General features: G+C 71.3%; 53 protein-coding genes (2 of these 53 running past the window's edge). 30 read left to right on the forward strand and 23 right to left on the reverse strand.

What is annotated here, in order from left to right:
* Window positions 1-1,166: the 5' portion of a homogentisate 1,2-dioxygenase gene (hmgA, locus tag LJ657_RS28770; protein WP_232651737.1), read on the reverse strand. Its footprint begins 151 nt before the window's first position; the window shows 1,166 of its 1,317 coding nt (coding positions 1-1,166); it begins with the start codon at window positions 1,164-1,166; the stop codon falls past the left edge of the window.
* 149 nt (window positions 1,167-1,315) lie between these two features.
* On the opposite strand from hmgA, the gene LJ657_RS28775 reads away from it, so the two are divergent.
* From LJ657_RS28775 to LJ657_RS28825, 11 genes are all read left to right on the forward strand, one after another.
* Window positions 1,316-1,921, forward strand: a complete 606-nt coding sequence (locus tag LJ657_RS28775) for a hypothetical protein (RefSeq protein WP_232651738.1) — start codon at window positions 1,316-1,318, stop codon at window positions 1,919-1,921.
* Window positions 1,918-2,535 carry a TetR/AcrR family transcriptional regulator gene (locus tag LJ657_RS28780; protein WP_232651739.1) on the forward strand — a complete coding sequence of 206 codons (618 nt, stop codon included), beginning with the start codon at window positions 1,918-1,920 and terminating at the stop codon, window positions 2,533-2,535. The genes LJ657_RS28775 and LJ657_RS28780 overlap by 4 nt, the downstream gene beginning before the upstream one ends.
* Window positions 2,536-2,662: 127 nt before the next feature.
* A complete protein-coding gene (locus LJ657_RS28785; protein WP_232651740.1) occupies window positions 2,663-4,915 on the forward strand; it encodes a molybdopterin oxidoreductase family protein in 2,253 nt (750 codons plus the stop codon).
* A gap of 133 nt (window positions 4,916-5,048) precedes the next feature.
* On the forward strand, window positions 5,049-6,464 hold the full coding sequence (locus LJ657_RS28790) for a CitMHS family transporter (protein WP_232651741.1): 1,416 nt from the start codon (window positions 5,049-5,051) through the stop codon (window positions 6,462-6,464).
* A 55-nt stretch (window positions 6,465-6,519) separates the two neighbouring features.
* The gene (locus LJ657_RS28795; RefSeq protein WP_232651742.1) at window positions 6,520-7,764 is read left to right on the forward strand and encodes an MFS transporter; all 1,245 of its coding nucleotides are present in this window, start codon (window positions 6,520-6,522) and stop codon (window positions 7,762-7,764) included.
* 102 nt (window positions 7,765-7,866) lie between these two features.
* Window positions 7,867-8,511, forward strand: coding sequence for a hypothetical protein (locus LJ657_RS28800; RefSeq protein ID WP_232651743.1), 645 nt, complete (start codon window positions 7,867-7,869; stop codon window positions 8,509-8,511).
* A gap of 55 nt (window positions 8,512-8,566) precedes the next feature.
* On the forward strand, window positions 8,567-9,292 hold the full coding sequence (locus LJ657_RS28805) for a class F sortase (protein ID WP_232651744.1): 726 nt from the start codon (window positions 8,567-8,569) through the stop codon (window positions 9,290-9,292).
* A gap of 215 nt (window positions 9,293-9,507) precedes the next feature.
* Window positions 9,508-10,830, forward strand: coding sequence for an ABC transporter ATP-binding protein (locus LJ657_RS28810; RefSeq protein WP_232651745.1), 1,323 nt, complete (start codon window positions 9,508-9,510; stop codon window positions 10,828-10,830).
* Window positions 10,831-11,026: 196 nt separating this feature from the next.
* Complete coding sequence (locus LJ657_RS28815) at window positions 11,027-12,415, forward strand: aldehyde dehydrogenase family protein (protein ID WP_232651746.1); 1,389 nt, start codon at window positions 11,027-11,029, stop codon at window positions 12,413-12,415.
* 11 nt (window positions 12,416-12,426) lie between these two features.
* Window positions 12,427-13,509: a zinc-binding dehydrogenase gene (locus LJ657_RS28820; RefSeq protein ID WP_232651747.1), complete on the forward strand. Its 1,083-nt coding sequence runs from the start codon at window positions 12,427-12,429 to the stop codon at window positions 13,507-13,509.
* A gap of 242 nt (window positions 13,510-13,751) precedes the next feature.
* The gene (locus LJ657_RS28825) at window positions 13,752-14,963 is read left to right on the forward strand and encodes an MFS transporter (RefSeq protein ID WP_232651748.1); all 1,212 of its coding nucleotides are present in this window, start codon (window positions 13,752-13,754) and stop codon (window positions 14,961-14,963) included.
* On the opposite strand, the gene LJ657_RS28830 is transcribed toward LJ657_RS28825, so the two are convergent.
* The 3 genes from LJ657_RS28830 to LJ657_RS28840 form a co-directional block, all read right to left on the reverse strand.
* The gene (locus LJ657_RS28830; protein WP_232651749.1) at window positions 14,955-15,902 is read right to left on the reverse strand and encodes a DMT family transporter; all 948 of its coding nucleotides are present in this window, start codon (window positions 15,900-15,902) and stop codon (window positions 14,955-14,957) included. The genes LJ657_RS28825 and LJ657_RS28830 overlap by 9 nt on opposite strands.
* Window positions 15,903-16,016: 114 nt before the next feature.
* A complete protein-coding gene (locus tag LJ657_RS28835) occupies window positions 16,017-16,739 on the reverse strand; it encodes an ArsR/SmtB family transcription factor (RefSeq protein WP_372487982.1) in 723 nt (240 codons plus the stop codon).
* A 35-nt stretch (window positions 16,740-16,774) separates the two neighbouring features.
* Window positions 16,775-17,416 (reverse strand): TetR/AcrR family transcriptional regulator, encoded by a 642-nt coding sequence (locus LJ657_RS28840; RefSeq protein WP_232651751.1) that lies wholly within the window; start codon window positions 17,414-17,416, stop codon window positions 16,775-16,777.
* Between the two features lie 79 nt (window positions 17,417-17,495).
* On the opposite strand from LJ657_RS28840, the gene LJ657_RS28845 reads away from it, so the two are divergent.
* The 3 genes from LJ657_RS28845 (at window position 17,496) to LJ657_RS28855 (ending at window position 19,660) form a co-directional block, all read left to right on the forward strand.
* Window positions 17,496-18,647 carry an acyl-CoA dehydrogenase family protein gene (locus LJ657_RS28845; RefSeq protein WP_232651752.1) on the forward strand — a complete coding sequence of 384 codons (1,152 nt, stop codon included), beginning with the start codon at window positions 17,496-17,498 and terminating at the stop codon, window positions 18,645-18,647.
* A gap of 61 nt (window positions 18,648-18,708) precedes the next feature.
* Window positions 18,709-18,954: a YiaA/YiaB family inner membrane protein gene (locus LJ657_RS28850; protein WP_232651753.1), complete on the forward strand. Its 246-nt coding sequence runs from the start codon at window positions 18,709-18,711 to the stop codon at window positions 18,952-18,954.
* A gap of 82 nt (window positions 18,955-19,036) precedes the next feature.
* Complete coding sequence (locus LJ657_RS28855) at window positions 19,037-19,660, forward strand: TetR/AcrR family transcriptional regulator (protein WP_232651754.1); 624 nt, start codon at window positions 19,037-19,039, stop codon at window positions 19,658-19,660.
* Between the two features lie 16 nt (window positions 19,661-19,676).
* On the opposite strand, the gene LJ657_RS28860 is transcribed toward LJ657_RS28855, so the two are convergent.
* On the reverse strand, window positions 19,677-20,138 hold the full coding sequence (locus tag LJ657_RS28860) for a MaoC family dehydratase (RefSeq protein WP_232651755.1): 462 nt from the start codon (window positions 20,136-20,138) through the stop codon (window positions 19,677-19,679).
* Window positions 20,139-20,260: 122 nt separating this feature from the next.
* Between LJ657_RS28860 and soxR the strand changes: the two genes are divergently transcribed.
* On the forward strand, window positions 20,261-20,731 hold the full coding sequence (gene soxR / locus LJ657_RS28865) for a redox-sensitive transcriptional activator SoxR (RefSeq protein ID WP_308117090.1): 471 nt from the start codon (window positions 20,261-20,263) through the stop codon (window positions 20,729-20,731).
* Between the two features lie 127 nt (window positions 20,732-20,858).
* Here the strand turns inward: soxR and LJ657_RS28870 are convergent, their stop codons facing one another.
* The 3 genes from LJ657_RS28870 to LJ657_RS28880 form a co-directional block, all read right to left on the reverse strand.
* Window positions 20,859-21,926, reverse strand: a complete 1,068-nt coding sequence (locus LJ657_RS28870) for an RNA ligase (ATP) (protein WP_232651757.1) — start codon at window positions 21,924-21,926, stop codon at window positions 20,859-20,861.
* A gap of 629 nt (window positions 21,927-22,555) precedes the next feature.
* On the reverse strand, window positions 22,556-23,293 hold the full coding sequence (locus LJ657_RS28875; RefSeq protein ID WP_232651758.1) for a 3-keto-5-aminohexanoate cleavage protein: 738 nt from the start codon (window positions 23,291-23,293) through the stop codon (window positions 22,556-22,558).
* Window positions 23,294-23,376: 83 nt separating this feature from the next.
* A complete protein-coding gene (locus LJ657_RS28880; RefSeq protein WP_232651759.1) occupies window positions 23,377-23,979 on the reverse strand; it encodes a hypothetical protein in 603 nt (200 codons plus the stop codon).
* Window positions 23,980-24,200: 221 nt separating this feature from the next.
* Between LJ657_RS28880 and LJ657_RS28885 the strand changes: the two genes are divergently transcribed.
* Window positions 24,201-26,981, forward strand: a complete 2,781-nt coding sequence (locus LJ657_RS28885) for a penicillin acylase family protein (protein WP_232651760.1) — start codon at window positions 24,201-24,203, stop codon at window positions 26,979-26,981.
* Between the two features lie 18 nt (window positions 26,982-26,999).
* Here LJ657_RS28885 and LJ657_RS28890 read toward each other — a convergent pair whose 3' ends face one another.
* Entirely contained in the window at window positions 27,000-28,322 is a 1,323-nt protein-coding gene (locus LJ657_RS28890; protein ID WP_232651761.1) for a serine-threonine protein kinase, read from the reverse strand.
* Between the two features lie 81 nt (window positions 28,323-28,403).
* Window positions 28,404-29,642 (reverse strand): exo-beta-N-acetylmuramidase NamZ family protein, encoded by a 1,239-nt coding sequence (locus tag LJ657_RS28895; protein ID WP_232651762.1) that lies wholly within the window; start codon window positions 29,640-29,642, stop codon window positions 28,404-28,406.
* Window positions 29,643-29,836: 194 nt separating this feature from the next.
* Between LJ657_RS28895 and LJ657_RS28900 the strand changes: the two genes are divergently transcribed.
* The 3 genes from LJ657_RS28900 to LJ657_RS28910 are packed head-to-tail and all read left to right on the forward strand — an operon-like array spanning window position 29,837 to window position 32,915.
* Entirely contained in the window at window positions 29,837-30,610 is a 774-nt protein-coding gene (locus LJ657_RS28900) for an SDR family oxidoreductase (RefSeq protein WP_232651763.1), read from the forward strand.
* The gene (locus LJ657_RS28905; RefSeq protein WP_232651764.1) at window positions 30,607-32,274 is read left to right on the forward strand and encodes a class I adenylate-forming enzyme family protein; all 1,668 of its coding nucleotides are present in this window, start codon (window positions 30,607-30,609) and stop codon (window positions 32,272-32,274) included. The genes LJ657_RS28900 and LJ657_RS28905 overlap by 4 nt, the downstream gene beginning before the upstream one ends.
* A 47-nt stretch (window positions 32,275-32,321) precedes the next feature.
* Entirely contained in the window at window positions 32,322-32,915 is a 594-nt protein-coding gene (locus LJ657_RS28910) for a TetR/AcrR family transcriptional regulator (protein ID WP_232651765.1), read from the forward strand.
* 67 nt (window positions 32,916-32,982) lie between these two features.
* Here the strand turns inward: LJ657_RS28910 and LJ657_RS28915 are convergent, their stop codons facing one another.
* The 7 genes from LJ657_RS28915 to LJ657_RS28945 form a co-directional block, all read right to left on the reverse strand.
* Window positions 32,983-34,206, reverse strand: a complete 1,224-nt coding sequence (locus tag LJ657_RS28915; RefSeq protein WP_232651766.1) for an acyl-CoA dehydrogenase family protein — start codon at window positions 34,204-34,206, stop codon at window positions 32,983-32,985.
* A 6-nt stretch (window positions 34,207-34,212) separates the two neighbouring features.
* Window positions 34,213-35,235: a phosphotransferase family protein gene (locus LJ657_RS28920; protein WP_232651767.1), complete on the reverse strand. Its 1,023-nt coding sequence runs from the start codon at window positions 35,233-35,235 to the stop codon at window positions 34,213-34,215.
* A 169-nt stretch (window positions 35,236-35,404) separates the two neighbouring features.
* Entirely contained in the window at window positions 35,405-35,701 is a 297-nt protein-coding gene (locus LJ657_RS28925; RefSeq protein ID WP_232651768.1) for a hypothetical protein, read from the reverse strand.
* A gap of 134 nt (window positions 35,702-35,835) precedes the next feature.
* Window positions 35,836-36,159 (reverse strand): DUF202 domain-containing protein, encoded by a 324-nt coding sequence (locus LJ657_RS28930; protein ID WP_232651769.1) that lies wholly within the window; start codon window positions 36,157-36,159, stop codon window positions 35,836-35,838.
* The gene (locus LJ657_RS28935; protein ID WP_232651770.1) at window positions 36,156-36,548 is read right to left on the reverse strand and encodes a YidH family protein; all 393 of its coding nucleotides are present in this window, start codon (window positions 36,546-36,548) and stop codon (window positions 36,156-36,158) included. Before LJ657_RS28935 ends, LJ657_RS28930 begins: the two co-directional genes overlap by 4 nt.
* 125 nt (window positions 36,549-36,673) lie before the next feature.
* Window positions 36,674-37,189 (reverse strand): NUDIX hydrolase, encoded by a 516-nt coding sequence (locus tag LJ657_RS28940; protein ID WP_232651771.1) that lies wholly within the window; start codon window positions 37,187-37,189, stop codon window positions 36,674-36,676.
* 23 nt (window positions 37,190-37,212) lie between these two features.
* Window positions 37,213-38,106 (reverse strand): DMT family transporter, encoded by an 894-nt coding sequence (locus LJ657_RS28945; RefSeq protein WP_232651772.1) that lies wholly within the window; start codon window positions 38,104-38,106, stop codon window positions 37,213-37,215.
* 422 nt (window positions 38,107-38,528) lie between these two features.
* Between LJ657_RS28945 and LJ657_RS28950 the strand changes: the two genes are divergently transcribed.
* The 4 genes from LJ657_RS28950 to LJ657_RS28965 all read left to right on the forward strand — a co-directional run bounded on the left by LJ657_RS28950 (window position 38,529) and on the right by LJ657_RS28965 (window position 42,527).
* Window positions 38,529-39,479, forward strand: coding sequence for a hypothetical protein (locus LJ657_RS28950; protein ID WP_232651773.1), 951 nt, complete (start codon window positions 38,529-38,531; stop codon window positions 39,477-39,479).
* A gap of 31 nt (window positions 39,480-39,510) precedes the next feature.
* Window positions 39,511-41,052, forward strand: a complete 1,542-nt coding sequence (locus LJ657_RS28955; RefSeq protein WP_232651774.1) for an APC family permease — start codon at window positions 39,511-39,513, stop codon at window positions 41,050-41,052.
* Between the two features lie 112 nt (window positions 41,053-41,164).
* Window positions 41,165-41,917 (forward strand): molybdopterin-dependent oxidoreductase, encoded by a 753-nt coding sequence (locus tag LJ657_RS28960; RefSeq protein ID WP_232651775.1) that lies wholly within the window; start codon window positions 41,165-41,167, stop codon window positions 41,915-41,917.
* The gene (locus LJ657_RS28965) at window positions 41,901-42,527 is read left to right on the forward strand and encodes a cytochrome b/b6 domain-containing protein (protein WP_232651776.1); all 627 of its coding nucleotides are present in this window, start codon (window positions 41,901-41,903) and stop codon (window positions 42,525-42,527) included. The genes LJ657_RS28960 and LJ657_RS28965 overlap by 17 nt, the downstream gene beginning before the upstream one ends.
* Here the strand turns inward: LJ657_RS28965 and LJ657_RS28970 are convergent.
* The 5 genes from LJ657_RS28970 to LJ657_RS28990 all read right to left on the reverse strand — a co-directional run bounded on the left by LJ657_RS28970 (window position 42,465) and on the right by LJ657_RS28990 (window position 47,474).
* The gene (locus tag LJ657_RS28970) at window positions 42,465-43,577 is read right to left on the reverse strand and encodes a hypothetical protein (RefSeq protein WP_232651777.1); all 1,113 of its coding nucleotides are present in this window, start codon (window positions 43,575-43,577) and stop codon (window positions 42,465-42,467) included. The two genes, LJ657_RS28965 and LJ657_RS28970, sit on opposite strands and share 63 nt — an antisense overlap.
* Window positions 43,578-43,685: 108 nt before the next feature.
* The gene (locus tag LJ657_RS28975; RefSeq protein ID WP_232651778.1) at window positions 43,686-44,714 is read right to left on the reverse strand and encodes an L-idonate 5-dehydrogenase; all 1,029 of its coding nucleotides are present in this window, start codon (window positions 44,712-44,714) and stop codon (window positions 43,686-43,688) included.
* A 14-nt stretch (window positions 44,715-44,728) separates the two neighbouring features.
* The gene (locus LJ657_RS28980) at window positions 44,729-45,487 is read right to left on the reverse strand and encodes an SDR family oxidoreductase (RefSeq protein ID WP_232651779.1); all 759 of its coding nucleotides are present in this window, start codon (window positions 45,485-45,487) and stop codon (window positions 44,729-44,731) included.
* Window positions 45,488-45,497: 10 nt separating this feature from the next.
* Window positions 45,498-46,895 (reverse strand): GntP family permease, encoded by a 1,398-nt coding sequence (locus LJ657_RS28985; protein ID WP_232651780.1) that lies wholly within the window; start codon window positions 46,893-46,895, stop codon window positions 45,498-45,500.
* 51 nt (window positions 46,896-46,946) lie between these two features.
* The gene (locus LJ657_RS28990) at window positions 46,947-47,474 is read right to left on the reverse strand and encodes a gluconokinase (RefSeq protein ID WP_232651781.1); all 528 of its coding nucleotides are present in this window, start codon (window positions 47,472-47,474) and stop codon (window positions 46,947-46,949) included.
* A 149-nt stretch (window positions 47,475-47,623) separates the two neighbouring features.
* Between LJ657_RS28990 and LJ657_RS28995 the strand changes: the two genes are divergently transcribed.
* Window positions 47,624-48,325 carry a FadR/GntR family transcriptional regulator gene (locus LJ657_RS28995; RefSeq protein WP_232651782.1) on the forward strand — a complete coding sequence of 234 codons (702 nt, stop codon included), beginning with the start codon at window positions 47,624-47,626 and terminating at the stop codon, window positions 48,323-48,325.
* A 10-nt stretch (window positions 48,326-48,335) separates the two neighbouring features.
* Here the strand turns inward: LJ657_RS28995 and LJ657_RS29000 are convergent, their stop codons facing one another.
* Window positions 48,336-48,800 carry a YchJ family protein gene (locus LJ657_RS29000; RefSeq protein ID WP_232651783.1) on the reverse strand — a complete coding sequence of 155 codons (465 nt, stop codon included), beginning with the start codon at window positions 48,798-48,800 and terminating at the stop codon, window positions 48,336-48,338.
* 373 nt (window positions 48,801-49,173) lie between these two features.
* On the opposite strand from LJ657_RS29000, the gene LJ657_RS29005 reads away from it, so the two are divergent.
* The 6 genes in view from LJ657_RS29005 to LJ657_RS29030 are tightly spaced (at most 49 nt apart) and all read left to right on the forward strand, a layout consistent with a single transcriptional unit that may run on beyond the window.
* Window positions 49,174-51,036, forward strand: a complete 1,863-nt coding sequence (locus LJ657_RS29005) for a phage tail sheath subtilisin-like domain-containing protein (protein ID WP_232651784.1) — start codon at window positions 49,174-49,176, stop codon at window positions 51,034-51,036.
* Window positions 51,037-51,070: 34 nt separating this feature from the next.
* A complete protein-coding gene (locus tag LJ657_RS29010; protein ID WP_232651785.1) occupies window positions 51,071-51,595 on the forward strand; it encodes a phage tail protein in 525 nt (174 codons plus the stop codon).
* A 32-nt stretch (window positions 51,596-51,627) separates the two neighbouring features.
* Complete coding sequence (locus LJ657_RS29015) at window positions 51,628-52,356, forward strand: T4 family baseplate hub assembly chaperone (RefSeq protein WP_232651786.1); 729 nt, start codon at window positions 51,628-51,630, stop codon at window positions 52,354-52,356.
* The gene (locus LJ657_RS29020; protein WP_232651787.1) at window positions 52,349-53,086 is read left to right on the forward strand and encodes a hypothetical protein; all 738 of its coding nucleotides are present in this window, start codon (window positions 52,349-52,351) and stop codon (window positions 53,084-53,086) included. The genes LJ657_RS29015 and LJ657_RS29020 overlap by 8 nt, the downstream gene beginning before the upstream one ends.
* A gap of 49 nt (window positions 53,087-53,135) precedes the next feature.
* Window positions 53,136-54,011 (forward strand): Pvc16 family protein, encoded by an 876-nt coding sequence (locus tag LJ657_RS29025; protein WP_232651788.1) that lies wholly within the window; start codon window positions 53,136-53,138, stop codon window positions 54,009-54,011.
* A gap of 5 nt (window positions 54,012-54,016) precedes the next feature.
* Window positions 54,017-55,685, forward strand: partial view of an ATP-binding protein gene (locus tag LJ657_RS29030; RefSeq protein WP_372487983.1) — the 5' portion only. It continues 395 nt past the right edge of the window; only the first 1,669 of its 2,064 coding nucleotides appear in the window; the start codon lies at window positions 54,017-54,019; the stop codon falls past the right edge of the window.

Below are 55,685 nucleotides of genomic sequence, written 5' to 3' on the forward strand. Positions count from 1 at the left end.
TTCAGCTCGGCCGCGCTGGCCCGGTCGAACGTCTCCCGGTCCGGACCGTGCGCCGACATCATGTTGTGCAGCGAGCCGCCGCCCGGCACGAAGCCCTCCGCCTTCGCGTCGTAGGCGCCCTCGATCAGGCCCATGTACTCGCTCATCACGTTCCGGTGGAAGTACGGCGGCCGGAACGTGTCCTCGCCCACCAGCCAGCGCGGCGCGAAGACGACGAAGTCGACACCGGCCAGGCCCGGGGTGTCGGACGGGGACGTCAGCACCGTGAAGATCGACGGGTCGGGGTGGTCGTAGGAGATGGTGCCGATGACGTTGAAGCGGCGCAGGTCGTAGACGTAGGGGACGTGGTTGCCGTGCCAGGCGACCACGTCGAGCGGTGAGTGGTCGTAGACGGCCGTCCAGAGGTTGCCGCAGAACTTGTTCACCACCTCCACCGGTCCCTCGACGTCCTCGTATGCGGCGACGGGGGCCCGGAAGTCGCGGGCGTTGGCGAGGCCGTTGGCGCCGATCGGGCCGAGGTCGGGGAGGTGGAAGGGCGCCCCGTAGTTCTCGCACACATAACCGCGGGCGGAGGGATCCAGCAGCTCCACACGGAAGCGCACCCCACGAGGAACCAGCGCCACATGTCCCGGCTCCACATGCAGCAGCCCGAACTCCGTGCGCAGCAGGAGGCCGCCGCGCTCCGGGACGATCAGCAGCTCGCCGTCCGCGTCGCTGAAGACGCGCTCCATCGAGGAGTTGGCGTGATAGAGGTGCACGGCCACGCCGGTGCGCTGGGTGGCGTCACCGTTGCCGCCCAGGGTCCACAGGCCGGCCAGGAAGTCCGTCCCGGCCGGGGGCTCGGGCAGCGGGTTCCAGCGCAGGCGGTTCGGGTCGGGGACCGACTCGGTGAACGGGGCCGTACGGATCGAGCCGTTGTCCGTGCGCGTGAACCCCGGGTGCGCGGCCGACGGGCGGATGCGGTAGAGCCAGGAGCGGCGGTTGTGGGCCCGGGGCTCGGTGAACGCCGTACCGCTGAGCTGTTCCGCGTAGAGCCCGAGCGGAGCGCGCTGTGGCGCGTTGCGGCCCTCGGGCAGGGCGCCGGGCACGGCCTCGGAGCTGTGCTCGTTGCCGAAACCGGAGAGGTAGGTCAGCCCCTCGGCCGTCTTGCGCGCGTCCCCGCTCATCGTCGCTCCCTCGCGTCTGATTCCTATGCATCACCGTAGGATTGCGGTTTCGTGCGCGCAAGGGGGACCGGGATCTCCTCATCGGGGAGGAACGAGAACCAGACTCCAGGGGGATCCGGGGGCCGGACCGGTGTTCTAGTCTCCCGGGCATGTCGTGGACGCGGGGTCTCCCAGCCGCGCTCGCGGTCTGTGTCCTGCTGCTGACCGGATCCGTGAGCTGCGGCTCCAGTGATACGCACGAGGGGAAGAGCGGCGATTCGATATCGCCGGTGGGCAAGCTCCTGGACGACACGGACAAGGCGGGGCGGCACTACCGTGAGGTGAGGAAGAAGGGCGCGCCCGAGGTCGGCATCGAGGTGCAGCCGGACTCCGGCGCCACCTGGGACGTGTCTCTGACCGTCCGCAACTTCCGCTTCTCGCCCATCGGTACGAAGCCGCGGGCGGTGGCGGGCCGCGGTCTCGCGTACGTCTTCGTCGACGACCGCCTCGTGGCCCGGCTCCGCGGCCTCACCTGCCGTCTCCCGGCCAGGTTCGTGCCGCACGGCACACATCACGTCACCGCCCGGCTGTACGCCGACGACGGCACCGTGTGGGCGGTGCAGGGCCGGCCCGTGGAGAGCACGGCCGACATCACGGCGTCGGAGGCGGCGGGCGCGCCGGGTGCCACTCCGGGCGCGACCGCACTGGGTGCATCCGGCACCTATGTGCGTGCCGGGGGGCGAGGTTCACCGGAGCGCTCCGGAACGGCATCATGAAGCCTGTGCCCCACGCGACATCGCTACGCCGAGCCCCCGTGCAGCGACGCAGTGCCGAACGGCTGACCCGGATCCTCGACGCCTGCGCCGACCTCCTCGACGAGGTCGGCTATGACGCCCTGAGCACCCGGGCCGTGGCCCTGCGCGCAGGAGTCCCCATCGGCTCGGTCTACCGCTTCTTCGGCAACAAGCGGCAGATGGCCGACGCCCTCGCCCAGCGCAACCTCGAGCGTTTCACCGAGCAGGTCACCGAGCGGCTGAAGTCGGCCGGCGAGGGAGGCTGGCGCTCGGCCATGGACGCCGTCCTCGACGAGTACCTGGCCATGAAGCGCACCGCGCCCGGCTTCTCGCTCGTCGACTTCGGCAACCAGATCCCGGTCGGCGCCCGCAGCGCCGAACCCAACACCCGTGTCGCCGACCGCCTCACCGACCTGCTCTCCGGCTACCTCGGCCGGGAGCCGGACGACGATCTGCGCCGCGCCTTCCTGATCGCCGTGGAGACCGCTGACACCCTGGTCCACCTGGCCTTCCGGGTGGCCCCGGAGGGCGACGAGAAGATCATCGGGGAGGCGCGGGAGCTGCTGCGGGCGTATCTGGCGCGGGTCCTGGACTGAGATCCCGCAGGGCCGCGGCTCGCGGATTTCCGACCTCATCCCGGGAGAGGCCTCCCCTCCGTGCATACCGGTCGGTATGCTCGGCCGCACAGTACGAGCGTCATCGTCGCCGCCCCCGGGAGGACCCGTGTCCCGCACCGCCCTGCGAATCTGCCCCCTGTGCGAGGCCACCTGCGGGCTGACCCTCACCATCGAGGGCACCCGTGTCACCGGCGCCCGCGGTGACCGCGACGACGTGTTCAGCAAGGGGTTCATCTGCCCCAAGGGCGCCTCCTTCGGCGCCGTCGACGGCGACCCCGACCGGCTGCGCACCCCGCTCGTGCGCAAGGACGGCGAGCTGCGCGAGGCCACCTGGGAGGAGGCATTCGACGCGGTCGCCGCCGGTGTCCGCGCGGTCGTCGAGCGCCACGGCCCGAACGCCGTCGGTGTCGTCCTCGGCAACCCCAACGTGCACACCATGGCCGGCGCCCTCTATCCGCCGGTTCTGCTGGCCGGCCTCGGCACCCGCAGCGTCTTCACCGCGTCCACGGTCGACCAGATGCCCAAGCACGTCTCCAGCGGACTGCTCTACGGCGACGCGAACGCCATCCCTGTGCCGGACCTGGACCACACCGACCATCTCCTCCTCATCGGTGCCAACCCCCTGGAGTCCAACGGAAGTCTGTGCACGGCCGCCGACTTCCCCGGCAAGCTCAAGGCCCTCAAGGCCCGCGGCGGCACCCTCACCGTCATCGACCCGCGCCGCACCCGCACCGCCAAGCTCGCCGACCGGCACATCGCGATCCGCCCCGGTACCGACGCCCTCCTCCTCGCAGCGATGGCTCACGTCCTGTTCGAGGAGGGCCTCGCCGACCTCGGGGACCTGGCCCCGCACCTCCAGGGCCTCGACGAACTGCGCGAAGCGGTACGGGACTTCACCCCCGAAGCGGTCGCCGCGGCCTGCGACGTGGACGCCGACGTGACGCGCACCCTGGCCCGCGAACTCGCCGCCGCCCCCACCGCGGCCGTATACGGCCGCATCGGCAGCTGCACCGTCCCGCACGGCACCCTGGCCAGCTGGCTCGTCGACGTCCTCGACATCCTCACCGGCAACCTCGACCGCCCCGGCGGCGCCCTCTTCCCGCAGGCGGCCACCGACCGCACACCCCGCCCGGCCGGGCCGAGCCACGGCTTCACGCTCGGCCGCTGGCACTCAAGGGTCAGCCAACACCCCGAGGCCAAAGGCGAGTTGCCGCTCTCCGCGCTCGCCGAGGAGATCGACACCGCGACCGACGAGGGCGAGCCGATCCGTGCCCTCATCACCTCCGCCGCCAACCCCGTGCTCTCGGCGCCCGACGGAGACCGTCTCGACAAGGCCCTGGACTCCCTGGACTTCATGGTCAGCATCGACCCGTACCTCAACGAGACCACGCGCCACGCGACCGTCGTCCTGCCCCCGCCCCCGCCCTCGCAGAGCCCGCACCACGACTTCGCCTTCAACACCCTCGCCGTGCGCAACCAGGTCCGCTACACCCGTCCCGCCGTGCCCCTGGAGCCCGGCCGCCTGCCCGAGACCGAGATCTTCGCCCGGCTGATCCTGGCCGCCACCGGCATGCACGGCGCCGACCCGTCCGCGGTCGACGACCTCGTCATCGGCCAGACCCTTGGCAAGGCGGTGAAGGAGGCCCACTCGCCGGTCCACGGCCGCGACCCGAAGGAACTCGCCGGACTGCTCGCAGGCGAGACCGGCCCCGAGCGGCGGCTCGACATGATGCTGCGCCTCGGCCCCTACGGCGACGGCTTCGGCGTACGGCCGGACGGGCTGAGCCTGGCGCGGCTGCTCGCGCACCCGCACGGCATCGACCTCGGTCCGCTGGGGTCGCGTCTGCCGCAGCCGCTCAAGACCAGGAGCGGCAAGGTCGAGCTGCTGCCGCAGCCGATCGCGGACGATCTGCCGCGGCTGCGGGCGGCCCTGGACCGGCTCCCGGACGAACTCGTCCTCGTCGGCCGCCGGCACCTGCGCTCCAACAACAGCTGGATGCACAACGTCCCCGCCCTCACCGGCGGCAGCAACCGCTGCACCCTGCACATCCACCCCGAGGACGCCGAGCGGCTCGGCGTGCGGGACGGGGCGGCGGTACGGGTGAAGGGCGCCGGGGGAGAGGTGACCGCCCCCGCCGAGGTCACGGACGCGGTGCGGCCGGGCGTGGTGAGTCTGCCGCACGGCTGGGGTCACGACCGGCCCGGCACCCGGATGAGCCACGCCGCCACCGACCCGGGCGTCAACGTCAACCAGCTTCTCGACGGCAGCCTGCTCGACCCGCTGTCGGGGAACGCGGTCCTCAACGGAGTGCCGGTGGAAATCACCGCCGTGACCGAAAAGCTCAGCCCTGTGACCTGAGCAAAGCCGTGACCTGGGATTTTGCGCTTATTGCTCGCACGTCAACGTCTTGTTAACGCCGTTTGAACGGACCTAACGTCGTCGCACCGCCTGCCCGGTGGGATGTTCAAGGGCGAACGTTAGGTATCCATTCATGCTGACCATCCTCGGCTTCGCCATGATCGCGACCTTCCTGGTCCTGATCATGCTGAAGAAGATGTCGCCGATCGCGGCGCTCGTGCTGATCCCGGCACTGTTCTGCGTCTTCGTCGGTAAGGGCGCGAAGCTCGGCGACTACGTCATCGACGGCGTCACCAGCCTCGCGCCCACCGCGGCGATGCTCATGTTCGCGATCGTCTACTTCGGTGTGATGATCGACGTCGGCCTCTTCGACCCGATCGTTCGGGGGATCCTGAAGTTCTGCAAGGCCGACCCGCTCAGGATCGTCGTCGGTACGGCCCTCCTCGCCGCGATCGTGTCGCTCGACGGCGACGGCTCGACCACCTTCATGATCACCGTCTCGGCGATGTACCCGCTGTACAAGCGCCTGAAGATGAGCCTGGTCGTGATGACCGGTGTCGCCGCCATGGCCAACGGCGTGATGAACACCCTGCCGTGGGGCGGCCCGACCGCCCGCGCCGCCACCGCGCTGAAGCTCGACGCGAGCGACATCTTCGTCCCGATGATCCCGGCGCTCGCCATGGGCCTGCTCTTCGTCTTCGCCCTCGCGTACGTCCTCGGCCGCCGCGAGCGCAAGCGGCTCGGTGTGCTGACACTGGACGAGGTGCTGGTCGAGGAGAAGGAGACCGAGACGGTCCTCGTGGGCTCCGGCACCGGCGCCGGTTCGGGCAAGGGCGCCCAGCGCACCGGCGGCTCCGGCTCCGGGACCGACGCGGACCTCCCCGAGGGCGAGGACGAGGACGAGGGCCTCCAGGGCCTCGACCCGAACCGGCCCACCCTGCGCCCCAAGCTGTACTGGTTCAACGCGCTGCTCACGGTGGCCCTGCTCACCGCCATGATCATGGAGTGGCTGCCGATCCCGGTGCTGTTCCTGCTCGGTGCGGCCCTGGCTCTCACCGTCAACTTCCCCCACATGCCCGACCAGAAGGCCCGGCTCGGCGCCCACGCGGAGAACGTCCTCAACGTCTCCGGCATGGTCTTCGCCGCCGCCGTCTTCACCGGCGTCCTCCAGGGCACCGGCATGGTGGGCAGCATGGCCAAGTGGCTGGTGGACAACATCCCGGACGGGATGGGCCCGCACATGGCCTTCGTCACCGGCATCCTGAGCATCCCGCTCACGTACTTCATGTCGAACGACGGCTTCTACTTCGGCATCCTCCCGGTGCTCGCCGAGGCCGGCCAGGCCCACGGCGTCTCCTCCCTGGAGATCGCTCGCGCCTCCCTCATCGGCCAGCCGCTGCACATGTCGAGCCCCCTCGTCCCGGCCGTCTACGTCCTGGTCGGCATGGCCAAGGTGGAGTTCGGCGACCACACCAGGTTCGTGGTCAAGTGGGCCGCGCTCACATCACTCGTGGTCCTCGGGGCAGGGATCCTCTTCGGCATCATCTGACCTTCCGGACAAGGGAATCCAGCTTCCGGTCAGAGCAATTCAGGAGGATCCGTACATGGGGCCCGGTAGGAACCGCGGCTGGCTGCTCCGCCTCGTCATCGCCTTCGGCTTCGCGCAGGGGGCGGTGTCGATGGCCCGGCCCGCCGTCTCCTACCGGGCCCTCGCACTGGGCGCCGACGAGCGGGCGGTCGGCGTCATCGCGGGCGTGTACGCGCTGTTGCCGCTCTTCGCCGCGGTGCCGCTGGGCCGCCGCACCGACCACGGCCGCTGCGCGCCCCTGCTGCCGGTCGGTGTCGTCCTGATAGCGGGCGGCTGCGCGCTGAGCGGGCTCGCCGGCTCCCTCTGGGCGATGGCGGTCTGGAGCGGGGTGATGGGCCTCGGCCACCTCTGCTTCGTGATCGGCGCCCAGTCGCTGGTCGCCCGCCAGTCCGCCCCGCACGAACAGGACCGCAACTTCGGCCACTTCACCATCGGCGCCTCGCTCGGCCAGCTGGTCGGCCCGATCGCGGCGGGCGCGCTGATCGGCGGCCCGGACATGGCGGGCACCAGCGCGCTGGCCCTGCTGGTGGCGGGTGCGGGAGCCGCGGTCGCGTTCACCTCGCTGTGGCGCATCGAGGACCGTACGGCGGTCAAGTCCCGCACCGAACAAGGCGGCCGCGTCGCGGTCGGCAGCATCCTGCGGGCCCGGGGCGTCCCGGCCGGCATGCTCATCAGCCTCTCGGTGCTGTCGGCCACCGACATCCTCACCGCCTATCTGCCGGTGGTCGGCGAACACCGGGGCATCGCGCCGTCCGTGGTCGGTGTGCTGCTCAGTCTGCGCGCGGGGGCCACCATCGGCTGCCGCCTCGTGCTCACCCCGCTGCTGCGGCTGCTCGGGCGGCCGGTGCTGCTCACCGTGACCTGTCTGCTGGCGGCCGTGCTGTGCGCCGGGATCGCGCTGCCGATGCCGGTGTGGGCGCTCGGCGCGGTGCTGGCCGCCCTCGGGTTCTGCCTCGGTGTCGGCCAGCCGCTGTCCATGACGACCGTCGTGCAGGCGGCCCCGGACGGCGCCCGTTCCACGGCCCTCGCCCTGCGCCTGACCGGCAACCGTCTCGGCCAGGTCGCCGCGCCGGCCGCCGCGGGTCTGGTCGCGGGGGTCGCGGGCGTGGCGGCGCCCTTCGTGATGCTCGGGGCTCTGCTGCTGTTCTCCGCGGGCAGCGCCGTGCGGGCGCCGGCCGCTCCGGGCGGCGGTCAGGTGGCCGGGGCCGCCGCGGGCGGGCGCCCGGCGGGCACTCCGTTGCGCCGGTCGAGGGATATCTGACGGCGAGTCGGGTGGTGCTGCCGCAACACGCCGGGCGGATGTGAAAGAGAGTCAGATGAAAGAGCGATTTGTATGAAAATCGTCTGACTCGGAGGAACGTCCATGCCCACCTTGCTGCCCCCGTCCGCAGGCGCCCGTCTGGGAGCCGCGGCCCTCACCGTACTCACCGCGGCCGGGGCCTCCTGGTCCGCGACGTCCGCCGCCTTGGCCGCCCCCGGTGACGGTGCCGACATCAGGATCCACAGCGAGCGAGTGCCCTACGGCGTCTCGAAGGACGACCCCCTGGTCTGCCGGTTCTACCTCGACGCCGCGAACTTCGGCGACCTGACGTCCGTCTCCTACACCATCACGGCTCAGCCCCCGCTGCCCACCGCGGCCACCGTGAGTGGCACGATCTCCCTCGCCGGCGGTGCCGGGCACACCGACATCCTGGGGCTGGCCGACGGCAGATACACCCTCCAGTGGATCATTCCGCCGACCGTGCCGCCCACGCCGCCCGTCGCGCCCAAGGAGAAGGTCTTCTCCGTCGACTGCCACGGCAGGCACGACCGCGGGCAGGCCGGCCCGAGCCACACGATCGAGGACCACGGGCCGAAGGGCGGCGTCCACGCCGGCGGCGGCGGCCTCGTCGACACCGTGCAGGCATACACCCCGCTGAGCGCCGCCGCGGGCGTCGGACTGGTCGCCATCGGCGGAGCGGTGTACGTCCGGACGCTGCTGCGCCGCCGCTCGCACGGTGCCGAGTAGGACCTGTACGGCGCCCCCCTCCGGGGGAGTGCGGCCCAGGCCCCGCGACGCCGGCGTGATCCGCCGGGCAGGTCCGCGGCGCAGACGCAGGCCCTGGTACCGGACCCGCGCCTACCGCCTCACCAGGACGGCCGTGATCGTGGCCGTCCTGGTGACGGTGTTCCGGTACGGGGGGCATCACCACCACCCGGCCGAGACCGTCCGGGCCGGGGGCCCGGCGCCCGTCGAGGCGCCTGCCGAACCGGTCCCCGGCCCCGCCGATGGGCGCCCCCGGGCCTCCGAGCCGGCCGCGCGCGCCGAACCCGCCCGACCGCCCCGGCCACTGCCCCGCTCGCCGGCGACCACCTTGCGCGTACCGTCCCTGGGCATCGACGCGCCGGTCATCGGGGTGCGGGTCGGCGCCGACCGGCAGCTGGAGACCCCGCCGCTCGACAAGCCCAGGCTCGTCGGCTGGTACCAGGACGGCCCCGCACCGGGCGAGACCGGCACCGCCATCGCCGTCGGCCACCGCGACACGAGGACCGGCGCCGCGGTCTTCGCCGCCCTCGCGCAGGTGCGCCCCGGCGGCCGGATCGAGGTCCGTCGCGCCGACGGCCGCACCGCCGTCTACACCGTCGACCGCGTACGGATCTTCGACAAGGACCGCTTCCCCGACAAGGAGGTGTACGGACCGAGCTCGCGCCCCGAGCTGCGGGTGCTGACCTGCGGCGGCCTGTTCACCCGCAGGACCGGCTACTCCAGCAACGTGGTCGTGTTCGCCCATCTGACGGCGACCCGCTGACGCCCGCCGGAAGCGGCGCGTACCCGTACCGCCCCCGCCGGATCGCCGCTTCGGCTTTCTCACTGGGCGGAACGAAGGACCCGATTCCGTCATGAGTCTTCCCCCGGACGCGTACGGTCCGTTAACTTCCGTGACCCACAGCCCGTGCGTCCCGCGCGGGCCGTTTCGACCGCGGAGCCTCAGGACTCGCTCAGTACGCCCCCGGGGGCAGTGCCATGACACGCGCCATCTCTCTGCACGACGTGAGCAAGACCTATACGCGAGGTGTTCGCGTGGTGGACCGGCTGTCGCTGGACATCCGCCCCGGCGAATTCCTCGTGCTGCTCGGCCCGTCCGGCTGCGGCAAGTCCACCGTCCTCAGAATGATCGCCGGGCTGGAGGAGATCACCGAGGGCCGGCTGCTGCTGGACGGCGAGCACTCCAACGACCTGCTCCCGTCCGAGCGGAACATGGCGATGGTGTTCCAGAACTTCGCCCTGTACCCGAACATGACCAGCCGCGGCAACATCGGCTTCCCGCTGCGCGTCGAGCACCCCGGTGAGGACCCGCGCCCGCGCGTGGACGCCACCGCCCGCATGCTCGGCATCGAGGACCTCCTCGACCGCTTCCCCAGCCAGCTCTCCGGCGGCGAACGCCAGCGTGTCGCCATGGGCCGCGCCATCGCCCGCCATCCCTCCGCCTTCCTCATGGACGAGCCGCTGTCCAACCTCGACGCCAAGCTCCGCAACCACCTGCGGGCCGAGATCTCCAAGCTCACCCGGGAGTTGGGCGTCACCACGGTCTACGTCACCCACGACCAGGCCGAGGCCATGTCGCTCGGCGACCGGGTCGCCGTCCTGCGCGGCGGGGTGCTCCAGCAGCTGGACAGCCCGCGCATGGTGTACGCGCTGCCCCGCAACGTCTTCGTCGCCGCCTTCATCGGCACCCCGCGCATCAACCTGCTGCGCGGCCTGGTCCGCGCCCCGCTGGACGGCGCGATGACCATCAGCCTCGGCAAGCAGTTCCTGCGGCTGCCCGAACCGCTGTCCCTTGACCACCAGTTGCTGCGGGTGCAGCAGGGCCGCGAGGTGATCGTCGGGCTGCGCTCGGAGGCCATCCGTATCGCCAAGCACTCCTCCGCCCGCCCCGGCGAGGTGGCGCTGACCGGTCTCGTGGAGCACGTGGAGTTCCAGGGTCACGAGATCCTCGTCCACTTCAACACCGGCTCCCAGCCCGCCGTCGTACCGGACCTGGAGGCCCCGCGCCCCGCCTCCCGCCCGCCCCGGCGCCGGGGCGGCCCGACCGTCCTGGAGCGCCTCCGGGACCGGGCGGGCGCCCTGCGGGCCGGACCGGTGGTGGTCATGGACGACCCGGCGGTCCCCACGTTCACCGAGGCCCGCCTGCCGGGCGACCTGGTAGTGCGCACCACCCCCGACATCGAACTCCGCCACGGCATGCAGGTGCCGCTCCTCGTCGACATCGCGCATCTGTTCGTCTTCGACCAGCACGGCGAGCGCATCTGTCCGGCGCCGGCCCGGCTGCCCGATCTGGAGAACTGAGGCTCCCTAGGGGGTGTCGCGTCGGGTTGTCCGGAGTCTGCGGCGTCGTCGTGGCCGGCCGCGCGGTTCCCCGCGCCCCCTTCAGGGGGCGCTGCTCTACCGGGGGGCCCTGGCACCAGAAAACTATCGCCGCTAGTTTGTGTTCCTGTCGGTAGGTTTTGACGCGGACGACGCACCCCGCCCCCGGAGGAGCACCATGAAGGCACACGACGGCCTGTACATCGACGGCGCCTGGCGGCCCGCCGCAGGTCAGGACGTGATCGATGTCGTGAATCCCGTCGACGAGCAGGTGATCGGCCAGGTCCCCGCGGGGACGGCCGTGGACGTGGACACCGCCGTACGGGCCGCCCGCGCCGCCTTCCCGGCCTGGGCCGCGACCCCGCCCGCTGAGCGGGCCGCCCGGCTGGCAGCCCTGAGGGACGTCCTCGTGGCCCGCAAGGACGAGATCGCCGAGACGGTCACCGCCGAGCTCGGCTCGCCGCTGCAGTTCTCGCAGAACGTCCACGCGGCCGTGCCGATCGCGGTCGCGGGCTCGTACGCCGAGCTGGCGGCGACGTACGCCTTCGAGGAGAAGGCCGGGAACTCGACCGTCTACCTGGAACCGGTCGGCGTGGTCGGCGCGATCACCCCCTGGAACTACCCCCTGCACCAGATCGTCGCCAAGGTCGCCCCGGCGCTCGCCGCGGGCTGTGCGGTGGTCCTGAAGCCCGCCGAGGACACCCCGCTCACCGCCCAGCTCTTCGCCGAGGCGGTCCACGAGGCAGGCCTCCCCGCGGGCGTCTTCAACCTCGTCACCGGCCTCGGCCCGGTCGCGGGCCAGGCCCTCGCCGAGCACCCGGGCGTCGACCTGGTCTCCTTCACCGGTTCCACGGCCGTCGGCCGGCAGATCGGCGCTACGGCGGGCGCCGCGATCAAGAAGGTCGCCCTGGAACTCGGCGGCAAGTCCGCCAACGTCATCCTGCCGAGCGCAGATCTCGCCAAGGCGGTCAACGTCGGCGTCGCCAACGTCATGTCCAACTCCGGCCAGACGTGCAGCGCCTGGACCCGCATGCTCGTCCACCGGGACCAGTACGAGGAGGCGGTCGGGCTCGCGGCCACCGCCGCCGCCAAGTACGGCGACCGCATCGGCCCGGTGGTCAACGCCAAGCAGCGGGCGCGGGTGCTCGGTTACATCGACAAGGGCCTGGCGGAGGGGGCGCGGCTGGTCGCCGGCGGCACCGAATCCCCGCGTGAGCAGGGCTACTTCATCTCCCCCACGGTCTTCGCCGACGTCACCCCCGAGATGACGATCGCCCAGGAGGAGATCTTCGGCCCGGTCCTGGCCATCCTCCGCTACGAGGACGAGGAGGACGCCCTGCGCATCGCCAACGGCACGGTCTACGGCCTCGCGGGCGCCGTCTGGGCGGGCGACGAGACGGAGGCGGTCGCCTTCGCCCGCCGCCTGGAGACCGGACAGGTCGACATCAACGGCGGCCGCTTCAACCCCCTTGCCCCCTTCGGCGGTTACAAGCAGTCGGGCGTCGGCCGGGAACTCGGCACGCACGGCCTGTCCGAGTACCTCCAGACCAAGTCCCTGCAGTTCTGAGGAGCGTTTCCATGGTTCGCGCAGCAGTCCTTCCCGCCGTGGGCGCCCCGCTGGAGATCACCGGCATCGACCTCCCGGACCCCGGCCCCGGCCAGGTCCGCGTGCGTCTCGCCGCCGCCGGGGTGTGCCACTCCGACCTGTCCCTGTCCAACGGCACCATGCGGGTGCCCGTCCCCGCCGTCCTCGGCCACGAGGGCGCCGGCACGGTCGTCGCCGTCGGCGAAGGTGTCACACACGTCTCACCGGGCGCCGAGGTCGTCCTCAACTGGGCGCCGTCCTGCGGCAGTTGTCACGCCTGCGCGCTCGGCGAGGTGTGGCTGTGCGCCAACGCCCTGAACGGCGCCGCGGACGTGTACGCCCACCGCTCCTCCGACGGCTCCGACCTCCACCCCGGCCTGAACGTCGCCGCGTTCGCCGAGGAGACGGTCGTCCCGGCGGGCTGCGTCCTGCCCCTCCCGGAGGGGATCCCCGTCACGGACGCGGCCCTCCTGGGCTGCGCGGTCCTCACCGGCTACGGCGCCGTCCACCACTCGGCGCAGGTCCGGGAGGGCGAGACGGTGGCGGTGTACGGCGTCGGGGGAGTGGGCCTGGCGGCGCTCCAGGCGGCCCGGATCGCGGGCGCCGCACGCATCGTCGCCGTGGACGTCTCCCCGGAGAAGGAGGAGCTGGCGCGCGGCGCGGGCGCCACGGACTACGTCCTCGCCTCCGACACGACAGCGCGGGAAATCCGCGGCCTGACGGACAAACAAGGCGTCGACGTGGCGATCGAATGCGTGGGCCGCGCGTCGACGATCCGCACCGCCTGGGACTCCACCCGCCGCGGCGGCCGCACGACGGTGGTCGGCATCGGCGGCAAGGACCAGCAGGTCACCTTCAACGCCCTGGAGATCTTCCACTGGGGCAGGACCCTGGCGGGCTGCGTGTACGGCAACTCCGACCCGGCGAAGGACCTCCCGGTCCTGGCCGAGCACGTACGGGCGGGCCGCCTGGACCTGGGCGCACTGGTCACGGAACGAATCGGCCTGGAGGGCATTCCGGCGGCGTTCGAGAACATGCTCGCGGGCAAGGGCGGACGGGCACTGGTGGTCTTCTGATCTGTCCGCCGGGATTTTCATCCCGTCCGGCGGGATTTCCATCCCATCGGGCGGGATTTCCAGCCTGTCCGGCGGTGGAGTTCTTCAGCCCGACCAGCGTTTGAGGACGAGGCCGTTCAGGCCGACCGGAGGTCAGGGGGCGGAGCCCCCAGATGCTCCGTACAACCACCGTGCACACCCGTTGACCCCATACCGTCCGGTCAGCCCGTTCCCTGGAACGTCCCCACCGCACCCACCGGAGGGTGCACGCATGGACATGGCCCCCTCCGCTCACCCTCGGCGACCTGTACTTCCCGGCGGGCAGCCCCACCGCCGGAGTGCTCGCCGCCTTCGCCACCTTCGCCGTCGGCTTCCTGGCCCGCCCGCTCGGCGGCATCGTCGCAGGCCAGCTCGGCGACAAACACGGCCGCAAGCCGATGCTCGTCCTGGCCCTGACCCTCATGGGAGTGGCAACCACCGGCATCGGTCTGCTCCCCACCTACGACACGATCGGCGTCGCGGCCCCGATCCTGCTGGTCCTGCTCCGCGTCGTGCAGGGCGTCGCGGTCGGCGCGCAGTGGGGCGGCGCGATGCTGCTGGCCACGGAGTACGCCCCCGAGGGCAAGCGCGGCGTGTACGGCAGCGTCGTCCAACTCGGTGTCCCCATCGGCGTGGTGACGGCCAACACGGTCTTCCTGCTAGCCGGAGCGTTCACCACCGACTCGTCCTTCGCGGCCTGGGGCTGGCGGCTGCCGTTCCTGGTCGGTCTGTTCGTGCTCGCGCTCGCCTGGTACATCCACCGGCACGTCGAGGAGACCCCGGAATTCCGCAAGGCCGAACGGGAGTTGGAGGAGAAGGAGAAAGCAGAGCAGAACTCGCCCCTGCGCACGGTCCTCCGCAACCACCTCGGCACGGTCCTCCTCGCCGGCGGCTCCTTCGCCGTGAACACCGCGACCTTCTACATCCTCATCACCGGTGTCCTCGACTACACGACCCGCGACCTCGGCATGAAACGCGACGCGGTGCTCACCGTCTCCCTCTGCGTCAGCCTCACCCAACTCGTCCTGATCCCGGCCGCCGCCGCCCTCTCCGACCGCATCGGCCGCATCCGGATCTATGCGTTCGGCGCGGCCGGCATCGCCCTGTGGGCCGTACCGATGTTCCTGCTCATCGACACGGGTTCACTGCTGTGGCTGGCGGTCGGCACCTTCGTCGCCGGCTGCTTCCTCAGCATCATGTACGGTCCCCAGGCCGCCCTGTTCGCCGAGTTGTTCACGCCCGAGATGCGCTACACGGGCGCCTCCCTCGGCGACCAGATCGCGGCGGTGCTCGGCGGCGGCCTCGCGCCCTTCGTGATGGTCCTGCTGCTGGAGGCGACGGGCACCTCGATGGCGGTGTCCGGCTACATCATCGCCCTGTCCGTGATCGCCCTGCTGTCCATCAAGGTCCTTGCGGGCCGGATGCGTTCAAGCTGATTCCGAGGCGCCCTCGGGCTGCGGTTCCGGACTGCTCTCCGGCGCCGCAGCCCGCTCGGCTGCCGCCCTCGGCCGCGACCGCGAAACCGCGACGCCCGCCAGACACAGCGCACCGCCGCCCAGCGTGAGCGGTCCCGGCACCTCACCGAGCGCCAGCCACGACATCAGCACGACCAGCGCCGGAACCGCGTACGTGGTCGCCCCCATGCGGCTGGCGGTCGTACGAGCCAGGGCGTACGCCCAGGTGGTGAAGGCGAGAGCGGTCGGGAACACGCCCAGGTACACCATGTTGAGCGTCGCTGACAGCGGCACGTCGGCAGCCTCGCCCACCAGTTGCCCGGCGAACGGCAGACACCCCACCGCCCCGACCAGACACCCGAACGTCGTCACCTGCAGCGCACTGGCCTTCGCCAGAGCCGGCTTCTGCGCGACGACTCCACCGGCATAACCGACCGCCGCAAGCAGACACAGCACCACCCCGAGCACCGACGACCCGCCACCCCCGGACATCGACAGCCCGACGGCCACCGCCCCCGCGAACGACACCCCCATCCCCGCCAGCAGCCGCGGCGGCATCGGATCCCCGAGCAGCCGCGCACCGAGCAGGGCGATGAGGATGGGCCCGATGTTCACCACCAGCGCCGCCGTACCGGCGTCGACCTGCTGCTCACCCCAGTTCAGGACGACCATGTAGAACCCGAACCAGAGCACCCCGGATATCGCGATCCCCCGCCAGGCGGCCCGCGGCGGCAGCCCTTCCCGCCGCAGCAGACAGATCACCCCGAGCGCGACAGCCCCGGCCGACAACCGTCCGAGCGCCAACGCCCCCGGAGAGTAGGCGTCTCCCGCACTGCGGATCGACACAAAGGCGGAGGCCCACAACACGACGGTGACGGCGGCTGCGCCGGGGGCGAGCAGGTTGGTACGGCGGGGGTTCATCTTGCTCCTGAGGCCAGAGAGAAGGAGGGTTGAGAGCTCGCGGGTTTCGGACGCTGTGCATGTGCGGGTTCGTGGTGGCTGGTCGCGCAGTTCCCCGCGCCCCTTCCGGCGCGCTCAGCGCAACGCCGTTGCCTCGATTCCCAGGAGTTCCGCCAGTGCTTGTTCACCTGTCGCCGTCACCTTCACCGCCCGCTCGGACCCGATCCGCGCACACCAGCCCGCGTCCAACGCATGCCGACAGAACGCCGCTCCCGCAACCCCCGCGAGGTGCGGCCGCCGCTCGGTCCAGTCCAGACACGCACGGGCCAGCGGACGCCACCCCTTCCGGTCGAGCACGATGCCCGTGGCGTCGAACCACCGAACCCCCGTGTCAGTCAGCGCAAACCCCGTGTCCTGCCGCAAAAGCCCCCGCAGCGCCAACGCATCGGTGATCGCGATACCGAGCCGCCCCGCCAGATGGTCGTAACACGTACGTCCCCGCGCCATCGCCGACCCGGCACTCGACTCCCGAAGCCCCCGTGGTCGTACGGCATCCCCCGGCCCCACCTGCGCCGCGAGATCCTCCACCAGCTGCGCCACCCGCGCGTCGGCGAGACGCACGTACCGATGCCGGCCCTGCCGTTCCTCCGCGAGGAGTCCGCCCGCGACGAGCTTGCCCAGATGTTCGCTCAGCGTCGACGCGGCGACCCCCGCATGCCGCGCCAGCTCAGTCGCCGTCCATGCACGCCCATCGAGCAGCGCCAGCAGACACGTCGCCCGGCTCTCGTCGGCGATCAGTCCGGCGAGCCGGGCCAGCGGCGGTGCCTGGGGTTCCCTGGTGGTCATGCACCCCAGCATGCGACACGGACAGTTCGGCGTCCGCCGAACTGTCGCTAGACGGCCCGCTTCACCTGCTCGTACTGCTGCACCAGGCCGTCGAGAAGCGCCGTGAGGCCCGTCTCGAAGGCCCGCTCGTCGATCTTCTCCTGCTGCTCGGCGAGCAGGTGCGCCTGGCCGAGGTGCGGATAGTCGGCGGGGTCGTACGCGCTCTCGTCGTCCACGAAACCCCCTGCGAAGGAGCCGAGCGCGGAGCCCATGATGAAGTACCGCATCAGCGCGCCGATGGAGGTGGCCTGCGCCGGTGGCCAGCCCGCGTGGACCATCGCGCCGTAGGCGGCGTCCGCGACCCGGAGGCCGGCGGGCCGGCGCCCCGGCCCCTGGGCGAGCACCGGGACGATGTTGGGGTGGTCGCGCAGCGCGGCCCGGTAGGAGACGGCCCAGTCGTGCAGCGCCGTCCGCCATTCGCGGCCGTCCTCGAACATCGACAGGTCGACCTGTGCGCTCACCGAGTCGGCGACCGCCTCAAGGATCTCGTCCTTGGTGCGGAAGTGGTTGTAGAGCGAGGGCCCGCTCACCCCCAGTTCCGCGGCGAGGCGGCGCGTGGAGAGGGCCGCGAGCCCCTCCGCGTCCACCAGTGCGCGTGCCGTCTCGACGATGCGGTCGGTGCTGAGGAGGGGCTTGCGCGGTCGGGCCATGGCGCACATAGTAGGGCTGCACGACTGAAACTAGCAGTGCTAATTTAAATGGGCAGTATCTCGAGTGGGGTGACCGGTCATGAATCTGGAGCTCAGTGACGAGCAGGAAGCCGTCCGGCGGCTCGCCAGGGACTTCGTGGACCGCGAGATCGCCCCGAACGTCATCGCCTGGGACCGCGCGGAGGACGTCGACCGGTCGATCGTGAAGAAGCTCGGCGAGGTCGGCTTCCTCGGTCTGACCGTCGACGAGCAGTACGGCGGCTCCGGCGGCGACCACCTCGCGTACTGCCTGGTCACGGAGGAACTCGGGCGCGGTGACTCCTCCGTGCGCGGCATCGTGTCGGTGTCTCTCGGGCTGGTCGCCAAGACGATCGCCGGCTGGGGGAGCGAGGATCAGAAGCGGCAGTGGCTGCCCGGCCTCACCTCCGGTGAGCACGTCGGCTGCTTCGGCCTGACCGAGCCGGGCACGGGCTCCGACGCCGGCAACCTCACCACGCGCGCGGTACGCGACGGCGACGAGTACGTCATCGACGGCGCCAAGATGTTCATCACGAACGGCACCTGGGCCGACGTGGTGCTGCTGTTCGCCCGCTCCACCGACGCCCCCGGACACAAGGGCGTCTCCGCCTTCCTCGTGCCGACCGACACCCCCGGCCTGACCCGCCGCACCATCCACGGCAAGCTCGGCCTGCGCGGCCAGGCGACCGCCGAGCTGGTCCTGGAGGGCGTGCGCGTTCCCGCCTCCGCGATGCTCGGGGAGGAGGGCAAGGGCTTCTCGGTCGCCATGTCGGCCCTGGCCAAGGGGCGGATGTCGGTCGCCGCGGGGTGCGTCGGCATAGCCCAGGCCGCGCTGGACGCGGCGGTGAAGTACGCCGGCGAGCGCGAGCAGTTCGGCAAACCCATCGCGCGGCACCAGCTCGTACAGGAGCTGATCAGCGACATCGCCGTCGACGTGGACGCGGCCCGCCTGCTGACCTGGCGGGTCGCCGACCTGATCGACCGCGGGCAGCCCTTCGGGGTCGAGTCCTCCAAGGCCAAGCTCTTCGCCTCGGAGGCCGCCGTCCGCGCCGCCAACAACGCTCTCCAGGTCTTCGGCGGCTACGGCTACATCGACGAGTACCCGGTGGGCAAGCTGCTGCGCGACGCCCGCGTGATGACGCTCTACGAAGGCACCAGCCAGATCCAGAAACTGCTCATCGGGCGTGCCGTGACAGGGGTTTCGGCGTTCTGAGTACCTGAGCTGAGTATCTCGGCGGATGTGGCGCCGGCCACATCCGCCGACGCTTGTCCCCATGAGTGACACATCCGGCAAGCAGCAGAACACCGCCGCCTTCTACGGCCAGGCCGTCGCCTCCTTCGCGATCGCCATGGCCGCGACCGGCATCGGCATCTTCCGGCTGAACGCCGACGCCTGGGTGCGGGCGTTCCTCGGGATCGCGGTCCTGTACCTCGTCACCTCCGCCTTCACCCTCGCCAAGGTGATCCGGGACCGGCAGGAGGCGACGGAGCGCGCGTACCACCCCTTTGAGAAGCTCTGAAAGCCCTGAGCGGGGACTCTAAGCGCTCGCTCACCTTCGGCGGTATGGTGGGGTGTCTGTCTGCGAGAGGGGCGAGCGAGCGATGAGTACGGCGGAGGAGACGGCCGGCGGCGAGACGTCCGCGTGGGGCGAGGTCACGCCCGACGCGGCCCGGAGGCTGCTGATCGCCGCGGTGGAGGCCTTCGCCGAGCGCGGGTACCACGCCACGACGACCCGTGACATCGCGGGCCGCGCCGGCATGAGCCCCGCCGCGCTCTACATCCACTACAAGACCAAGGAAGAGCTGCTCCACCGGATCAGCCGGATCGGCCACGAGAAGGCCCTGGAGATCCTGCGGACGGCGGCCCGGCGCGAGGGCACCGCGGCCGAGCGGCTCGCCGACGCGGTGAGCTCCTTCGTCCGCTGGCACGCGGGCGGCCGGACGACCGCCCGGGTCGTGCAGTACGAACTGGACTCGCTCGGTCCGGACGCCCGCGAGGAGATCCTGGCGCTGCGCCGGCAGTGCGACGCCGAGGTGCGCGGGATCATCGAGGACGGCATCGCGTCCGGCGAGTTCGACGTGCTGGACGTCAAGGGCACCACCCTCGCCGTCATGTCGCTCTGCATCGACGTCGCCCGCTGGTTCAACGTCGACGGGCCCTGGGCACCCGACGAGGTCGGCGCGCTCGACGCCGACCTCGTGCTGCGCATGGTGGGGGTCAAGTAGCCCGCCGGGCCAGTGCTCAGACGTAGAAGCGGGCCACCGACTCGGCCACGCAGACCGGCTTGTCCCCGCCCTCGCGCTCCACGCTGTAGGCGACGGCCAGCTGCACGCCGCCCGGGACGTCGTCGACGCTGCTGATCCTCGCGGTGGCGCGCAGGCGCGAGCCGACCGGCACGGGGGCGGGGAAACGGACCTTGTTGGTGCCGTAGTTGACGCCCATCTTCACGCCCTCGACGCTCATCAGCTGAGGGCCGAAGAGCGGCAGCAGCGACAGGGTCAGATAGCCGTGCGCGATCGTCGTCCCGAAAGGCCCCGCCGCGGCCTTCTCCGGATCCACATGGATCCACTGGTGGTCGCCGGTGGCCTCCGCGAAGAGATCGATCCGCTTCTGGTCGATCTCCAGCCAGTCGGTGTACCCCAGCTGCTCGCCCACCGCCGCCTTCAGCTCGTCGACGGACGTGAAGATCCTCGGCTCTGCCATGTCCCGGCCTCCCATGCCTCGCTCATACCTCGACATCATATCTAAGCAACTGCTTAGCATGGTCGCCCGCGAAACCAATGTCAACGGACGACGGCCGGGTACGGATGGGTAGGGTTCGAGGGGTGCCCCAGATTCCAGAGAAGATCCACGAGCTCACGGTCGGCCAGCTCGCCGCGCGCAGCGGCGCCGCCGTCTCCGCCCTGCACTTCTACGAGTCCAAGGGCCTGATCAGCAGCCGGCGGACCACGGGCAACCAACGCCGCTACCACCGCGACACGCTGCGCCGGGTCGCCTTCGTGCGTGCCGCACAGCGCGTGGGCATCCCCCTGGCCACCATCCGCGACGCGCTCGCCGAACTCCCCGAGGAACGCACCCCCACCCGGGAGGACTGGGCCCGTCTCTCCGAGACCTGGCGTTCCGAACTCGACGAACGCATCAGCCAGCTCAACCGCCTCCGCGACCACCTCACCGACTGCATCGGCTGCGGCTGCCTCTCCCTGGACGGCTGCGTCCTGTCCAACCCGGACGACGTGTTCGGCGAACGGCAGACGGGGTCGCGGCTGATGGTGGAGCGCAGGGGGAAGCGCGCTTAGCCCACCTGGCCTGCGGGCAGTCGTGCCGCTGGGGCGGCTCCCGACCCAAGGAAAGCGGCACCCCGCAAGCGCGGGCGAGCTCCCCCGTCCCCGCCCGCACCAGCACCGGGCAACAGTCCCCCCGTGCTCACTCGTACTCGGTCCCACCCTTCCGCGTGAGATACGCCGGACTCACAGCCTTCGCGATGGTCCGCCCCCCGGTCACGGGGCTGTACCGCTCCACCGCAGGCCGGATCACCACCCCCTCCCGCAGATGCAGCCCCCGCCCCGACACGGTCTCCCGCCCGCTCGCAACCTCCAGCACCCGCTCGATGTCGTACGCCCCCTCGAACAGCCGCGGCACCAACGGCAGCTCCCCGTCCAGCAGTTCGGCCGCGTCCAGCCACCGCACGGTGCCGTCGATCTCCGCGCAGACGTCGAACACGGCGTACCCGAGGGTCTCGCGCCGCCCGTCCGCGCCGTACGTCAGGTCCTGCACCCCCGCCCCGTACACCTCGCCGAAGATGCCGACCCGGCGTGCGCCCAGCCGCTCGGCGAGCCGCGCCGCGGTCTCGGCCACGCCGTGACCGTGCGTCGCCCGCCAGTACAGATTGCGCGGATCCTCCTTCAGGGCAAGGGACTTGGCGCCGAAGCCCTTGGAGGAGACGTGCACGCGGTCCTCGTCGGCGAGGTACGTCAGCAGACAGGCCGAGCCGTGCAGTTTCTCGGTCAGGACCACAGCCTCGCCCGGTGTGAAGATGTCCGGAAACCGCTGGATGTTCTCGATGTCCACCCAGGGCAGCAGATCGGGCGCGTACTCGACGTCGCCGTCCATCGTCGGCGGGATCGGCGGCACCCACTTGGTGATGCCGAGCCGCTGAGCGAAGTCCGTCCCGTCCAGCGCCGCCCGCGCCAGATCGACCTCCGCCAGCGCCTTCGGCCGGCACACGATGCCCTGCGACAGCTCCCCGCGCAGCCGCACCGCCTTGACCCGGTCCGAGTCGCTCCCGGCCAGCCGCCCGGTCAGCCCCAGCTCCTCGATCAGCCCGGCCGGCAGGACGGACTGCTCGGGGATGTACACGGCGGCGTCGCCGGTGCGGTAGGCGCCCTTGGCGACGACAGCCCGGTACAGGCCCACCTGGGCCAGTTCGAGCGCATCGGCGTTCGGATGCTCGTGGACGGTCAGCACTTCGGCGGTGACGCGCAGCGTCGACATGGTGGCTCCTCGGTTTGCCGGGGTCGCTCAGCTCGGTTTCATCGCCTCCCAACTGTCCGGACGGGAAAGGCGTGGAGCGAGTGGATTAGTGGCTGGTAACCTCGCGATCTTCGGCCGGCCGAGACGCCGCGCACGGAGTCATGACGGGGTCAACTCCCATGTTCCCAGCAGCCCTTGACGCCGCTGTCGCGGACATCGACACCCCCTTCGAGGGTTTCGCCGGCTTCCACGGGCTGACCCGGGTGGACCGGCGCTCCTGGCCCGCCGGGCAGGCCGCCGCGATCGACGCGTTCCCTGCACGCCTGGTGGCAGGGCGCCCTCAGCAAGCCCGACCCGCCCCACGGCATCGACGACATCTTCGACACCTGCGCCACGATCGCCAGAACCGTTACCCCGTTCCTGGACGGCTGGGGTCGTAGCCCCGTCGCCGACGCACACCTCGTCCACTGCACCGAGGTCCGGCTCTATGACCTGCTGTCCGACCACTCCCCGTTCTCCTGGTGGTACGACGACAGCGAGGACGCCGGCCTCAGGGACCTGCGCAGCCGGCCAGCCGGTCCCGGTGCCGCCCGCCTCCGTGCCCAGAGCGAGCCCGACCTGGCCGTCCGCGCCGAACTGCTCGCCCTGCCCTACGACGAGCGCTGGGCGCACCCGTACTGGGCCAGCGCCTCGCCGACCAACTGAGCGTTGGACAAGGCCCGTTCCCCGCCGGGCAGGAACAGGGTGTCCTCCAGGCCGATCCGGGTCGCGAGCCCGAGCCGTGCCGCCAGCCGCAGCACCGGCCACGCCCCGCCGTCCTCGCCGTGCAGCAACACGGGGCAGCCAGGTGGCGGGCGCACCGCGGCCAGCAGCACACGCGCGGTCTCCTCCGCCGTGTCCGCCGAGGTGTCCGTCACCTCGGCGAGCACGCGGAGCACTCCCGGGCCGGGCGGTGAGGCCGCGAACCGCATCGCCCCGTCCGTCCCGGACCAGATGCCGGCCTCGACCCCCACGCCGAGGTCGAACAGCACGCCGGCGATGTCTTCCGCGCCCTGCTCATGCCAGTTGACCGAGGCATGGTCGGGCAGGGAGGGCAGACCGGCCCAGCTTCGGACGCGTTCCAGTCGGGCCGCGGGATCCGGTTCAGCCCAGGCGCCCGTGGTCACACCCACCGGGACGGACACCCGCGCCCGTATCGCCTCGAGCACCGGCCCGATCACGCGGGGCGACAACGAGTCGTGCCCGCAGGGCGTCTTGGGGTGGACATGGATGTCCGTGGCTCCGGCCGTGACGGCTCGCGCCGCGGACTCGGCCAGCGCTTGCGGAGTCAGCGGCACCATCGCACCGTCGGCGGACCCCCGCGGTCCGTTGAGACACACCTGCACCATGCCTCAAGCCTGCCAGCCCCCACTGACAACGGCCCGGCGCTCTGATACAGGGGGTGCGGCATCCCCGGCGCACCCCCGCTTTACTAGGCCGACACGAGCAGCCTTCCGCGCCTTGCGTCCGCCAGGGCCTCGGGATTGAGCACGGGCCGTGGCACGAGAATTCCGCAGTGAGTGCAGACCGGACCCGCAGAGGGTTCGTGGTCCAGGTCGTACTTCCAGATCAGGCGCTCCGCGCCGCACACCGGGCAACCCGAGCCCGGCTCGTGCTCCAGGCCGGAGATCAGCCGGCGCAGCACCTCGGCGAGCGGTTCGCGGGGGTGCACCCGCGGGTCGTCGCACCAGGCGACCCCGAAACCGCCCCAGGTCAGCCGGTGCCAGTCGTCCACGGTGCCCGGCCGGCGCAGCCCGTCGTGCTTCTCCTTCTTGCGCCGCTCGGCGAACCCGACCTCGTAGGCCAGCCAGACCGAACGCGCTTCCTCCAGCTCCTCCAGTGCGGCCACGAGCCGCGCCGGGTCGGGAGAGCGGTCCTCGGGACCGAACCCTGCCCGGGAGCACAAATGGTCCCAGGTCGCCCTGTGCCCGTAAGGAGCAAACCTCTCAAGGCACTTGCGCAGTGAGTAGCGCCGCAGTGCCAGATCGCACCGCGGGTCGCGGACCTGTCTCGCCAGACTCCGGAAACCGGCCATCGCCCTGCACCTCCGTCACACCTGCACCTGTACTTCGGTCACTTCGGCGTCGTCGTTCGGACGTCGCCGAATAGACGTATCGACAAGCGATTCGGCTCCATCCGATTTCCGATGACCTCCATAAGCCGTCCCGCCCACTCCAAAACTTGACGCATGTTCATCTTCACTCCCGGGGATACCGGCGGTAACGTCCCGGCTCACCCCCGTCGGTAGGAGCTGCCATGCCCTGGCGTACCTCTCGTAGCGCCCCAGACAGACTGAGAACTCCCGGCAGACTCGCCGGGTTCCTGAAGACCGCCTCCATATGCGTCCTGATTGCTGGTCTTTTGTCCCCGCTCACCCAAGCCACGGCAGCCGCCGCGGCCTCGAACGACTACTGCGGCGGCCAGTGTTCCGACATCCTGCCGCCGGGCGAGAACGGCAACGCGACCCTCGCGCAGATCCTCCTCAACCAGGCGTTCGGCACCCAGCCCGACCACGCGGAGGACCAGCTCGGCCCGTACGCCAACCTGGCCAAGGGCTATTCCTCGCTCACCGACTCGACGATGAACACGTTCTTCAACGACTCGTCGTTCGGGGTCTCTTCCGATCAGGTCGCCTCCTCCGAGAAGCCCGCGGGCCGCACCGACGTGACGATCGTCCGCGACAAGAAGGCGGGCATTCCCCACATCACCGGTACCACCAGATACGGCACGGAGTTCGGCGCGGGATATGCCGCGGCTGAGGACCGGCTGTGGCTCATGGACGTCTTCCGGCACGTCGGACGCGGTCAGCTGACCACCTTCGCGGGCGGCGCCGCCTCCAACCAGGGCCTTGAGCAGCAGTTCTACCGCAACGCCCCGTACAGCGAGGCCGATCTGCAGGCCCAGATCGACAACGCCGTCGCCAACAACGGCGCCCGCGGCCAGCAGGCCCTCGCCGACGCCAACGCCTACCTCGCCGGCATCAACTCCTACATCGACGCCTCCGACAGCGGCCGCTACTTCCCCGGCGAGTACGTCCTGACCGGTCACAAGGACTCGGTCACCAACGCCGGTACGATCGACCACTTCAAGCTCACCGACCTGGTGGCCCTGGCCTCCGTCATCGGCACGCTCTTCGGCTCCGGCGGCGGCGGTGAGGTCAACAACGCGATCTCCCTGCTGGCCGCGCAGGACAAGTACGGCGTGACCGAGGGCACCAAGGTCTGGGAGTCCTTCCGCGAGCGCAACGACCCCGAGGCCGTCCTCACCGTCCACAACGGCGAGAGCTTCCCGTACGGCACCAAGCCCGACACCGCCCAGGGGGAGGCCCTGCCCGACGCCGGTTCGGTGTCCACCGAGCCGCTGGTCTACGACGCCACCGGCACCGGGGCGAGCCAGAGCGCCACCGCCGCCTCGAAGGCGGCGACCGCGACCGTCCTCAGCTCGGCCAAGCGCGGGATGTCCAACGCCCTCGTGGTCAGCGGCAAGTACACCGCCAGCGGCCACCCGATCGCCGTCTTCGGTCCGCAGACCGGCTACTTCGCCCCGCAGCTGCTCATGCTCCAGGAGATCCAGGGCCCGGGCATCAGCGCCCGCGGCGCCTCCTTCGCAGGGCTGAGCATGTACGTCGAACTGGGCCGCGGACAGGACTACTCGTGGTCCGCGACCACCTCCGGCCAGGACATCATCGACAGCTACGCCGTCGAACTGTGCCAGGACGACTACCACTACCTGTACCACGGCACCTGCACGGCCATGGACAAGGTCGAGCAGGCCAACTCCTGGAAGCCGACCACGGCCGACGGCACGGCGGCGGGGTCGTACACGATGAGGGTCTGGAAGACGAAGTACGGGCCGGTGGAGTACAGAGCGACCGTCGGCGGCAAGAAGGTCGCCTACACCACTCTGCGCTCCTCCTACATGCACGAGGCCGACTCGATCATCGGCTTCCAGATGCTCAACGACCCCGACTACGTCAAGAGTCCGGGGACCTTCCAGAGCGCGGTGCAGCACATCAACTACACCTTCAACTGGTTCTACGCCGACTCCCAGCACACCGCGTACTACAACAGCGGCAACAACCCGGTGCGGCCGAGCGGCGTCGACCCCGAGTTCCCGGTGTGGGGACAGGCCGCGAACGAGTGGCGGAACTGGGACCCGACCACCAACACGGCCGACTACACACCGGCTTCGGCGCACCCCAACTCCATCGACCAGGACTACTACGTCTCCTGGAACAACAAGCAGGCCCTCAACTACTCGACGGCCAGCTGGGGTGACGGCTCGGTCCACCGCGGCAACCTGCTGAACGACCGGGTCAAGAAGCTGGTCGCGGCCGGCGGGGTCACACGCACGAAGCTGGTGCAGGCCATGGCGGACGCGGCCCTCACCGACCTGCGCGCCGAGGACGTGCTGCCGAACCTGCTGAAGGTGATCAACAGCAGTACGGTGACCGACTCCACCGCCGCCGCGGCCGTCAGCAAGCTCCAGGCCTGGGTGACGGCGGGCGGCAAGCGCACGGAGACCTCGGCCGGTTCCAAGACCTACGCCGACGCCGACGCGATCCGGATCCTGGACGCGTGGTGGCCGCTGCTGGTGAAGGCCGAGTTCCAGCCCGGCCTCGGAGACACCCTGTACAACGCCATGACCGCCAACCTGTCCATCGACGAGTCCCCGTCGGCCGCACACGGGCCCACCGGCTCACACGCCGGTAGCTCCTTCCAGTACGGCTGGTGGAGCTACGTCGACAAGGACATCCGCTCGGTGCTCGGGCAGAGCGTCTCCGGGCCGCTGGCGGAGCAGTACTGCGGCGGTGGCAGCCTCAGCTCCTGCCGGGACATCCTGATCAGCACCCTGAAGACGGCGGCCGGCACGTCCGCGTCGACCGTCTACCCCGGCGACTCCCTGTGCTCGGCGGGCGACCAGTGGTGCGCCGACTCGATCGTCCAGCGCACCCTGGGCGGCATCAAGCACTACAACATCAGCTGGCAGAACCGGCCCACCTTCCAGCAGGTGGTGGAGTACACCTCGCACCGGTGACGGACCAGCGGCGGCGGGTCAGCGGATGCGGCCCGCCGCCAGCACCACCTGGGCCAGCTCCCGGTGCACGATGTCACTGTGTGCACCGGCGGGCGGCCCGCCGTTCCTGACCACGGACGCGGCGTCGATGTTGACGCAGCCCGAGGCCGGCAGGGTGCTCGTGAGGGCGTCCGCGAGCGTGTACGCGCGCGTGCCCGGCACCGCCTGCACACCGTCGTGCCCCATGGCACCCCACTTGACGCCCAGCATGTCCCCGAGGCCGAATCCCTCGACGACGCCCTGTGCGTCGTCCGCCATGCGCGAGGCCAGCGGGTAGATCGTGCCGAGCGCCGAGTCGAAGTGCGAGTAGCAGCACAGCAGAGGGCCGTCGACACGGTTCTGCTGGCCCTGCAGCACACCCCCCGCATGCGCGTCGTACGGCAGCCGGGCCGCGAACGCGTAGTGCGAGAAGGCACCTTGGAGCAGCGTCACCGACTTCACCGTGCGCACGCCCTCGGGCAGCCCGCGCAGCGCGAACGACACCAGCCGGCCGCCGAAGCTGTGCCCGACGAGGTGCACGCGCACGCCGGGGGCGGAGGCGGCGAGCTGTCCGACGACCGGGCCGAGCCCGCGCTCGCCGACGGTGCCCGCGCGCCGCTTCATCGCGTAGTACGTCGCCTGCCGCAGCAGCTCCTTCGCCCCGTCCCACGGGTTCGGCAGCGAGAAGCCCTCCGTGTCGCCATCGGACCGGACGCCCGCCAGTGCCTGCGCGAACTCGTCGCAGAGCGTCGCCGTGTCCCCGGTGAACAGCACCGGCTCGCTCTGCGGGACACCCTCCGCGAGGGTGTCCGCCGCGAACAGCGGCTGCGGCCCGCCCGGTACGAGCTCCACCAGCACCCGGACCAGCCGCCCGAACTCCTCCAGCTCGTTCTCGGGCCGCTGGTCCAGCATCCGTGCGATCTGGTCGATCACCGTGGCCCGCCCGGGGAACGTCTCCAGCAGGGCGTGCCGGGTGTCCTTGTCCAGTGCCGGCGCCGGGGTCGCCTCCGCCTCCATGGCCACCACGGACTTGGGGAAGTCGGGGATCGGCTCGTCGCAGAACCGCATGGACGGCCAGATCACGCCCACGTACCCGATCCTCGCCTGCGCCGCGAGCGTCGGGATCGGTGCGAAGAACCGGTTGTAGAGCTCGGTCGCCCCCGAGCGGTCGTTGTTCCAGCCGTGCGCGAAGACGATCAGGTCATGGACTCCGCGTTCCGTGACCTCGGCGAGCAGCCGGTCCCGCTCCCGCCCGTCGACGTCCCCGTCCGCGTCGAAGGTCAGCTCCCAGTAAGGAGTCACGCTCATTGCCGGCTGTGCCATGACAGGCCCCCTCGTCCCCCGTAGCAGTGCGATGTGGGCGCATCGTCCTGCTACCGGCCGGAGATGGCCATACGTCCCGACTCACTTGTAGAGGAGGTATTCCTTTCGAATCCGCCGGAACGCGGCCAGCTCCTCCTGCCAGTCCGCCACCACCTCGTCGGTGCGCGCGCCCGCGTCGATCGCGGTACGCACGCGAGTGGAGCCCGTGAGCTTGTCGATCCAGTCGTCCGACCGCCAGCTGAAGCCGCCCCACGCCTTCTTGGCGGTCACCAGCAGGGCGATCCCGGTACGCACGGGGTCGTACGCGGCGCGGTCGTGCACGTGGATCTGCACGCCGCCGACGGTCCTGCCCTGGAACTTGGAGAAGGCCGGGGCGAAGTACGCCTCCCTGAAGTGGACACCCGGCAGGCCGAGTTCGTTCGCCGCGGCCGCCCACCTCCCGTCGATGCCCTCCCCGCCGAGCAGCTCGAACGGGCGGGTCGTGCCGCGGCCCTCCGACAGGTTGGTGCCCTCGAACAGGCACGTCCCCGAGTACACGAGTGCCGTGTCGGGCGTCGGCATGTTCGGGCTCGGCGGCACCCAGGGCAGCGACCAGGCGTCGTAGAACTCCGAGCGCCTCCACCCCGTCATCGTCACGGTCTCCAACGGCACCGGGGCTTCCAGGAACTCCCCGTTGAACAGCCGCGCCAGCTCGGCGACCGTCATGCCGTGCGCCTGGGAGATCGGCTGCCGGCCGACGAATGTCGCGAACTCCTTGTGCAGCACCGGGCCCTGGGCCGCGCGGCCGGTCACCGGGTTCGGCCGGTCGAGGACGGCGAAGCGCTTGCCGGCGAGCCGGGCGGCCTCCATGCAGTCGTACAGCGTCCAGATGTACGTGTAGAAGCGGGCGCCGACGTCCTGGATGTCGAAGACGACGGTGTCGACACCGGACGCCGTGAAGATGTCCGCGAGGGGCCGGCCGCTCTTGAGATACGTGTCGTAGACGGGGAGGCCGGTGGCGGGATCGTCGTAGCGGCCTTCGGAGCCGCCTGCCTGTGCGGTGCCGCGGAAGCCGTGTTCGGGGCCGAAGACGGCGACCAGGTTCACGCGGGTGTCCGCGTGCATGACGTCGACCATGTGGTGGACGTCTCGGGTCACGCCCGTGGGGTTGGTGACGATTCCGACTCGTTGGCCGTCGAGGAGTGCGTAGCCTTCGGCGGAGAGGCGTTCGAAGCCGGTGCGCAGTTGTTCGCGAGGGGTGGCCGCGGTGGCCTGCGGCGCTGCGGAGAGGGTCGTTGCTGCCGTTGTCGCTGCGAGGAGTGCTCGTCTGGATAGGCGCATGGGGTGCACGGTATTGCTACCGCAGGTTGTGGGGAAGGTGCGGGTTCGTGGGGGCTTGTCGCGCCCACGCGGCGGAGCCGCGAGCCGCAAATCGATACAGCCCCGCGCCCCTAAAAGCCTTGCAGTCGGCCCTTTCGTGTTACATACCGACCGGTTAGTCTGGCGGACAGCAGAGCCGCAGTCGAAGGAGACCGATGGTGGAAGCCGTTCAGGGTGCTGGTGTGGTTGTCACGGGGGCCGGAGGTGGGATCGGGGCCGCACTTGCCCGTCGGTTCGCCGCCGAAGGGGCCCGGGTCGTCGTCAACGACCTGGACGGTGAGCGGGCCAAGGCGGTCGCTGACGAGATCGGTGGTGTCGCCGTGCCCGGCGACGCCTCCGGGATCGTCGCCGACGCCCGGGACGCGCTCGGGGGGACCATCGACGTCTACTGCGCGAACGCGGGTGTGGCCTTCGAGGACGCGGGGCCGGGGCAGCCGCTCGACGAGCGGGCCTGGGCCGTCTCCTGGGACGTCAACCTGATGGCTCATGTCCGGGCCGCTCATGAGCTGCTTCCCGAGTGGCTGGAGCGGGGCAGCGGCCGGTTCGTGTCCACCGTCTCCGCCGCCGGGCTGCTGACCATGATCGGCGCGCCCTCCTACAGCGTCACCAAGCACGGCGCGTACGCCTTCGCCGAGTGGCTCTCGCTCACCTACCGGCACCGCGGTCTCAAGGTGCACGCCATCTGTCCGCAGGGCGTCCGGACCGACATGCTGGCCGCCACCGGCAAAGCCGGCGACCTGGTGCTGCAGCCGACCGCGATCGAACCGGCGGACGTCGCGGACGCCCTGTTCAAGGGGATCGAGGAGGACCGGTTCCTGGTGCTTCCGCACCCCGAGGTCGCCGGGTACTACCAGGCCAGGGCCACCCACCCCGACCACTGGCTGAGGAACATGAACCACCTCCAGCAGAAGTGGGAGGACGCACGGTGACCGACTCCCGTTACGCAGCCCGGCCCTGGGTGGCCCTGCTGAACGACGCCCAGGGCGGCCCCATAGAGCCCGCCGACTCCCTGGTGCACGCGCTGCGCCGGTCCGTCGCCGCGGCCCCGGACCGTGCCTTCCTCGCCTACTTCGACGGGCGGCTGAGCTACCGCGAGGCCGACGAGCTGAGCGACTCGGTCGCCGGGCATCTGGCCGCCCGCGGCCTGGAGCGCGGCGACCGGGTGGCGATCCTGCTGCAGAACTCCCCGCTCTTCGTGCTGGCGCTGCTGGGCGCCTGGAAGGCGGGGGCGATCGTCGTGCCCGTCAACCCCATGTACAAGTCGGGGGAGGTCGGGCACGTCCTGCGGGACGGCGAGGTCACGGCACTGATCTGCTCCGACCGGGCCTGGGAGTCGTATCTGCGGAAGACGGCCGAGGACTCGCCCGTGCAGATCGTGCTGACCGCCTGCGAGCTGGACTTCCAGACGCGGGGCGACGCGCGGGTGCTGGGCTTCGACCGGCTGCCGCAGGCCGCGGACGCCGCCGACCTGACGACCGTGGCCCGCGCCGGGTACGAGGCGCCCGAGGGCCGCCGGCTCACGCCGTCCGACATCGCGCTGATCAGCTACACCTCGGGCACCAGCGGCACCCCCAAGGGCGCCACCAACACGCACGGCAACATCATGTACAACGCGGAGCGGCAGCGGACGGGGCTCGCCCTGCCGGACGCACCCGTGTACTACGCGCTGGCGCCGCTGTTCCACATCACCGGGATGGTGTGCCAGCTCGGCGCCTGTCTCAACAGCGCGGGCACGCTCGTGCTGACGTACCGCTTCGAGGCGGGAGTCGTGCTGGAGGCGCTCGCCGAGCACCGGCCGCACTACACGGTCGGCCCGTCGACCGCCTTCATGGCGCTGGGCGCCCACCCGGACGCCACCCGCGACCACTTCTCGTCGTTCGTGAACATCTCCAGCGGCGGTGCGCCCGTGCCGCCCGCCCTGGTGGAGAAGTTCCGGGCGGGCTTCGGCCCGTACATCCGCAACGGCTACGGACTGACCGAGTGCACCGCGCCCTGCGCCTCCGTGCCGCCAGGCCTGGAGGCACCCGTCGATCCTGCCTCCGGCACGCTGGCCGTGGGCCTGCCGGGCCCCGACACCGTCGTGCGCATCCTCGACGAACAGGGCCAGGAGGTGCCCTTCGGCGAGCAGGGCGAGATCGTCGTCCGCGGGCCGCAGGTCGTGCCCGGCTACTGGCGGCGCCCGGACGCGACCGCCGAGACCTTCCCGGACGGTGAACTGCGCACCGGCGACATCGGTTTCATGGACGAGCAGGGGTGGCTGTACGTCGTCGACCGCAAGAAGGACATGATCAACGCGTCCGGTTTCAAGGTGTGGCCGCGCGAGGTCGAGGACGTCCTGTACACGCATCCCGCGGTCCGCGAGGCGGCCGTCGTCGGGGTGCCCGACGGGTATCGCGGTGAGACCGTCAAGGCGTACATCAGCCTGCGTCCGGGCGCCGACACGGACCCGGGTGAACTCGCGATGTACTGCAAGGAGAGACTGGCCGCCTACAAGTACCCGCGGCAGGTGGAGATCCTGCCCGACTTGCCGAAGACGGCGAGTGGGAAGATCCTCCGTCGGGAGCTTCGTTCCCGGCCGCAGGACAGCGAATAACAGCGCATCGATACAGGCAGAGAGCTTGGAAGGCAGGTGGCGGCACAGTGCCCAGAACGACGGACGGTGACGGTACTCCCGTCCCGCAGCGGCTGCTGGCCGCCGCCACCCGGCTCTTCGCCGAGCAGGGCTACGACCGCACCTCGGTACAGGAGATCGTCGAGGCGGCCGGGGTCACCAAGGGGGCGCTGTACCACTACTTCGGCTCCAAGGACGACCTCCTGCACGAGGTGTACGCGCGCGTGCTGCGCGTCCAGCAGGAGCGCCTGGACGCGTTCGCGGACGCGGACGAGCCGATCGAGAAGCGGCTGCGCGGTGCCGCGGCCGACGTCGTCGTCACGACGATCGAGAACCTCGACGACGCGATGATCTTCTTCCGCTCCATGCACCATCTGAGCCCCGAGAAGAACAAGCAGGTGCGGGCCGAGCGCCGGCGCTACCACGAGCGCTTCCGTGCGCTGGTGGAGGAGGGCCAGGAGGCAGGGGTCTTCTCCAAGGCGACCCCGGCCGACCTGGTGGTGGACTACCACTTCGGCTCCGTGCACCACCTGTCGACCTGGTACCGCCCGGACGGGCCGATGGGTCCCCAGGAGGTCGCCGACCATCTGGCGGACCTGCTGCTGCGGGCGCTGCGTCCCTGAAGCGCTGACGTACGAGGGCATGGGTAAGGGGCGGTCGCGATGGCGACCGCCCCTTTCCCACGTGGTGTCACAGGTACTTCTTCAGCTCCCGTCGCGCCAGCGACCGCTGGTGCACCTCGTCCGGGCCGTCCGCGATCATCAGCGTCCGGGCCCCGGCGTACAGCTCGGCCAGCGGGAAGTCCTGGCTGACTCCGCCCGCGCCGTGCAGCTGGATCGCCCGGTCGATGATGTCGACGACCGCGCGGGGCGTGGCGATCTTGATGGCCTGGATCTCCGCGTGGGCGCCCCGGTTGCCGACCGTGTCCATCAGCCAGGCCGTCTTCAGCACCAGCAGCCGCAGCTGCTCGACGGTCACCCGCGCGTCGGCGATCCAGTTGTGCACCACGCCCTGCTGGGCCAGCGCCTTGCCGAAGGCCGTACGGGACACCGCCCGGCGGCACATCAGCTCGATCGCCCGCTCCGCCATGCCGATCAGCCGCATGCAGTGGTGGATACGGCCCGGACCGAGGCGGGCCTGGGCGATGGCGAACCCGCCGCCCTCCTCACCGATCAGATTGGTCACCGGCACGCGCGCGTGGTCGAAGATCACCTCGGCGTGGCCGCCGTGGTAGTGGTCCTCGTAGCCGAAGACCTGCATCGCCCGCTTGACGGTGACGCCCGGGGTGTCGCGGGGGACCAGGACCATGGACTGCTGACGGCGGATGTCCGCGCCGTCCGGGTCCGTCTTGCCCATCACGATGAAGATCTTGCAGTCCGGGTTCATCGCCCCGGAGATGTACCACTTGCGGCCGGTGATGACGTACTCGGCTGTGCCGTCGGTGGCTCGCTCGATGTGCGTGGTGATGTTGGTGGCGTCGGAGGAGGCCACCTCCGGCTCGGTCATCGCGAACGCCGAGCGGATCTCGCCCGCCAGCAGCGGCTCCAGCCACTGCTTCTTCTGCTGCTCGTCGCCGAACTGCGCGAGCACCTCCATGTTGCCGGTGTCGGGCGCCGCGCAGTTCGTGGCGGTGGGTGCCAACTGCGGGCTGCGGCCGGTGATCTCGGCCAGCGGCGCGTACTGGAGGTTGGTCAGTCCGGCGCCGTGCTCGGAGTCCGGCAGGAAGAGGTTCCACAGGCCCTGCCTGCGCGCCTCCGCCTTGAGCTCCTCGACCACGGCCGGGGTGTCCCAGGGGGAGGCCAGCGCGGCCCGCTGCTCCTCCGCCACCGCCTCGGCCGGGTAGACGTACTCGTCCATGAAGGCGAGCAGCTTGGCGCGCAGTTCCTCGGTGCGCGCGTCGAACGCGAAGTCCATGGTCTGTCAGCCTTCCTGAAGAGTGGTCAGGCCGTGCTCGATGAACACGGGCACCAGGTCACCGATGCGGTCGAAGCCACGGCCGACCGTCTGGCCCAGCGTGTAGCGGTAGTGGATGCCCTCCAGGATCACGGCGAGCTTGAACCAGGCGAACGCCGTGTACCAGGAGACGGACGAGACGTCGCGCCCCGAGCGGGCGGCATAGCGCTCGATCAGCTCGGCGGGGGAGGGATGGCCGGGGGCCTCGGCGGTCGTGGAGACCGGGGAGTCGGGCATGCCCAGCGGCATGCTGTACATCACCAGAAGGCCGAGGTCGGTGAGCGGGTCGCCGAGCGTGGACATCTCCCAGTCGAGGATCGCCTTGATGCGGTCGTCCTCGCCGATGAGGACGTTGTCGAGCCGGTAGTCGCCGTGGACGACGGCCGGTGCGGGGGAGGCGGGCAGCTGCCGGCCCAGCGACGCGTGCAGCTCGTCGATGCCGGCCAGGTCGCGGTTGCGGGAGGCGTCCAGCTGCTTGCCCCAGCGCCGCAGCTGCCGGTCCAGGAAGCCCTCGGGGCGGCCGAAGTCCGCCAGGCCCACCTCGGTGGGGTCCACCGCGTGCAGCTCGACCAGGGTGTCCACCAGGGACAGCACGGCGCCCCGGGTACGCTCCGGGCCGAGCGGGGCGAGCTGGTCGGCCGTGCGGTACGGCGTGCCCTCCACGAACTCCATGACGTAGAACGGCGACCCCAGCACCTCTTCGTCCTCGCAGAGGAGCACGGGGCGCGGCACGGGCACGTTCGTCGGGTGCAGTGCGCTGATCACCCGGTGCTCGCGCTTCATGTCGTGCGCGGTGGCCAGGACATGGCCGAGCGGGGGCCGGCGCACGACCCACTTCGAGGTACCGTCCGAGACGGCGTACGTGAGGTTCGACCGTCCGCCCTCGATCAGCCGGCCGGTCAGGGGGCCGTGCACCAGGCCGGGCCGCTCCTGGTCGAGCAGGCCGCGCAGCCGGTCGAGATCGAGACCTGGCGGGTGGTCGGGGCTCATCGGTGCTCCTTTGCGGGCGCGAGAAGGGTTCCCGACCATGATGCCGACCGGTCGGTATGTCGTCCAGTCCGTGCGGCGAACGTGATCTGAGCCACGATAGGCCGACGGCTCCCCGCGCAGTAGCGCGGGGAGCCGTCGGCCGGGCGGTTCCGGCTTGTTCCGGCCGGTTTCAGTGGTCGTCCCAGTGGCCGTCGTGCGGGGCGTGCCGATGGCCGTCGTGCAGGTAGTCGACGTGGTCGCCGTGCAGGACGCTCTCGTGTCCGCAGCCCTCGCCGTGCCGGTGGTCGTGGCCCTCGTGGGGCGCGTGTCCGTCCGGCTCGCACTCGTCCCAGTGGCCGCCGTGCTCACGGTGCAGATGCCCGTCGTGCGCGTAGTCGACGTGATCCCCGTGCGGCACCTGCGTGTGACCGCAGGCGGGGCCGTGGATGTGGGCGTGAGAAGCGTGTTCCAGGTGAAGGGTGGTCATGGGGGCTCACCTTCGGGAAATGCGGCTGATGACGTCGGACAGGGTGCCATGCGAACGGTGCATATCGGACCATTCGGCTTGCGTGGCGTCCGCGTGTGCCGGAGGGCGGAGCCGCTGAGGGGTGAAGTCCCTGGTCAGAGGACCAGCGCTGCCCCGCACGCCGCCAGGGCCACCGTGCACAGGACCGCCGCCGTGGCGTGCCGCGGGGTGAGTGCCGGGGGGCTGTCGGAGGACGCCAGGGCGCCTATGCGGCGGTGGGCGACGAGGAGGAAGCCCAGCCAGAGGGCGCAGCACAGGGCGCATGCGATGATCCCGGCCGCGGAGACACTGCCGTGCAGCGCGGTCTTCGCGGCGAGGACGGCGACCACGGTGCTCGCCAGCGTCGTACGCCGCCAGGCGAGCCGGGTCCGCTCCGGCTGAAGGCCGGGGTCGCGCTCCTGGCCCGCGTCGGCGTTCATCCCTCCCACCCGGCGAGGACGACGACGACCATCGCCACGGCCACGACCGCGACGACGATGCTCAGCAGCGCGGGGAACCGCGAGACCGGCAGGTCCTCGCCGCGGCGCATGGCCCGTTCGCAGCGCATCCAGTGGTTGACCGCGCGCAGGGAGCACAGCACGCCCGCGCCGAGCAGTGCGAGCGCGAGTCCCGCGCGCCAGGCCCAGCGCAGGTCCGGCAGGAACTGGTCCACCGCGAAGCCGCCGCCGATCAGGGCGAGGGCGGTGCGCAGCCAGGCCAGGAAGGTGCGTTCGTTCGCCAGCGAGAAGCGGTAGTCCGGCGTTCCGCCCTCTTCTCGGATCTGTGCGGGGGTGAACCAGAGCCGGACGTTCCGTGCGAATTCGATCACGCTTACGACTTTATCCAGCTACGGTCTGCGTCGTCTGCTGGGGGCCGCGCCCCCAGGCCGCCGCTTTCGGCCTGAACGGCCCGTCCTCAAACGCCGGACGGCTGAAACAGGCGGACCGGTGCTCGTCATGCGCCCCTGTGCTTCCTCATCCGCTCAAACGCGGCCAGCCCGTCCGGTACCCACTCCCACTCGTCCAGTCGTCGCTCCACCTCCGCCTCCGGCAGGAAGTCGTGCCAGGCCACCTCCTCGGTCTGGGGGGCGACCGGCAGCTCGCAGCGGACCTCGTACACCGCGGACCACCAGGTCCGGCCGGCGCCGTCGTCGTACAGGAACTTGAAGAGGAAGCGCGGGCTCGGGAGGCCGGAGACGCCGAGTTCCTCCTCGGCCTCGCGCAGTGCGGCGTCGTCGTAGGACTCGCCCGCGCCGACCACTCCGCCGACCCACATGTCGTAGAGGGAGGGGAAGACCAGCTTGGTGGGGGTGCGACGGTGGACGAACAGGCGGCCGGCGGCGTCCCGGGCCTGGATGAAGACGCAGCGGTGGCGCAGGCCCTTGGCGTAGGCCTCGCCGCGCGGGGACTGGCCGATGACCTGGTCGTTCTCGTCGACGATGTCGAGGATTTCGTCTGCGGGGGTCGTCATGCCGCCATCCAAGCAGGACGGCGTCAGCTGCGCTGCAGGGCCCGTACCCGCTCCGGCTCGGCCGTGCCGCTCGGCATGCAGGGGTGCAGGCCGAGGAGGACGATTCCTCCGACGATCGCGGCGAGGCCCGCCGCCTCCCAGGCGAGGGCGCCGGGGTCGGTGCGCAGCCGGTCGCCCAGGAAGCCCACTCCGCACAGGATGCCGGCCAGCGGCTGGGCGGCGGTGAGGGCGGGCAGGGACATCCGCAGGGGCGCGGTCTCGAAGGCGCTCTGGACCAGGATCAGGCCGGCGACGCCGAGGGCCGCCACGCCGTACGGCTGCCAGGTGGTGAACAGTTCGGTGAGTCCGCCCTCGGTGAAGCGCTGGCCGCTGACCCGGGTGAGGGCGTCCTGGACGCCGTAGAGGAGGCCCGCGGCGAGGGCGAGGAGGACAGGGGCGGCGCTCAGGCGGGAGCGCTTCGCATACGTGGTCAGGAGGAGGGCGAGGCCCACCATGGCGCCGATGATCAGCCAGTGCCGGAAGGGGTCGGTGACCGCGGTGCCGCCGCGCGGCTCGCCCGCGACGATGAAGGCCGTGACACCGCCCGCGAGCAGGGCGAGGCCGGTCCAGCCCTGGCGGCCCAGTGGCTGTCTGGTCTGCTTGCGGGAGAGGGCCAGGGCGAACAGGAGGTTGGTGGCGAGGAGCGGTTCGACCAGGGAGATCTCGCCCTGGCTCAGGGCGATCGCACCGAGGGCCATGCCGGCCACCATCAGCGCGATGCCGCCCAGCCAGCGCGGCACCTGCATCAGGTCGAGGAGCAGACGCGGTGAGAGGAAGTCGCCGAGGGGTGCCCGCTGTGCCGCGTTCTGCTGGAGCACGAATCCGAAGCCCAGGCAGCAGGCAGCGCTCACGGCGAGTATCAGAACCAGAACGGACACGCTGCGTACCTCGAGTCAGATAGGCCGGGCTTCGGGGTGCGTAGTGGGTGACTGTAGCGTCCCAGAGCCCGGCTTGCCCCTGGGAGTGCCCGGATCCGGGCCGTCGACCCGGTCACGTCGCCCCGACGATCAGGAGCGGTGGCCCGGCCGTCCCGCCATGGTGGGGTGCGGGGATCTGCTGCGCCATGGCGTGCGCCACACACATGTGCCTGATGCACCGGAACCCGTGGGCCGAGTGTCACAAATTCCCCTTCCGTAACGGGAGTTGACGCGAGTAACGGCCGTCCCGCCCTTGACGCAAAGCATTGGCTGCGGGTTTGCTGTGCGTGACCAGTCGGCGGCGAACCGATACCGCGCCCGATCAGTCCCAGACCCAAGCCGATACCAGACGTCGAGCCGCGACGCGTGAGGAAGATCCGGCGGTGTCCCCACCCCCACCACCCCTCGGCCGGGGCCGCAGGCGTGCCGCCCAGGCCCTGGACGCGGCGCTGGACGATGCCGAACTCGTCGGCGCCCGGGCCGCGTTGGCGCAGGGGCGATGGCAGGCCGCGCGGTCGCTGCTCGTTCGGACGGGGGACGACTGGGACCGCCGCGGGCACCGGATCACCGTGCTCGCTCAGGAGCCCTACAGTGCCGCCTGGGCCCGGGACTGGTTGCTCGCGGAGCCCGACTCCGCCGACGCCGCCGTGCTGCTGGCGCTCGCGCAGGTCCAGCGCGCCTCACGCGGCAAGGAGAAACCGGACCGTGCCCGCGAGGCGTGCCGGGATGCCGCCGCCCTCGCCCCCGCCGATCCCACCCCGTGGCTCGGCCTGCTCATGCTGGAGCGCGAACCGGGCCCGGCGGGGAGCGTCGAGCGGCTCTTCGCCGAGGTCCGGGGCCGGTACGCCGATCACCACCACGCCCACCATCTGATGGTCGCCCGCCTCGCCGAGCGGCACGCCGACGCCGGTCCGGACCCGCTGCACGAGGTCTACGACTTCGCCAACCTGTCCGCCCTGCACGCCCCGGCCGACTCCCCCCTCGCCATCCTGCCGGTCGTCGCCCACGCCGAGCGCTACCGCGTACTGGCCGCCGCCGGACACGAGCCCGCCGATCCGGCCGCCTCGGGCCACTGGAGCGGACGCCGGGCCCGGCAGGTGATGAAGGCGGCCTTCGACTGGTGGCTGGAGTGGGAGCACGAGGGCCACCCGCGCCGACTGGTCGACCTCAACTTCCTCGCCCACGCCAAGGTCTGCGAGGGCCGGGGCGCCGAGGCCGCCGCGCTGTTCCACCGCATCGGCGAGCACGCCACCCCCGCCCCCTGGTCGTACCCGGCCCGCGATCCGCACTCCGCCTTCCGCGCCGCGCGCGCCACCGCGCTCGGCACGGCGTGACACTCGACCCCGACAGAAGGACGGTCCCCCGATGACCACGGGCAGTTCCAACGCGAGCAGAGCCGCCGCGGGCGGCATCAGCACCTATCTGGGCCAGGAGCGCGCCCTGCGCGCCGACCGCCTGGGCGCGGGGGGCCTGCTGCTCTCCGTGCTCGCCGCGACCGCCCCGCTCATGGTGGTCGCGGGTGTCATGCCCACCACATTCGCGGTGATGGGCATCGTCGGTCAGCCGCTGCTCTTCGTCGTCCTCGGCGTGGTGCTGGTCCTGTTCAGCGTCGGCTACGCCGAGATGAGCCGGCACGTCCACAACGCGGGCGCCTTCTACGCGTACATCTCCCGCGGCCTCGGCGGCACCGCCGGAGCGAGCGCCGCCCTCGTGGCCCTCGCCGCCTACAGCGCGCTCCAGGTCGGGATCTACGGCATCTTCGGCTTCGAGGTCTCCAACCTGTTCGCCACCTACGCCGACGTCCAGGTGGCGTGGTGGATACCGGCGCTGGCCGCCGTGGCGGTCGTCGGCCTGCTGGGCTGGCTGAAGATCGACGTCAACGCGCGCGTGCTGGGCGTTCTGCTGGTCGTCGAGGTGATCCTCGTCGTCATCTTCGACATCGCCTCCATCGCCGACCCGGCCAAGCAGGGTCTGTCGCTGCACGCCTTCAACCCGGACACCCTCACCGGCGCCGGGGTCGGCACCGCGCTCTGCTTCTGCATCGCCGCCTTCACCGGATTCGAGCAGGCACCGGTGTACGCGGAGGAGACCAGCCGCCCGCACGTCCTCGTCCCGCGCGTGATGCTCCTCGCGGTCGGCTTCGTCACCGTCTTCTTCGCGGTCAGCTCCTGGGCGTACACCGTCGCCACCGGCCCCTCCGCGATCGTCGGCGCCGCACAGAAGCAGAGCGCAGGGCTGCTGTTCTCCCTCACCGAGTCCCGGCTCGGCTCCACCTTCACCGACGTCCTGCACGTCCTGTTCGTGACCGGCATGTTCGCGGCCCTGCTCAGCTTCCACAACGTCGTCGCCCGGTACGCCTTCGCCATGGGCCGCGAGGGACTGCTGCCGCGCACCTTCGGCCGTACGACGGGCACGAGCGGCGCGCCCGGCACCGGCTCCCTGCTGCAGAGCGTCGTGTCCGCGGTCGTCGTGATCGCCTTCGCGGCCGCCGACGACAAGCCGGCCGGCGATCCGACCGCACCCGTCCTGCGGCTGTTCACCTGGCTCGGCAACATCGGCGCGCTCGGCGTGATCCTGCTGATGGCGGCGGCCTCCGTGTCGGTGATCGTCTTCTTCGCCCGGCGCGGCGCGGCGGGCGCCCAGGCCTGGCGCCTGGTCACCTCCGCCCTTGCGGCCGTCGCCCTGCTCGTGATCGCCGGCTACACGGTCAAGGACTTCGACGTCCTGGTCGGCGCCGGCCCGGACTCCGCCCTGAGCTGGGCGCTGCCCGGCATCATCGGCCTCGCCCTGGTCGTCGGCCTGGTCCAGGGCCTGCTGCTGCGCTCCCGCTCGCCCGAGGCGCACGCCCGCATCGGGCTCGGCAACGAGGCGTTCCAGCTGGACAAGGCGGCACAGGAGGCGTCGTAGGGCCGACGGATCACCGACGGTTTCTGAGAAGGGCGTAAGAAGTGCTTACGGAACCCTGACGAGCACCCGCGATTCCTGGTCCAGCCGGGGTCGCGGGTGTTCGAATGGATACGTGAACTCCGAACAACCCGAGGGGCCGGGCAAGCCGCAGCCACCGTCGGATCGTGGCACTCCGGTCGGCCGCCGCGTCCTGCTCGGCACCATCGGTCTGGGCGCCCTCGGCGTGGTCACCGCGCCCGCGCTGCAACGCGCCCTGGAGGGCTTCCTCGGCGCGGCGGCCGGCAAGGACCCCACCGGCCTGACCGGCCTGCTCCCCAACGGCGGCGGCTTCCGCTACTACTCGGTCGCCTCCTCGGTGCCGCACAAGAACGCCACGAACTACCGCCTCACCGTCGACGGCCTCGTCGACCGCCCGAAGACCTACACGCTCGACGACCTGCGTGCCCTGCCGCAGACCCGGCTGGTCAAGGACGTCCAGTGCGTCACCGGCTGGCGGGTCCCGGGCACGCCCTTCGAGGGGGTGCGGCTGTCCCGGCTGCTGGACGCCGCGGGAGTGCGCTCCACGGCCGGGGCGGTCCGCTTCACCTGCTTCGACGGCACGTACACCGAGAGCCTCACCCTCGACCAGGCCCGCCGCGCCGACGTCCTGGTCGCGCTGCGCATGCAGGACAAGAACATCGGCCACGACCACGGCGGCCCGGTCCGTCTCTATGTGGCACCCATGTACTTCTACAAGTCCGCCAAGTGGCTCTCCGGCATCACCGTCACCGAGGACGTGAAGCCTGGCTACTGGGAGGACCGCGGCTACGACGTCGACGCCTGGGTCGGCCACTCGAACGGGCGGGACGATGACCCTACGAACTGAGGCGCACACGCCGCCGGTCTCCGAGGTCCGTCGGTTCGGCCCCGCCCAGCGCTGGGTGCACCGCACGACCGCCGCGCTGATGGGTGTGTGCGTGGTGACCGCGGCCTTCCTCTACATCCCGCAGTTCGCCGAACTGGTCGGCCGCCGCGAGCTGGTGGTCCGCGTCCACGAGTGCGCGGGGCTGGCCCTGCCCGTACCTCTTCTGGTGGGCTTGGTCTCCCGTTGGTTCCGCGCCGACCTGGGGCACCTGAACCGCTTCGGCCCGCATGACAGGATCTGGCTGCGGGCGGCTCTGCGCCGTGACAAGCGGCGCTCCTCGCGTCCGGCGGCGAAGTTCAACGCCGGGCAGAAGATCTACGCGGCGTGGATCGCCGGGGCCACGCTGGTGATGCTCGGCACCGGGCTGATCATGTGGTTCACCCATCTCACACCGCTGATGTGGCGCACCAGCGCGACGTTCGTCCACGACTGGCTGGCGCTGACGATCGGGATCGTGCTCGCCGGGCACATCGGAATGGCGATCGGGGATCCGGAGGCCCGCAACGGGCTACGGACCGGGAGGGTGAGTCGGGAGTGGGCCGAGCGGGAGCATCCCCTGTGGCGTCCCTGAGGGTGCCTCCGGCGAGGGCGAGGGGGGCGCGGCGGGTGCCACCACCGTGAAGGCGTCTTTGAGCCGTGCCTCGGTGTTTCCGTAGCGGACGACCACGTCTGCGGCGCCGTCGTGGCTGGTCGCGCAGTTCCCCGCACCCCTTTGGGGCGCTGCCGTACCGCACAGCGAATTGCTGAGCCCGTTGAGGGGCGGCACCACGGCGGTCAGCATCAGCGTGTCGCCCGTCTGTGACCGTAGTACAGGTGGCCCGGCGGTCTGCCGGCCCCCGATGAACACGCTCCCGGACCGGAGCAGTTCGGTGTGGTCGAAGAAGGTGTCCCGCAGGTCGATGGTGACCGTGTCGCCGGGCTGGGCCTGGCCGTCGCCGCCCGTGTCCACGCCCGCGATCCTGTAGGCGCAGGCGGGCGGGCCGCCCGAGGAGGGCTTCAACTGCACGATGGCGTGGGGGTGCTGGCGGTGGAAGTCCAGCAGCGCGCCGAGCACGGTGCCGGCGGCACGCCCTTTGCAGGTATCTGCCTTGTCTGCCAGAGCGGCGTACTCCTCGGCCGTCTCGGCCCAGCTGCCGCCCCTGCCCTGCACGGCCAGACAGGCCGTCGCGAGGGCGTGCAGCAGTCGCCACTCCGGATCCGGGGAGACCGTGGGGATCAGCTTGAGGGCGGCTGGGCACTGTCCAGGGTCGCGGAGGTGGTCGTAGACGCTCGACGGGTCGGGGACGGAGTCCGCGTCGGGCGAGGTGGGGCCCGGCGGGAGCCAAGCGGGACTGAGGAGGGGCCTGTTGCTCGGGGAGGCGCCGCTCGGCGATGCAGTGGCGGTAGGCCTGTTGTGCGGGCCGCTCGGCAGTGCGGTGCCGCTCGCCACCCCGGCAGGTGACTGCCGGGGCGTGGGGGATCCGGGGGCGACGCCGTCCGACGGCCCGGTGGTCACGATCGAGCTGCGCCCGCCCCCGCTGTCCGGCGTGCCCCTTCCGTCACCGCTGAAGGCCGTGACGGCCACCGCCACCGCTCCGACCACGAGCAGTCCCGAGATACGCATCCCGAGGGAAACCGCCATGATGCCCCCGACCCCCAGCGCCCCTGGAGGCCGTGTCCAGGGATCCCCTCATCATCGGGCCGGCCCCGGCGCCGGGGAAGCCGCCTTGGGCTGATCCTTGGGGAAAATTCAGGAACGGAAGTCCAGCAGCACCTTGCAGGAACGGCTCCGGTCCGCCGCCAGCGCGAAGGCCGACTCCGCCTCCCGGACCGGGACCACCGCGCTGACCAGCCCGTCGAAGGCGGGCTCGGCGGCGAGCAGTTCCAGCGCCTGGTCGAACTCCGTGTCGAAGCGGAACGACCCCCGCAGCTCGATCTCCCGGCTCACGACCAGGTTCCCGGCGAACGCACTCGGACCCGGCGGCAGCATCCCGAGCTGCACGACGACGCCGCCGCGCCGCACCAGACGCAGACAGGTGTCGAGGGCCGCGGCCACCCCGGACGCCTCGACGGCCACGTCCACCTCGGCCGGCCGGCCGGCATCCTCCGGGTCGTCGGCCCGTACGAGGGTGTCGGCGCCCGCGGCACGCGCGTACTCCAGGGCCGCGGGGAGGAGGTCGGTCACCGTCAGGTGTGCGGCGCCGGCCGCCTTCGCCGCCGCGACCACGAGACACCCGATGGGACCGGCGCCGGTGACCAGGACGTGCCTGCCGCGCACGTCTCCGGCCCGGCGGACCGCGTGCAGGGCGACGGACAGAGGCTCGGCGAGGGCTGCCCGGCGCAGGTCGAGACCTTTCGGCAGCTGCCTCAACTGCTCGGCAGGTACGACGACTTGGGCCGCGAAGCCGCCCTGTACGTGCGGGAAGCGGGCCGCGCTGCCGAGGTAGCGGGTGTCCCGGCAGACGTTGCGGCGGCCCTCCACGCACTCCGGACATGCGTCGCAGGGCGCGGCGGGGTGCACCGCGACCGCCGTGCCCACGGCCGGACCCGACGCGTCCGGGGAGCCGTACGCGATGACCGTCCCGACCACCTCGTGCCCCAGCAGCATCGGTTCCTTCAGACGGAAGTCGCCGACCCCGCCATGCCCCCAGTAGTGCAGGTCGGAGCCGCAGACGCCGCCGTAGTGGACGGCGACCAGCGCCTGCCCGGGGCCGGGCGCGGGGACCGGCAGCTCCTCGACCCGCAGGTCGTCCTGGCCGTGGATCACACAACCGAGCATCTCCGCAGCCCCTCTCACAGCACGCTCGTCATTCCGCCGTCGACGTACAGCACCTGCCCGCTGACGAAGTCCGCGGCGGGTGAGGCGAGGAACAGCAGCCCGCCCACCAGGTCCTCCGTACGGCCCCAGCGGCCGGCCGGGGTGCGGCGGCGCACCCAGGCGCTGAACTCCTCGTCCTCGACGAGGGGCTGGGTCAGTTCCGTCTCGATGTAGCCGGGGCCGAGGCCGTTGACCTGCACGCCGTACGGGCCCCAGTCGGCGCACATGCCCTTGGTGAGCATCTTCAGGGCGCCCTTGGTGGCCGCGTAGGGCGCGATGCCGGGGCGGACCACCTCGCTCTGCAGCGAGCAGATGTTCACGATCTTGCCGTGGCCGCGTTCCGTCATGTGCCGGGCCGCCTCGCGGCCGACCAGGAACGCGCTGGTGAGGTTGGTGTTCACGATGCGGTGCCAGTCCGAGTCCGTGAACTCCAGGAGCGGGGCGCGCAGTTGCATCCCCGCGTTGTTGACCAGGATGTCCAGCGGGCCGACCCGCTCCTCGACATCCGCTGTTCCGGCGGCCACCGACGGGCCGTCGGTCACGTCGAACACCGCCGTGTGGACGTCGCCGGGCAGCTCCGCGGCCGCCTGGGTGAGGCGGTCCGCGTCGCGGCCGTTGAGGACCACCGTGCAGCCGGCCTCCGCGAGGCCCCGGGCCAGGGCCAGCCCGATGCCGCGGCTGGAGCCGGTGACCAGGGCCGTGCGGCCGCTGATGTCGAAGAGCGGGTGACTCATTCCCGTACCCCTAGATGACCAGTGAGAGGAGGAGGACCAGACCGCCAGCGACCACCGAGATGATCGTCTCCATGACGGACCAGGTCTTGATGGTCTGGCCCACGCTCAGGCCGAAGTACTCCTTGACCAGCCAGAATCCGGCGTCGTTGACATGGCTGAAGAAGAGCGAGCCGGCGCCGATGGCCAGGACCAGCAGGGCCGTGTGCGTGGTCGACATGTCGGCCGCGAGCGGGGCCACCAGGCCGGCCGCCGAGACCGTCGCCACCGTCGCCGAACCGGTCGCCAGCCGGATGCCCACCGCGATCAGCCAGGCCAGCAGCAGTGCCGGGATCGACCAGTCCTTGGAGATGTCCAGGATCATCTGGCCCACACCGGTGTCGATCAGCGTCTGCTTGAAGCCGCCACCCGCGCCGACGATCAGCAGGATGCCGGCGATGGGCGCGAGGCCCTTCTCGACCAGCGGCGTGAGCCGCTCCCTGCCGAACCCGGCGGGCCGCAGCAACGTGAAGATGCCGACGAGCACGGCGGCGAGCAGGGCGATCAGCGGGGAGCCGACGACGTCGAAGACGCGCTGGGTGAGGTTCGTGGGGTCGTCGATCACTATGTCGACCAGTGCCTTGGAGAGCATCAGGACGACCGGGAGAAGGATCGTGGCCAGGGTGGCGCCGAAGCCGGGGCGCTTCTCCAGTTCCTCCGAGGCGCGCTGCGGGAGCATCCGGTCGGGTGCCGGGACGTCCACCCAGCGGGCCGCGTACCGCGAGAACAGCGGGCCGGCGATGATCACCGTCGGGATGGCGACGAGAACGCCGAGGGCCAGGGTCACGCCGAGGTTGGCCTTCACCGCGTCGATCGCGACGAGCGGGCCGGGGTGCGGCGGGACCAGACCGTGCATCACGGAGAGGCCCGCGAGGGCCGGGATGCCGATGCGCATCAGGGAGTAGTTGCCGCGCTTGGCGACCATCAGCACGACCGGGATCAGCAGCACGACACCGACCTCGAAGAACAGCGGCAGCCCGATCACCGAGGCGATCAGCACCATCGCCCACGGCATCGCACGGCCGCCCGCCTTCGCGAGGATCGTGTCGACGATCTGGTCGGCCCCTCCGGAGTCGGCGAGCATCCTGCCGAGGATCGCGCCGAGCGCTATCAACACGCCCACACCGGCGACCGTGGTGCCGAGCCCGGTGGTGAAGCTGGTGATCACCTTGTCGAGGGGCGCCCCGGCGATCGCGCCGAGCGCCAGCGAGCCGATGGTCAGGGACAGGAAGGCATGCAGCTTGAACTGGGTGATGAGCAGGACGATGACGGCGATGCCCGCCAGTACGGCGAGGCCCAGCTGAGCGTGGCCGGCCGAGGTGATCGGCGCGGGTGCGTCCGCTGCCAGCATCTCAACGCTGAGTCTGGTCACGGGAGTTCCCTTGCAGGTACGGGGATGGGGGAGGAATGCGGGGGGTGGGTGTTACGCGGCCGGGTGGGGCAGGGCGTCCAGTGCCTTCATGGCCCGGGCGGCGATCTCCTCGGGGCTCCCGGTGACGTCCACCGCGACACCCGCCTCGTCCGGTTGGAGTGGCTGGAGCGTGGCGAACTGGGAGTCGAGCAGCGCCGTGGGCATGAAGTGACCCTGCCGGTGCGACATCCGGTCCTCGATGAGGGAACGGTCGCCGGTCAGGTGCACGAAGACGACACCGGGGGCGGCGGCCCTGAGCCGGTCGCGGTACGACCGCTTCAGCGCCGAGCTGCTGACCACCCCGCCGAGCCCGGCCCGCCCGTGCGCCCAGGTACCGATGGCGTCGAGCCAGGGCCACCGGTCCTCGTCGTCGAGCGGGACGCCGGCCGACATCTTGTCGATGTTGGCCTGCGGGTGGAAGTCGTCGCCCTCGGCGTACGGAACGCCGAGCCGGGCCGCGAGCAGGGGACCGATGGTGGTCTTGCCGGTGCCCGCCACGCCCATGACCACGACGACATGGGGGGTGCGCAGCTGCTGCATGGTGCTCTCACTGTCTTCTTCGACATCTGGACGCCGCCCGTTCAACCGACGCCGACGACACTGAAACCGATTAGGTACGACGAATTCAAGACCCTGTGACATATAAGTCTGACTTTTTGTCCCCGCGGTCTGCCCCGTACGCTGAGTGCATGACCACTCCGGGCCGGGGGTTGCACGGCCATGTACTGGACTCCCTCGGCCCCGCGATCACCGCGGGCGAGTACCCGCCGGGCAGCGTTCTGCGCACCGACGAGCTCGCCCAGCGCTTCGACGTGTCACGCTCGGTGATGCGCGAGGCGGTCCGGGTGCTCGAATCCATGCGCCTGGTCGAGTCGCGCCGGCGAGTCGGTGTGACCGTGCGCCCGAAGGCCGAGTGGAACGTCTACGACCCGCAGGTCATCCGCTGGCGGCTGGCCGGCGCCGACCGCCCCCACCAGCTGCGCTCACTGACCGTCCTGCGCTCGGCCGTCGAGCCGGTCGCCGCGGGCCTCGCCGCCAGACACGCCTCCGCCGCTCAGTGCGCCGAACTCACCGAGTGTGCGATCGGCATGGTCGCCAACTCCCGAGGTCACAAGCTGGAGGAGTACCTCGTCCACGACATGGCCTTCCACCGGGTGATCCTCGTGGCGTCCGGCAACGAGATGTTCGCCCGGCTCGGTGACGTCGTCGCCGAGGTCCTCGCGGGCCGCACCCACCACGAGGTCATGTTCGAGGACCCCGACCCGGCCGCCGTCACCCTGCACGTCCAGGTCGCCGAGGCGGTCCGCGAGGGCGACGCGGCCCGCGCGGAGAAGCTGACCCGGGAGATCACGGTGGGCGCGCTGCAGGAGCTGGACATCCTGGCGTCTTAGGCCCAGCTGGTCACGCCTCGGGGAACTCCCCGTCCACGTACACCCACGCCCCCTCGATCCTCCCCCAGCCTCCGGCCGGGGGTACCCCCGTCTCGCTTCGCTCGAACCGGCTGCGTTCCAGCAGTGAGCCGCCCTCGTACGAGGCGCGGAAGGTCACCGTGCCCGTGCCGTGGAAGGCCGAGCCGTCGGTGGTGTCGAGGATCTCCAGACCCGTCCAGCGCATGCCCGGGTCGAGTTTGAGCGTCGCCGGGCGGGTACCCGGATGCCAAGTCCTCAGCAGGTACTGATCGTTGAGCTTCACGAAAGCGCTGTAGCGCGAACGCATCAGTGCTTCGGCGGTGGGCGCGGCTGCCTCACCCCGGTGGAATCGGCCACAGCATGCGTCGTACGTCTCCGCAAGACCGCAAGGGCAGGAGGGCTTGTGGACTGGGGCGGAGCCGTGCTGCCGCCGGGATTGCGAGGTACGTCGGGACATGCGCTCCATTCTGCTGCACCAGAGGCTGTGTGGAATATGTGAAGCGCCTGATCCGACACGCGCACATCCGGTGTGAGTCGTGCGCGCCCACGTTCATCGAACCTCCTTTCGGGCTGGCGTGAAGACGCCTTGCTCCCGCCACGGCCAACTCACAGGCTGGCAGGAGCACTTGAGCATCAGGAGTCACAAGCGTGCGTGCTTGACCCGGGCGGCCGTCCGTCCGGGGCACTGACGGGGGAAGCTGATACGGGGTGTGCGGACCGGCGCGGCAAGGGCGCGCCGGGGGACTGCTGCGCTCCGTCGTGTCGAAACCTCTCCTTTCTGCCGCCTCTTGGTGCCTTTGACCGGTGCCTGAGTAGGGATAGGAGGGGGAATGCCGACGAATGCCGCGGCCGCCAGGCCGACGTATCCGGGCGTCTACGTCGAAGAGCTTCCCAGCAGCACCCGCGCCATCTCCGCCGTGACCACTTCGGTGACCGCATTCGTGGGGCACACCCGGCGCGGCCCGCTGAACGAACCGGTGCGCGTCACCGGTTTCGCCGACTTCGAGCGGCGCTTCGGCGGGCTGAGCGCCCAGAGCCCGCTCGCCTACGCCGTCCACCAGTTCTTCGGCAACGGCGGATCGGTCGCCGTGATCGTCCGGGTCGCCAAGGCCGGCAGCGGCAAGGCCTCATGTGTCGCCCTGGAGTCCACCGAGGGGCACAGCGAGAGCCGTGTCCTGGAGGTCCACGCCAAGGAACCCGGCGTGTGGGGCAACGGCCTGCGCGTCGCCGTCGACTACGACACACCGGACTGCGAAGCCACCTTCAACCTGCGGGTCTACGACGCCAAGGGCGACGCCCGCGAGAGCTTCACCGGCCTGTCCATGGACGCCGGCAGCGGGACCTACGCACCCACCGTGGTCAACGCCGGGTCGCGGCTCATCCGCGTCGAGGCCGTCGGCGAGGGCCGCCCCGACCCGTCCGGCACCGTCTCCAAGCCGTTCGGCCACGAACTGCCCGACCTCGCCGTCGACCTGACGGTGAAGATCGGCGACGTGGAGCGCGAGTTCAAGCTCTACGACCCCGACTGCGACGGCGAAGCCCCGTCCTCCGTGGCCGAGCTGGCGCTGCTTCTGGAGCGCAAGCTGCGGGCGCTGCCCGACGCGCCCGGCAAGCACGCCTTCGCCGGCGTCGAGGTCACCGCCTTCGGCCGCCGCGTCCAGGTGGTCGCCGGTTCCACCGACCCCGAGGACGTCGTCCGCTTCCTCGGCGAGTGCGCCAACGACCTGGGCCTGGAGGCCTCGGTCAACCCGCCGGTGTTCCCGCTGGAGGGCGGCGAGGACGGCGAGGCCCCCGGCCCGCGCGACCTCATCGGCTCCGAGGCCGCCAAGACCGGCATCCAGGCGCTGCGCGGGGTGGCCGACGTCAACCTGCTGGCGCTGCCCGAGCTGGCCTCGTACGAGAAGATCGACGACGCGCTCACCGTCGTCTCCGCGGCCCAGCGGCTGTGCGAGGAGCGGCGGATCTTCCTGCTGGTCGACGCGCCCAGCACCTGGGTGAGCGTGGACAGCGCCCGAGCAGGGCTGTCCGCCTTCGATCCGGTGCGCGGCAACCACGCCGGCCTGTACTTCCCGCACATCCAGCTCACCGACCCGCTCACCGGGCGGCTGCGCGCCTTCCCGCCGTCCGGCGCGGTCGCCGGCGTCATCGCCCGCACCGACTCCGAGCGCGGGGTCTGGAAGGCGCCCGCCGGTACGGAGGCGCAACTCGTCGGAGTGCACTCGCTCACGGTCGACCTGACGGACCGTGAGACCGGACTGCTCAACCCGCTCGGCGTCAACTGCCTGCGCACCTTCCCGGTCACGGGGCCCCTGGTGTGGGGCGCGCGCACGCTGGAAGGCTCCGACGCCCTCGACAGCGCGTGGAAGTACGTGCCCGTGCGACGGCTCGCGCTGCATGTGGAGGAGAGCCTCCAACGCGGCCTGCAGTGGGTCGTGTTCGAGCCCAACGACGAGAGCCTGTGGCAGCAGATCCGGCTGTCCGCCTCCTCGTACCTGCACACGCTCTTCCGCCAGGGCGCCTTCCAGGGCAGCACCCCGCGCGAGGCGTACTTCGTCAAGTGCGACAGCGAGACCACGACGGACGAGGACGCGGCGAACGGCGTCGTCAACGTGCTGGTCGGGATCGCGCCGGTGCGGCCGGCCGAGTTCGTGGTCGTCAGGATCCAGCAGACGTCCGGGCAGTTCGCTCTCTAGCGGCCCGTCAATCTCGGAGAGCTGAAGGAAATCGATGGCTGAGTTCACGGTCAACGCGCATCGCTTCGACCCCTACAAGAACTTCAAGTTCCTGGTCCTGTGGGACGGTCGGACGGTCGCCGGCATCAGCAAGATCAGTCCGCTGAAGCGGACCACCGAGGTCGTCAAGCACCGCAACGGCGGCGACCCCTCCTCCCCCCGCAAGTCGCCGGGCCGCTCGGAGTTCGACGGCATCACCCTCGAGCGCGGGGTCACCCACGACCCCGAGTTCGACCGCTGGGCCAACAAGGTCTGGCAGGTCGGGGCGGGTCTCGGCTCCGAGGTGTCCCTCGCGGACTTCCGCAAGGACATCGTCATCCAGGTCCTCAACGAGGCCGGCCAGGTCGCCGTCTCGCACAAGCTCTACCGGACCTGGCCCAGCGAGTACCAGGTCCTCGGCGAGCTGGACGCCAACGCCAACGCGGTGGCCATCCAGTCGCTGAAGCTCGAGTGCGAGGGCTGGGAGCGGGACTACGAGGTTCCCGAGCCGGAGGAACCATCGTTCCTCAACCCGGCATGACCCGGGGGTAGTTGAGGGAAACGGGGAGGGACATGGCGATCACCGGGGCGGCCGGACTGCTGGCCGCCTGGGAGGCCGGGCTCGGGGAGGCACCGGTCGGACGGGCTCTGCTGCTGCACCGCACGGCACGGCCCGACCTCGACGCCGGAAGGCTGCCGCAGCTTCCGGTGGGCGAGCGCGAGGCGGACCTGTTCGCGCTGCGCCGGGCGCTGTTCGGCGAGCGGATGCAGGTGCGGCTCGAGTGCGCCGCGTGCGGGGCGGACATGGAGTTCGAGCTGGACGCGGGGGAGCTCGCGGGCTCGCTCGGCTCTTCGGAGGACTCGGTCGTACGGGTCCGACAGGACGGCTGGGACGTCGAGTTCAGGCTGCCCGGGGTCGCCGACCTGCACGCCGCTGCCCGGGCGGCCGACCCGCGTACGGCGCTGCTCGCCCGGTGCCTGGTCTCGGCGGTGCACGACGGGACGGCCGCGGCGGCGGGGGAGTTGCCCGTGCCGGTGCAGCGCCGGATCGCCGAAGCCGTCGAGGCCGCCGACCCGGGCGCCGACCTGGTCATCGACGTCGCCTGCCCCGACTGCGGCGAGGCCACCCGGGCCGAGCTCGATATCGCTTCCTACCTGTGGACCGAACTGGACGCCTGGGCACGGGACGTGCTCCTCGACGTCCATCTGCTCGCCACCGCCTACGGCTGGAGCGAGCCGGAGATCCTGGCGCTCAGCCCGACGAGGCGCCGCTACTACCTGGAGCTGTGTGCGGATGCCTGACTCACCGGCCCCCGGGGGCGCGCCGGACCGCCCCGACTTCTTCGATCGGCTGCTCGCACGGCACACGGCCCCGCGACCGCCCGCGGCGCGGGTACGGCCCCGGCTGCCCGGCCCGTTCGAGCGGGTCGAGGCGGTACGTGCCGCCCCGCCCGCACCGGACGAGAACGCGCTGCTGTGGCCCGCGGCCACACCGGCGGCTGCCGCACCGCCGGATGCGCCGCGACCGCCGGCCGCTCGGACGCGCACCCACACGGAACGGGAGCGGACCGTCGTACGCACCGAACGGGAGCCCGTCGACCCCCTGCCGCGTCCGTCCGAGCCGGCCCGCGCGGAGGAGCACCTGCTGCGCCCCGTCGCGCCCGTCGCGCCGGGGCTGCGGCCGCTGCCCGACACCGGGCGGCGCGCGGCCGGGCGGGCCCGTGCGGAGCAAGGAGCGTCACAGACCGCGGTGTCCGTGCCCACCCCCCCGGGCACGGAGGCCGCCCCCCGAGCCGTGTCGGCGGCGCTGCGACCCAGCGCCGCCGACACGGCGGCGGCACGCGACGCCGTACGGCAGGCCGCGGCCCGCCGGCCCGCCCGGGGCACCGAGCAGGTGGTCCAGGTGCAGATCGGACGGCTGGAGGTGACCGCCGCCCAGGCCCCGGAAGGCGCCGGACAGCGGCGGAAGGCGGCGGACCGGCCCGGGACGGCGCTGAGCCTCGCGGACTACCTGGCCCGGGGGCGCGAGTGAGCCGCGACGGACACAGCAGCAGGACGAGAGGAACCGAGGAACTGACGTCATGAGCAACGCACTTGCCATCGCCCATGTCACCCAGGCTCTCGCCCTGCTGATCGAGAACAACGTGGGGCCGGAGTTCGGCGAGGCCGTCAAGGTCGAGCCGCGCAAGCCGCCCGCGGATCCGCAGCTGGAACAGCCCACCATCTCCGTGTTCCTGTACCAGGTCACGCCCAACTCCTCGCTGCGCAACAACGACCTGCCGACCCGCGCGGCCGACGGCACGCTGGTCAAGCGGCCCGCGGCGGCGCTCGACCTGCAGTATCTGATCAGCGCGTACGGCGACGAGCGGGAACTGGTCGGGCAGCGGCTGATCGGCTCCGTGGTGCGCACCCTGCACGAGATCCCCGTCCTGCCGAAGGACGTCATCGAACAGGCCGGTGAACGCCCGTATCTGGCGGGCAGCGATCTCGCGGAGGCGGCGCAGCGGGTGCGGTTCACGCCGACGGTCATGGATGTCGACGAGACGTCGAAGCTCTGGGGGATGCTCTACCAGACCCCGTACACGCTGTCGGTGGTCTACCAGGCGACGCTCGTGCTCATCGACGGCCGGGCAACCCCGGTACCGGGCAGGCCGGTCGAACGGCCCGAGGTGCGGGTGCTGCCGTTCGGGGCGCCCGGCGCGCCGGTCCCTCCGGCGGCGCAGCCGCAGGGCGAGGGGCCGTCAAGTGGCGTTGGCTCCAAGGAACTGGTGAAGGCGGAGACCGAGGAGCCGGCCGCTCCGCCCGCCAAGAGGGCGGCGAAGGCCCCGGCGAAGGCCCCGGCAAAGGCTGTCGCCAAAGCTCCCGCACGTACGAGGAAGGCAGCCCCCCGCACCGCCAGGTCCGCGCAGACCGAAACCCGGAAAGCGGACCGCGGCGACGACGGCACGGAGAACTGAACGGCATGGAAGCGGCGGGGGCAGGTGACGGCATGGGGATGTACGAGCAGGGCGCACCCGCGGGCAGGACGACGCTGACCGCGGAGATCCGGCGCGTCCTGGCCCGCGTCGACGCCCACGCGGCCCGCGCCACGGCGCGGGCTCGGGGCGCCGCCGGGACGTCCGCGGGCCCTGACGGGTCTGGCGCCGGGGTTGTCGCGGCGCCGGGCGAGGCTGGTGCGGTCCCGGGGGAGTCCGTCGGCGAGGAGCCGAGCGCCCTCGCCTCCCTTCCCGGCCCCGGCACGGCCCCCCTCGACGCCCTCACCGCGTGCTTCAGCTTCACCTCCTTCGAGCGCGATCTCGTACTCCTCGCCGCCGCCCACGAGGTGGAACCCACGGCTGCCGCCCGGTGCGCCGCGGCCTGCGGGGACCCCGAGCGGGCGTACCCGACCTTCTCCCTCGCCCTCGCCGCCCTCGCGGAGCCGCACTGGAGCGCGCTCACGCCCGTCGCGCCGCTCAGGCGGTGGCGGATCGTCGAGCTGGACGACGAGTCACGGCTGACGACGTCCCGGCTGCGGCTGGACGAGCGGATACTGCACTTCCTGCTGGGCTCGCCCTATCTGGACGCCCGGTTGCACGGGCAGTTGCGCCGCACCCCGGTGCCGAAGGCCCTGACACCGTCGTACGACCTGGCGGCCACCCGTCTCGCCGAGGGCTGGACGAACGCGACCGAGGCGCCGCTGGTCGAGGTCACCGGCGGCGATCTGCGCAGCCGGGCCGACATCGCGGCGGCCGCGGCCGCGCGGGCGGGCCTTGGCCTGTACTCCATGAGCGCCGAGGACATCCCGTCCGACCCGGCCGAACGAGACCGGCTGGCCCGGCTGTGGCAGCGTGAGGCGATCCTGCTGCCCGCCGCGCTGCTCGTCGAGGCGGGCGAACTGGACCGCGACCAGCGGGCTGCGACGGACTCCTTCCTGGCCGGAGCGGCCGTACCGGTGGTGGTGTCGAGCGAGGACCCGCTGCGCTCGGAGCGCTCGTACGGGGCCCGGGTGACCGTGCCGCGGCTGGACGACGACGAGCAACTCGGCCTGTGGGCAGGCGCCTTCGAGGAGATCGGCCTGGACGAGGGTGAACTGCGCTCCCTCGTCGCCCAGTTCCAGCTGCCACCCCACGTCGTACGGTCCGCGGCCGCCGCCGTGCACCGCAGGCTGCCGCACGAGGACGAGCTGGACGCCGCCGGACTCGCCTGGCGGGCCGGGCTCGACGAAGCGCGGATCGGCATGGACGAACTCGGCCGGAGGATCGCGCCGCAGGCCGGCTGGGACGACCTGGTGCTGCACGAGCGGCAGACCAGCGTGCTGCGCGAGATCGTCGCCCATGTGCGGCAGCGGGCAACCGTCCACCAGGAGTGGGGGTTCGCCGCCACCCTGCGCCGCGGCCTCGGGGTGACCGCCATGTTCGCGGGCGGCTCCGGCACCGGCAAGACCCTGGCTGCCGAGGTCATGGCCAACGAACTCGGCCTCGACCTGTTCGTCATCGACCTCTCGCAGGTCGTCAGCAAGTACATCGGCGAGACCGAGAAGAACCTCCGCCGGGTCTTCGACGCCGCCGAACGCGGCGGCGCGCTGCTCCTGTTCGACGAGGCCGACGCACTGTTCGGCAAGCGCAGCGAGGTCAAGGACAGCCACGACCGGT

Origin of the sequence: Streptomyces guryensis (genome assembly GCF_021261325.1) — a bacterium.
GTDB lineage: Bacteria > Actinomycetota > Actinomycetes > Streptomycetales > Streptomycetaceae > Streptomyces > Streptomyces guryensis.

What these genes read in the sequence shown, in the direction of transcription:
- LJ657_RS28775 (WP_232651738.1), top strand. Translation starts at nt 1,316, where the DNA reads ATGTCGTGGACGCGGGGTCTCCCAGCCGCGCTCGCGGTCTGTGTCCTG.
- LJ657_RS28780 (WP_232651739.1), top strand. Translation starts at nt 1,918, where the DNA reads ATGAAGCCTGTGCCCCACGCGACATCGCTACGCCGAGCCCCCGTGCAG.
- LJ657_RS28790 (WP_232651741.1), top strand. Translation starts at nt 5,049, where the DNA reads ATGCTGACCATCCTCGGCTTCGCCATGATCGCGACCTTCCTGGTCCTG.
- LJ657_RS28795 (WP_232651742.1), top strand. Translation starts at nt 6,520, where the DNA reads ATGGGGCCCGGTAGGAACCGCGGCTGGCTGCTCCGCCTCGTCATCGCC.
- LJ657_RS28800 (WP_232651743.1), top strand. Translation starts at nt 7,867, where the DNA reads ATGCCCACCTTGCTGCCCCCGTCCGCAGGCGCCCGTCTGGGAGCCGCG.
- LJ657_RS28810 (WP_232651745.1), top strand. Translation starts at nt 9,508, where the DNA reads ATGACACGCGCCATCTCTCTGCACGACGTGAGCAAGACCTATACGCGA.
- LJ657_RS28815 (WP_232651746.1), top strand. Translation starts at nt 11,027, where the DNA reads ATGAAGGCACACGACGGCCTGTACATCGACGGCGCCTGGCGGCCCGCC.
- LJ657_RS28820 (WP_232651747.1), top strand. Translation starts at nt 12,427, where the DNA reads ATGGTTCGCGCAGCAGTCCTTCCCGCCGTGGGCGCCCCGCTGGAGATC.
- LJ657_RS28830 (WP_232651749.1), bottom strand. Translation starts at nt 15,902, where the DNA reads ATGAACCCCCGCCGTACCAACCTGCTCGCCCCCGGCGCAGCCGCCGTC.
- LJ657_RS28835 (WP_372487982.1), bottom strand. Translation starts at nt 16,739, where the DNA reads ATGCTGGGGTGCATGACCACCAGGGAACCCCAGGCACCGCCGCTGGCC.
- LJ657_RS28840 (WP_232651751.1), bottom strand. Translation starts at nt 17,416, where the DNA reads ATGGCCCGACCGCGCAAGCCCCTCCTCAGCACCGACCGCATCGTCGAG.
- LJ657_RS28845 (WP_232651752.1), top strand. Translation starts at nt 17,496, where the DNA reads ATGAATCTGGAGCTCAGTGACGAGCAGGAAGCCGTCCGGCGGCTCGCC.
- LJ657_RS28850 (WP_232651753.1), top strand. Translation starts at nt 18,709, where the DNA reads ATGAGTGACACATCCGGCAAGCAGCAGAACACCGCCGCCTTCTACGGC.
- LJ657_RS28855 (WP_232651754.1), top strand. Translation starts at nt 19,037, where the DNA reads ATGAGTACGGCGGAGGAGACGGCCGGCGGCGAGACGTCCGCGTGGGGC.
- LJ657_RS28860 (WP_232651755.1), bottom strand. Translation starts at nt 20,138, where the DNA reads ATGGCAGAGCCGAGGATCTTCACGTCCGTCGACGAGCTGAAGGCGGCG.
- LJ657_RS28870 (WP_232651757.1), bottom strand. Translation starts at nt 21,926, where the DNA reads ATGTCGACGCTGCGCGTCACCGCCGAAGTGCTGACCGTCCACGAGCAT.
- LJ657_RS28875 (WP_232651758.1), bottom strand. Translation starts at nt 23,293, where the DNA reads ATGGTGCAGGTGTGTCTCAACGGACCGCGGGGGTCCGCCGACGGTGCG.
- LJ657_RS28880 (WP_232651759.1), bottom strand. Translation starts at nt 23,979, where the DNA reads ATGGCCGGTTTCCGGAGTCTGGCGAGACAGGTCCGCGACCCGCGGTGC.
- LJ657_RS28885 (WP_232651760.1), top strand. Translation starts at nt 24,201, where the DNA reads ATGCCCTGGCGTACCTCTCGTAGCGCCCCAGACAGACTGAGAACTCCC.
- LJ657_RS28890 (WP_232651761.1), bottom strand. Translation starts at nt 28,322, where the DNA reads ATGGCACAGCCGGCAATGAGCGTGACTCCTTACTGGGAGCTGACCTTC.
- LJ657_RS28895 (WP_232651762.1), bottom strand. Translation starts at nt 29,642, where the DNA reads ATGCGCCTATCCAGACGAGCACTCCTCGCAGCGACAACGGCAGCAACG.
- LJ657_RS28900 (WP_232651763.1), top strand. Translation starts at nt 29,837, where the DNA reads ATGGTGGAAGCCGTTCAGGGTGCTGGTGTGGTTGTCACGGGGGCCGGA.
- LJ657_RS28915 (WP_232651766.1), bottom strand. Translation starts at nt 34,206, where the DNA reads ATGGACTTCGCGTTCGACGCGCGCACCGAGGAACTGCGCGCCAAGCTG.
- LJ657_RS28920 (WP_232651767.1), bottom strand. Translation starts at nt 35,235, where the DNA reads ATGAGCCCCGACCACCCGCCAGGTCTCGATCTCGACCGGCTGCGCGGC.
- LJ657_RS28925 (WP_232651768.1), bottom strand. Translation starts at nt 35,701, where the DNA reads ATGACCACCCTTCACCTGGAACACGCTTCTCACGCCCACATCCACGGC.
- LJ657_RS28930 (WP_232651769.1), bottom strand. Translation starts at nt 36,159, where the DNA reads ATGAACGCCGACGCGGGCCAGGAGCGCGACCCCGGCCTTCAGCCGGAG.
- LJ657_RS28940 (WP_232651771.1), bottom strand. Translation starts at nt 37,189, where the DNA reads ATGACGACCCCCGCAGACGAAATCCTCGACATCGTCGACGAGAACGAC.
- LJ657_RS28955 (WP_232651774.1), top strand. Translation starts at nt 39,511, where the DNA reads ATGACCACGGGCAGTTCCAACGCGAGCAGAGCCGCCGCGGGCGGCATC.
- LJ657_RS28965 (WP_232651776.1), top strand. Translation starts at nt 41,901, where the DNA reads ATGACCCTACGAACTGAGGCGCACACGCCGCCGGTCTCCGAGGTCCGT.
- LJ657_RS28970 (WP_232651777.1), bottom strand. Translation starts at nt 43,577, where the DNA reads ATGGCGGTTTCCCTCGGGATGCGTATCTCGGGACTGCTCGTGGTCGGA.
- LJ657_RS28975 (WP_232651778.1), bottom strand. Translation starts at nt 44,714, where the DNA reads ATGCTCGGTTGTGTGATCCACGGCCAGGACGACCTGCGGGTCGAGGAG.
- LJ657_RS28980 (WP_232651779.1), bottom strand. Translation starts at nt 45,487, where the DNA reads ATGAGTCACCCGCTCTTCGACATCAGCGGCCGCACGGCCCTGGTCACC.
- LJ657_RS28990 (WP_232651781.1), bottom strand. Translation starts at nt 47,474, where the DNA reads ATGCAGCAGCTGCGCACCCCCCATGTCGTCGTGGTCATGGGCGTGGCG.
- LJ657_RS28995 (WP_232651782.1), top strand. Translation starts at nt 47,624, where the DNA reads ATGACCACTCCGGGCCGGGGGTTGCACGGCCATGTACTGGACTCCCTC.
- LJ657_RS29000 (WP_232651783.1), bottom strand. Translation starts at nt 48,800, where the DNA reads ATGTCCCGACGTACCTCGCAATCCCGGCGGCAGCACGGCTCCGCCCCA.
- LJ657_RS29005 (WP_232651784.1), top strand. Translation starts at nt 49,174, where the DNA reads ATGCCGACGAATGCCGCGGCCGCCAGGCCGACGTATCCGGGCGTCTAC.
- LJ657_RS29010 (WP_232651785.1), top strand. Translation starts at nt 51,071, where the DNA reads ATGGCTGAGTTCACGGTCAACGCGCATCGCTTCGACCCCTACAAGAAC.
- LJ657_RS29015 (WP_232651786.1), top strand. Translation starts at nt 51,628, where the DNA reads ATGGCGATCACCGGGGCGGCCGGACTGCTGGCCGCCTGGGAGGCCGGG.
- LJ657_RS29020 (WP_232651787.1), top strand. Translation starts at nt 52,349, where the DNA reads ATGCCTGACTCACCGGCCCCCGGGGGCGCGCCGGACCGCCCCGACTTC.
- LJ657_RS29025 (WP_232651788.1), top strand. Translation starts at nt 53,136, where the DNA reads ATGAGCAACGCACTTGCCATCGCCCATGTCACCCAGGCTCTCGCCCTG.